Origin of the sequence: Psychrosphaera sp. F3M07, from assembly GCF_018860345.1 — a bacterium.
Lineage (GTDB): Bacteria > Pseudomonadota > Gammaproteobacteria > Enterobacterales > Alteromonadaceae > Psychrosphaera > Psychrosphaera aquimarina.
Window position 1 is genome coordinate 1 of record NZ_JAHKPJ010000021.1, and the last position, 56911, is coordinate 56911.

Consider the following 56911-nt stretch of genomic DNA (forward strand, 5'->3'; position numbering starts at 1 on the left):
GCTTAAGTGTTCTTGAAACATGATACAAATTCTTTATTTTTTACTTAACTGATACGTCAGTTAAGAAGCTTTCCATTGTTAAATACGCAATAACGCTTTTGTCTGGTGGCAATAGCGCTGTGGGACCACCTGAATCCATTTCGAACTCAGAAGTGAAACGCAGTTGCGGCGATGGTAGTGTGGCAGTCGCCATGCGAGAGTAGCTCACCGCCAGACTCCTATTATAACGCTCTGAGTTTTTGCTCGGAGCGTTTTTAGTTTTAAGTCTCTTATTTTCTCAAATTACTTAAAACTTACCAGTTTATGCTTGATGGCAATAGCGCTGTGGTACCACCTGAATCCATTCCGAACTCAGAAGTGAAACACAGTTGCGACGATGGTAGTGTGGCAGTCGCCATGCGAGAGTAGTTCACTGTCAAGTACCCATTCTAAACGCCCTAAGCTAATGCTTAGGGCGTTTTTTTATGTCTGGAGTTTAATAAAAACCTCTAGTAAAACTCAGGTACAAAAAAGGCCAAATTAATGGCCTGTTTGATAAGTGCTAACGTTTAATTAATCTAAAGCGTCTGTATGTAGTGGTATAGCGACTTCAAGATAGCAGTTGCTGCTGGGTTATCTTGATTGGCTTCTGCATTATTCTCTAAGCTAAGCTGGAACTCACTAAAGGTTAAGTTTGGTTTATCGACACCATGCATTAGCTTATCCGTTCTATATTGCTGCCACCAGTTTAATTCTTCCGGTAACAAGCTCGATGTAAAGTAACGTGCTTTATATAATTTCCATAATTGGATCATACGTTGGTCTTTAAACTGTGGTTCCAGTTTGCCATGTTCTGAAACCGGAAATGAATGGATATAATTCATTTGTTGTTTATCTACATCGGAAATAAAACCATCATACAGGCGGTATTCTGGATTCGTTTCTTTCTCAAATTCACGTTCAAATTCAAATACACTGGCTAATTTTGCTTTTAGCTCTGGATTTTTTTGGATAATGGCTAAGTTATCTAAGCATACTTGTCTGTCTATGCCTAAACGCTCAGCGTTTTCTGGTAATAATGTTTTAGCTGGTGCTAATACCGGACATTTATTCAAGTGAACTTGTTTTAATCCGATTCTTTCTTCGCCGTTTAAGTCTTCCGTTTTGGTATATAACTTATCAGCGATCTCTTGTGCAGTTAATGATATTAACGGTGTTGGATCTTTTGTTAAGTCGTAAACCACCACTGCGTTTTTATTTTTATGATGAAACGCGATTGGGGCAACCCAAGATGTACAACCTTGCCAAGGCGAGAACATACCTGTGGTATGAACCAGTGGGGTACTACGGTAAACATCGATTAACTCACCAAGTTTTTGTTTATTCCTGTGTTCAAACAAAAAATTATACAATTTTGGCTGTTTGGTTTTAATTAACTTAGCCAGTTCAATAGTGGCGATAACATCGGATAAGGCATCGTGAGCTGACCCATGATCTATGCCATTTGCTTTGGTTAACAACTCCAATCTAAAACTAGGTTTACCTTCATCATCAGTAGGCCAATTAATTCCTTCTGGTCTTAATGCATAACAGGCTCGAACCATGTCTAGGATATCCCAACGTGAATTACCGTTTTGCCAACTGTAGGCATATGGGTCATAAAAGTTACGATAAAGAGTGTAACGTATCATTTCATCGTCAAAGCGAACATTGTTATACCCAACACAGGTTGTATTAGCTTTACTGATCTCTTGATGAATTCGTTTAATAAACTCAGGCTCTATTAAGCCTTCTTGCAGTGTTTTTTGCGGTGTAATACCGGTGACTAATGCAGCTTCAGGATGAGGTATATAATCGTTAGGGATCTGACAATATTCTACTAAAGGTTCACCAATTATATTTAGGTCTAAGTCGGTTCTTATCCCAGCAAATTGTGATGGTTTGTCTTTTTTAGGGCTTGTCCCCCAAGATTCGAAATCGTACCAATATAAAGTAGATGAAGGATCAGTCATGATGTTTAGGTCTGCTAAATATACAAAGTACATGACTTTAAAGGGTTACAGTCGGTTATGTCAAAGTGATTCTGGAGATAGTTTAACAAAAGCCCAAATTTACAGCATTAAAGGCATTAGTTAGCGGATTTACATTTATTACAGCTCGTTTCAAAAGGGTTTTTGCTTAATGATTCCGCTTCTATAGGCAACTTACATGTCTGACAATACCCAAAACTACCGTGTTCTATTTCATCAATTATTTTTTTAACTTCATGCAATTCAATCTTGGTTTGATGAGCAACCGTGAAAAGTACATCGTCTACTGGGGATTCTGCACAAAAATCCTGCTGTATATTGGTTAGACGTGCACTGAGTTCGTCGCGTTTATACTTCATTAATTGATATATCTCTTGGTGCATCATAGTTCAGTAATTGGGTTATTAGTGATATTGATAGCATAAACCTTCGTTATTTTTATTACTTGATCTAAGACAACTTAGTTGTAATTCAAATGTTTCAGATTAAGCGAATTCATTTTGAAGTGAAGATTTAATTAATTGAAAAAAGTTTAATAAAAACAAGGCAAAGTTAGGATTTTACTTCTAGTCTTACAGTAAGGGATATTCATCACTTCAACATTATTCATATCATTGAATTAGAAGACTATTAAGGTATTCATCTTGTTGATATACCAGAATAGAAATAACGTTGTTTTGAGTAACCTTTAAAAATCCAAATAAAAAGAATAACTGCAGGGGAATTGGATGGAATCACTAAAAATCGAAGACTATATGAATCACCGACCGGTCTTTTTTAAAGGCTCAGAAAGCGTAGTAGAAGCCGTTGAACGCTTACTGCAGTCCCAAACCACAGGTGGGCCAGTAATTGACATTAATCGTAATATTATAGGGTTTATTTCCGAACAAGATTGCATCAAAGCTATGTTGTCCTCTTCTTACCATAGCGGTGAATCTTCAAAAAATGTCGCGGACGTTATGAAAACGGACGTATTAACCAAAAAGCCATATGAGAGTATTTTAGAGTTAGCGGATGAAATGTCTGGCACTAAACCGAAAACGTATCCTGTGGTTGATGATGATAACCGACTCATAGGTTGTATCAATCGTACTAACGTTCTAAAAGCTTTAGATATGCACTTACATTCAATATATGAACAAGGTACTCGGTTTGTGTAAACACGTTTATATTATTGAAGCCTCAATCTACTCTAGTTTGGGGCTTTTTTGTATGTGCGTAAAAGTGGTAGAATACAAGTAATTACACTCCAATCTTGTTACCTACTGTGTCTGAATTAAAAGTGCCTGAAATTAAAACATCAAATATTAAACAAGTGTTAAAACAAGATCTTCATTTGTTATCGAGTCGTTTACGTCGAATTCAAAAAATTCAAGATCTTGATAAACAAGCTAAAGCATTAGATAAATTACAAATTGAAATAGACAAGTCTATTGCTCTTAGACAACAGAGAATAGACGGTTTACCTAAGATAGAATACCCGGAACAATTACCGGTTAGTCAAAAGCATTTAGAGATCAAAAAAGCCATTAGTGAAAATCAAGTGGTGATCATTGCGGGTGAAACCGGTTCAGGTAAAACAACTCAAATACCAAAAATGTGTATGGAGTTGGGCAGAGGCATTGAAGGTAAGATTGGCCATACACAACCTAGACGTTTAGCTGCCCGAAGTGTGGCAACACGTATATGTGATGAGCTCGGTTGTGAAATGGGCACGGCTGTTGGTTACAAAGTCAGATTTTCGGATCATGTGGGTGACAATACCTATGTGAAGTTAATGACTGATGGTGTGTTGTTAGCAGAAATGCAACACGACAGATATTTAAATCAATACGATACCATCATCATAGATGAAGCCCATGAACGCAGTTTAAACATCGATTTTATTTTGGGTTATTTACGTGAGCTGTTACCCAAACGTCCAGATTTAAAAGTTATTATTACGTCTGCAACCATAGACCCACAAAGCTTTAGTAAACATTTTAATGGTGCGCCAATTATTGAAGTAACGGGCAGAACCTTTCCGGTTGAAGTGCGCTATAGACCTTTAGATGAAATGTCATCAGAATATTTAAACGACGATTCGCGTAATAATTCAGATAATGACAGCGATCAAATGAATGCGATTTTTGCCGCGGTTGATGAATTGGGCCGCGAAAGTAGCGGTGATATTCTGTTATTTATGAATGGTGAACGTGAGATCAGAGATACCGCGGATGCACTATCCAAACGTAAAATTGGTAACACTGAAATACTGCCGTTGTATGCTCGACTATCTGCAGCGGAGCAGAACCGCATATTTGCGCCACACCATAACAGACGAATCATATTGGCAACCAACGTGGCAGAAACCTCGTTAACCGTGCCAGGTATTAAATACGTCATAGATACTGGTACTGCACGTATCTCTCGATACAGTTATAAATCTAAAGTACAACGTTTACCGATTGAAGCAATATCACAAGCCAGTGCCAATCAAAGAAAAGGACGTTGTGGTCGTACTGAGGCGGGTATATGCATCCGTTTATACAGTGAAGACGACTTCTTATCCCGTCCTGAGTTTACAGCGCCAGAAATATTAAGAACTAATTTAGCTTCTGTTATTTTACAGATGATGTCGCTTAATTTAGGTGACTTAGAAAACTTTCCGTTTATACAAAAGCCAGATAGTCGCTTTATAAATGACGGTATTCGATTGTTAGAAGAACTACAGGCAATTTCGCCTAACAAAGATAAAAATGATCGTAGCCGATATAAATTAACACCATCGGGTAAGAGCTTGAGTCGGATACCTGTCGACCCAAGGTTAGCTAAGATGATCTTCACGGCAGGTAAAACTAATTGTTTACATGAGATTATCGTCATCGTTGCAGCGTTAAGTATTCAAGATCCAAGAGAGAGACCATCCGATTTTAAACAAAAATCCGATGAACTACACAAACGATTCAAAGACAAAGATTCGGACTTTGTGGCTTACCTTAATCTTTGGGATTATTTAATCGCTAAGAAAAAACAAGTATCTGGTAGCCAGTTTAGGAAACAATGTAAACAAGAATTCCTTAACTATATGCGAATTCGTGAGTGGCAAGACTTGGTTTATCAAATTGAACAAAGTGTGTCTGAGTTAGGGTTTAATGTAAAAGCGGCTAAAGCGCACAGTCTAGAAGCGCAAGCCATTGCACTGAATAATGCCATCGATGAAGATAATCATGACGACGAATTAAATGACATACCTACCATAAAGCGAAATTACCAAGGCATACATCAAGCCTTGTTATCAGGCTTATTAAGTCATATTGGTCAAAAAGAAATAAAAGACGGCGATAAAAAAAGTAAAGAGAAACGTCCCGGTTTACCAGGATATGAAGGGGCAAGAAACAGTTTGTTCCATATATTTCCAGGGTCGCATTTATTTAAAACGTCAGCCAAATGGGTAATGGCCGCTGAGTTAGTAGAAACGTCTAAGTTGTTTGCTCGTTATGCAGCTCGCATTCAACCTGAATGGGTTGAGCCACTAGCACAACATGTTATTAACAAAAGTTACTCTGAGCCTCATTGGAGTGCCAAACAAGGCACAGTGCAAGCGTTTGAAAAACAAACTTTATATGGTTTAGTGATTGTCCCTAAACGCCGCGTGGTATTTGGTAATATCGATCCAGTTGCAAGCCGCGAAATATTTATCCGTGATGCGTTAGTTGCTAATGACTTAGGTCAAAAGTTACCGTTTTTAACACATAACAATGATTTAATGGAAGACATTCAACGCCTTGAAAACAAAGTTAGGCGCAGAGACTTATTAGTTGATGAAGAAGAATTAATTGCGTTTTATGACAAAAAGTTACCGGCCAATATCGTCAGCAAAGCCGATTTATTAAAATGGATAAAGAACAACGACCAAGAGCTGCTTAAAGCCAAAAAAGAAGACTTTATGTTGTCGGATGGCACTGAGCTATCACCTATTTCGTATCCTGATTATTGGCGACAAGGCAATTTACGTTTACCGATTGATTATGACTTTGAGCCAGGTGAAGAATTTGCCGACGGTATATCGGTACGTATCCCTTTACCGTTATTAAATCAAATAACAGATGTCGAATTTGATTGGCATATCCCTGCTTATCGTCATGAGTTGATCATGGCGTTAATTAAGTCATTACCAAAAACATTAAGGCGTAACTTTGTCCCAGCGCCAAACTACGCTGACGCCTTATTACAAAGATTAAAAGACAAACATGATGATCATACTCTGCCATTTATTGACGTGATCACAGAAGCGTTATTTAGAATGACAGGCGTTAAACTGAATAAAGAAGATTGGGTCTTAGACAACTTACCCAAACATTTAAAAATTAATTTTAGGGTGGTGGATGATAAAGAGAAGATCATAGGTCAAGGTTTCGACTTAGAACAAGTTAAAGCATCGTTACAGCAGCAAGTTAAAAACACCATCAAAGCCGTAGCAACAGACGATATTGAGCAAACGGACGTAACTGATTGGGACTTTGGTGACTTACCAATAAGCTACATGAAAAAGCAGGGGAGTTATCAAATAAAAGCCTTTCCAGCTTTGGTGAAGTCAGGTAACAAAGTGAATGTAGAGTTGCTTGATCATCAAGAAGTGGCAGAAGCCAGTCACTTGTCCGGCATAGTAGAGCTGATTTTTAAAACTTTGCCATCACCAATAAAACACCTACAACAAAAACTACCAAACAAGTCTAAGTTAGTTTTATACTTTAATCCGTTTGGCCAGATAGACCAATTAATTAGTGATTGTATTAGAGCGGTTATCCATAAAGAAGTTGAACAAACTGTGCCGCGTAGCCAAGACGCATTTAACCAATTACGCGATAAAATACGTGCAGAGTTAAACGACACGGTTTTAGACGCGGCACTGCAAGTTGAAAAAATCCTGTTGGTTGGCCACAAAATATCTAAACAATTAAAAGGTAAGGTAAGTTTGGATATGATCCAAGCTAATGCTTACATTAAAGCACATTTAGACTCGCTGATTTATAAAGGTTTTGTTAGTGAGTGTGGAATTGACCGCTTGTCAGATATTTATCGTTATGTATTAGCGCTAGAAAAACGTCTAGAGAAAATCAAAATAGACGCGAACAAAGACAGAATGAACCAAATTGAGTTAGACAAAGTTTACGACTTATACGACAAGTTAACCGACAAACTGCCAAAAGAGCTACCCGTTCCTTCTGAGATCACCGACATATATTGGATGATAGAAGAACTACGAGTGTCTCTGTTTGCCCAAGGCATAGGCACTAAATATCCAATATCTATTAAACGCATTAAGCAGGCGATTAATGAGTTGGGATAAAGTGGGATGGCTCGTTATTTTTAAGGTGTGTCTATGAGTATTCGTGAATATTTAGAGAGTGATTATCAAAGTATTTTAACTATTTATGAAAGCTCTAAACTTGATGAGTTAAAATTTGAGTCTGCTGAGTTTGAGCTATTACCTTTTGAAAAAGATGTTGTACGTTCCACTCAAATATTAGAGTCAGACATCTACATTTATGGTGGTGAAGATGTTATTGGGTTCTGTGCTTATAAAGGTACAGAAATTAGAGCGTTATTTGTTCACCCTAAAGCCAGAGGGAAGGGGGTTGGCATTAAACTACTAGAGTTTATGCTTTCTAATATTGTTGGCTCTGCAACTCTCTATGTTGCATCATCAAATTACCCAGCCATTAAGTTGTACCAAAAATATGGATTTGAAAATACGTCGCAGTTCCAGACAACATATAATGGAACACCTGTTCTTGCGAATAAAATGCAACGCTCTACAAGTTAAGGCTCACAAGAGATTATTTCCGTACATAAATAAATTAGAGTGGCTTTTTTGTTTATTTGTTTTTTACTCGACACTCGACACTCATAACTACAGCCGTTTCACTGCTATTCAATTGACCCGTTGATTTTATGTATGGCTACTCTAGTTTGTGCGTTTTATTGCGGTTTTATAAACTTTACCTCTGTCGCGCTTTCCGACTGAAATAACAGTGACGGTAATGATACTGTCATTTACTTCATAAACTAAGCGGTAGCCCGCTTGCCTCAATTTTATTTTATATAGGTCATTGGCGCCAGATAACTTGGCACTTTGGATATGAGGGTTTTCTATAACTTCAGCTAGTTTCTTTTTAAATTGTATTTGTACAGTAGAGCCAAGCTTTTTCCATTCCTTTAGAGCTGTCTTTTTAAATTCTAACTGATAACTCATGATTTATAACTTGCCGATTTATAAGTCATTTAACTCAACCTTAATGCTTTCTTCATTTTTTCTAGATTCAGCAATACTCAATAGCTCAAGATCTTCCATGTGATCCATCATAAATTCATAAGTCTCTGCTGGTATGCAATAAAAGGCTGGTTCATTTCTATTTAAAACAGCAATGGCATCGCCGTCTGCACTCATCGCTACTTTCATAGGATTCGCTTTCAATTCACTTATGCTAACCGCCGCTTCCGTTAATATTCTAGTCGTCATACTTTACTCAGTACTTTAAAGTGGTCTTTAATTAGGTCTGATTGTAGTCCTCGAAACATCACAAGGCAATTAAATGGACAAAAATAGTTCGCTTTTTGGTGCTGGAAGAGTGGGGGCTATTATTTCTGGGGCAGATCAGACTCGCAACTCGCAACTCGTCTCTCGTGACTCGAAGCTTTGCTGATACATCGTATTTATATTAACCGTCCATTAAATCTTTAAATCTTTAGCAATCATCAATTAAAAATCCCTAATTCAATATAACTAGAAACTATATTAATTTAGAAAAATCTAATATAAGTTATTTATAAATTAGGAATATCTAATGTATAGTGGCTGTATTAGAGAATTCTAATGTATGCAAGAGCATATAGTTTATTAATTTTGAATGTTGGAGTGATCGTTATGTCTTTAGAAAAAGCGTTAAATGCATTTGCTGGATTTATGGTGTTATTGTCGGTTGTGTTAACCGTAAACGTACATGAAAACTTTATGTGGTTTACTGTGTTTATTGGTGCCAATTTATTTCAGCAAAGTTTCACTGGCTTTTGTCCAGCGTCAATTATTATGAAAAAAGTGTTAGGGTTTAAAACCGAGCGTGAGCTTGCTTTAGAAAAATAATCGTAATAAGGCTACAGCGTATTTGAACGGCCAATACGCTGTAGTTTGTATCAAATTAAATAATACTAATGGCTTTCAAATGCGGCTAGTTTTGCTTGATATAAATTAACCTCGTTCACTTTAATCGGGGCGTTGAGCGCGGCATTTAGCTTTTGTTTAACCAGTTGCGGATTATTTCCCTGTTTAAATATTGCTTTTGCTTGTGCCAAGAACACTTCATCTAGATAAGGTGCTAGTGCTTCTGCTTTTTCAAAATAACTGAGTGCCTCGTTATATTTTCCTTTTTTATAAAGCTCATCACCCAGTTCTAACCATTGATACGGATTATCGTCTGTAATATTTTTAATATCATTGCTTATTAATGTCGCTTTCTCTTTATCACCTTTAGCGAGTAAAAAGCTTTTATAATTGCTCATTAAATTTAATGAGGTGATCCCTTTTTGATAACTTTTATCTAATAAATTAATCGCATTATCAAGGCCTTGAAGTCGTCTAAGTACAAGGGCATGTGTATTGATGTTTTCGGCCGAACTCGGAAATAAGAACATGGCGTTAGATGAATATTCATTTGCTAATTCAAAGTCTTTATTTGCATAAGCATCAGCCGCAAGATTGGCATAATACTTAGAGGCAAATTCATCATGAGCAATTTTTCTGCCGGGTAAGTCTACTTGGTTTTTGTAGTAGTCAATTATTATATGAGTGCGTCCAAAGTAAATAGTATCTTCGTCTATGGGTTCATCTTTTGCGTAAACCTTGGTTCTAATATGTTGCGAAACAACCACATTTTCCCCTTGTTTATAATAAACCGGTGCCGTATTGATAACTTGATAACTAATATCTAAACCTGCAAGTTTTGCCAGTGACGTAGTAACGAGCGCTAGTGACATACAATTGCCTGTTTTTTCAGTTAACGCTTGGTTCGATGATAAAGTTGTATTTTGGTAACTGAAGTTATCAACAAAGCGACTTAGGTATGTATAAAGTCTTTGGTGAGGGGCAATGCCCTCGTTATAAGTTGAATTATAAAAGGTTAAAAAGTGCTGTTCTTGTTCCGGACTTAGTTTTACCGCTTGTTCAAAGCTGAGTTTGTTAAATGGGGTTATATTCCAATCCGCTGTTTGTAGAGAAATTGGCTTTTCTATTTTAACGGGGGTTGTTTCAGTATTTGCACAAGAGCAAAGGCAAGCAGCAAATAATAAGAACATCGACGTTCTTAATAAAGTAGGTACGTTCATACAGGTCCCATGTTATGAGTTCAAATTAAAATTAGGCACCAAAGCCTAAAATATTTTTTCGTTTAGCATAAACAGGTATTCAGTTAGTTGCATTGATTTTATTAGTTTTTTTTCATTACGGGGAATAACTAAAGGCAGAGGTTAAAGTGGGTTACTTGTTTAAAATGTTGACTTCCTTTGTGTCGACAAAAAAGCCAGCTTGTATGTATGCTTTTTTTATTCTGCCTTGTTGGCGTAGTATTGCCATGCCTTTTTCAAGCGCTTTTATCGAGCTTTCACCTAAAGGGTGGTGTTTACTCACAACAAAATGCCTTGAACCATTCAGCATGATGGCAATGTTAGGCACAGGAACAAGATGCACTTTATATATTTTATAGTCCTGTTTGGTATCTTGATGGAATGGCATTAACATAAAATCAACCCAGCCTTGGCTAACTAATCTAGCCATACTAATCCACTGGTCTTCTTGAATTAATTCGGCGAGATTAAGACTGGTCATGGTCTCCCAATCGGTACGCCATTTTGGGGTAGAGACGCCGGTTAATTTATGAAAGTCAGTTAATCTCTGTGTCGCTAAGGTTTTAACATTATTGGGGCTGGTATAAACACCGGCAACGTATTCGCCTTGTCTAATAACCGGACTAGAAATATATACATCTTGCTCAATAGCTTTAGCATCGGTTAGCCAATAACTGTCTAAACTAATAAGCAACTCACCGCTTTGTAACATTTTGGTATTTCGAAAGTTGACGTTACCTGAAGAGATATCGAAATTGTGTTTAAAGCCTCCTAAGTGCAAGCTTTGCAGTGCAATAATGATATCGGCCACATCACGTCTTGCGTTTTTGCCACTGTAGTCTTCAATATTTATGACATTTCTATCGTTTAAAAACTCTATATAGTCATTAAAAACGTCATTACGAATATAGATTGGAACCTGTGCAGCGTACACCTTACTAAACAAGGTAAAGAGTATGACTGCACAGATGTAATTTAACAATCTGCTTGGACGCATTTGGTTGTTTGGGGTCATATGGAAAAGTACACCGAATACCGAACTAGTTTAAGATTAGTCATAATTCAGTGCTTTCGCCAAAGCTAAACGCTTTTGGCTACTTCCCATGTGTTAAGTGCTTCAGATACGGTAAATTTACCTTCTAACAATGAGCGACCTAATATGACACCACTAGGTGTTGCGTTATCTGTTCCTGAGCCGATTAACGATGGTTTAAGCTGTGTTATGTCATTCAAGCAACTTATGCCTCCAGAGGCTTGCCAGCTGATGGTAGGGAACTGTGCCGCGAGTTCTTTATAAAGCTGTTGATTTGGACCTTGTAACGTACCGTCTTTGTCTATGTCGGTACACAATACATGTCTTAAACCTACTGTTAAAAAGTCGTTTACTAAAGGCTCAAGTTCAACGCCCGAATCTTTTTGCCAACCGTGCGTGGCTATGCACTTTTTACCGTCTTGATTGATGTTAATATCCAGCGCTAACACTATGGCTTCTGAACCGTATGTTTCAATCCAACTTTTAACCAGTTCAGGTTCTTGTACCGAAAGTGAACCAATAACCACACGGCTGACACCAGAGGCTAATAACTGTTTAACATCGTCTTCTGTTCTTACACCGCCACCGGCTTGGAACTTCATACGTTTGCTGTCGGCCATTGCTTTGATTAACGTAAGTTGACGTTTGCTTGTGTCTTTTGCACCGGTTAAATCAACGATGTGTAACCACTGTGCGCCTTCGTCTGCGTATTGGTTTACCAGTGTTACAGGATCGACACTGTATTCCGTTTTTTGGGCATAATCACCTTGGTAAAGGCGAACGACTGAGCCGTCAATTAAGTCTATTGCAGGTATGATCATGAATTACATCCCTATGAAATTTTGTAATAAGGTAGAGCCTGCTTCACCACTACGTTCAGGATGAAACTGTACACCGTAAAAGTTTTTGTTATGTATAGCAGCAGAGAAGGGCTGACCGTACTCACAACTTGCTAATGTATAGTCAGACATAGGTGCACAAAAGCTATGGACAAAGTAAAAATAACTACCATCTTCAATCCCCGCAAATAATGGGTTGTCTTGTTCTACTTTAATTTGATTCCAACCCATGTGTGGCAAGACTAATTCACCAGCATCCATACGAGTTATTTCCGTTGGAATAAGGTTTAAACAATCCACATTTTTTATTTCATTACTAGTAATATGACTACCAGGAACTTCATGTGAGAATTTAGTCATTAACTGCATACCCAAACAAATACCCAAAACTGGATTGGTGATTTGCTGGATAGTATCAACTAATAACTTTTGATTAATGTTGTTCATGGCCGAAGAGGCAGAGCCAACGCCGGGCAAAAATACTTTATCAGCACTGAGTATTACACTTGGATCATCAGAGACAATGACCTTAACACCAAGACGTTCAACGGCAAATTTAACCGAAGATATATTGGCACAGCCCGTGTCTATGATGACGATTTTCTGGTTTTTAATCTCAGTCGTACTCAAGGGCATTTATAACGCTCCTTTGGTTGAAGGTAATACATCACCTTCTACTTTAATGGCTTGACGTAAAACTCGTCCAAATACTTTAAACAAACTCTCTACTTGGTGATGTGCATTACCTTTAGACGTGCTTAAGTGCAGAGTAATAGCCATAGTTTGAGTTAACGAATAGAAAAAGTGTTCAACCATTTGAGTCGACATTTCACCTACACGTTCTTGGGTGAATTCCGCATTAAATACTAAGAATGGACGACCTGAAATATCTAATGTTGATTCTGCTTTGCATTCATCCATAGGAAGCGCAAAACCAAAACGGCCGATACCACGTTTGTCACCAAGGGCTTGTTTTAACGCTTCACCTAAGGCAAGAGCGGTATCTTCAACTGAGTGATGATCGTCAATGTGTAAGTCGCCGTTGGTGGTTAAGTTTAGGTAGAAACCGCCGTGTGTGGCGATTTGATCTAACATGTGATCAAAAAAGCCCATGCCAGTGTTAATAACCGGTTTTTGTGTAGAATCTAAATCTACAAATACATTAATGTCAGTTTCAGAGGTGGTACGTACCACTTTGGCGGTACGGCCTTTTTTGCCAAAGCTTTGTTCTATCTTCAACCAGTTGTTGTCAATTGGGTCGTATTTAATACCAACAATACCCATATTTTCAGCAAGTTGAATGTCTGTTTCACGGTCGCCAATAACAAATGAGTCGGTAAAATCAATTAAGCCTTTTTGCAGGTACTCTTTTACTAAACCTAAGTTTGGTTTACGGCAACTGCAGTTTTCGTGATCAAAGTGAGGACAAATCAGTACGTCATCAAAAGTGACACCTTGGGTTTCAAACACTTCCATCATTTTGTTATGTGGGGCATCAAAGTCCGCTTGTGGGAATGCATCTGTACCAAGACCATCTTGGTTAGAGACCATTACTAATTTATAACCTTTGGCTTGTAAGCGAGTAAGAACTGGGATCACCATAGGTTCAAAAACGAGTTTTTCTAAGGTATCCAATTGCTTATCAATTTTAGGCTCTTCTACTAAGGTGCCGTCACGATCGATAAATAAGATTTTTTGTTTTGTTGTCATAATGTTTGTTCAACCTTTGAAAATATTGAAATGACCTGTTCCATTTGTTGTGGGTTACCAATAGATACTCGTACGGTATTGCCCAACATTAATTGTTTGGATTGATCTCTTAATAATACGTTTTGTTGCTGGAATGTCTGCATAACTGAACTTGCCGTTAAAGGCTGTTTTAGTTTTAACAATACAAAGTTAGTTTGTGATGGATATACATGTTCAACAAAAGACCAAGTGGCCGCAAGTTTGATGAAGTCATCACGTAATTGGTTTAATTCAACAACTTTGTTTTGCATCCAGTTAATACCGTCTGCTGACAATGTTTGTGTGGCTATTTGCGCGACAGGCGCAGGAATAGGGTAAGGCGCAATCACCTTTTTTAATGCTTGAATGATATTGTCATTGGTTAAGGTAAACCCACAACGTAATCCAGCTAAACCAAAGGCTTTAGACAAAGTACGTAATACCACAACGTTATTGAATTGGTTAATCAGTGACACGCTGGTGGCGTCTGCACAAAACTCAATATAGGCTTCATCTAGTACCACAATACAGTCATCAGATACGGACTCGATAATATTAATGATATCCGCTTTATTGACCAAATCACCCGTTGGGTTATTAGGACTACAAATAAAGATTAAATTCGCTTTTTGTTTATTAGCTAAGATACCTTTAACATCTAGTTGCATACCGTCTAACAGTGGGATATCTATAACGCCGCATCCGTGTGTTTTAGCACTGATGGCGTACATACCGTAAGTTGGCGGACATATAATAATGTTGTCGTTTGAGCTACAAAAGGTACGAATTAATAACTCAATACCTTCATCAGCGCCACGTGTGGCTAAGACTTGTTGAGCAGACACACCTGCATAACTCGCATAACCATTTATTAATGGCTCTGGCTGAAAGTCCGGGTAACGATTATACATTGATGGATCAATAGAAACGTTAGGCACATATGGATTTTCATTGGCATTTAACCAAGTGGTTTCCACTTCACTGCTACTGGCCATTGAAAATAGACGGCGAGCAGATTCATAAGGGACTAACGCTTTCAGTTCCGTTCTGATCAATTTATTTACTAAATCAGTCATTGTTGTTCTCTTTAAGTGAAGCTTGTTCTGTTTCTAATTGATCTAACCTGACCTTCACCGCAAGTTTGTGAGCATCTAAACCTTCGGCACTGGCTAAGGTCATAATGGCTGGGCCAATATTTAACATGCCTTGTTTTGATACTTCTTGCACCGTGAACTTACGACTGAAGTCAGCAAGATTAAGTGAACTTAGTACTTTTGAATACCCATACGTTGGTAATACGTGATTAGTACCACTGGCATAATCACCCGCGCTTTCAGGTGTATATGCACCAAGAAATATAGATGCTGCATTATCTAATTCAGGTAATAACGCTCTAGGTTGCTCTGTCTGCACAATTAAATGTTCAGGCGCATATAAATTACTGACCAAAACAGACTCAGCTAAATTGTCAGTTAAGATCAATTGGCTGTGGGCTAAGGCTTTTCTGGCAATGTCAGCACGTGGCAACAATGTTAACTGTTGCTCTAATTGCACTTGTACTTGTTCAATAACATCTTGGTTATCACATACCAAAATCACTTGTGAGTCAGGACCATGTTCAGCCTGAGACAATAAATCAGCAGCAATAAAACTAGGATTAGCAAACTCATCTGCAATAACTAAGACTTCAGATGGACCCGCTGGCATGTCAATAACCGCACCATAAGGGTCTTGATTGACTTGCTGTTTTGCTTCGGTAACAAAACTGTTGCCAGGTCCAAATATCTTATCGACTGCACTTATAGATTCTGTGCCGTAGGCAAGAGCTGCAATCGCTTGCGCACCACCCACTCGATAAATCTCAGTGATGCCACACAATTTAGCGGCGTATAATATCTCTGCCGTAATACCACCAAAGTTATTTTCAGACGTGTCTGGTGGCGTACATAATACAACTCGTTTACAACCAGCAATTTGAGCGGGGACACCTAACATCAATACAGTAGAAGGCAGTGGCGCACTGCCGCCAGGTATATATAAACCTACTGATGTTATAGGTTTAGTGATTAACTGACATAACACACCGCTGCTCGTTTCTACTTCGATGTCTTTGCTAACTTGTGCTTGGTGAAACTTCAAAATGTTGCTGTAAGCTAATTCAATTGCTTGTTTTGTATCGTCAGTAAGTAAACTAATTGATGTTTCAAATTGCGTTTGTGATAACGCAACTTGGTCAAGTTTAATACCATCAAACTTTTCAGTTAGAGATAACAAAGCTTCATCGCCATTGGTTTTTACTTGCTCAATAAGCGTTGATACTGCCTGCGACAAGTCTTGTTTATTACTCATCGCTGGTCTTGCTAACACTTGTTGTTTTTCTAACTCATTGAGTTGTTGCCAAACAATCATGAGGTTTACCCCATCATTTTTTCAATTGGCATAACAAGTATTGAAGTACAACCAAGTTGTTTTAATTGTTCCATCGTTACCCAGAATAAGTTTTCTTTACTTACAACGTGGATAGCCACTTGGTCGTCATTACCAGATAATGGAAGAACCGTTGGGTTTTCAGCACCCGGTAATAAGTCTTTCACTTGCTCTAGTTTTGCTTTTGGCGCGTGCAACATGATGTATTTAGACTCTTTCGCTTGCATAACACCATTTATTCTAGGAAGTAGGGTATCAACAAGTTCTTGTTTGTTTTCTTCTAATGCCCCATTTTTTTGAATTAATACGGCTTTTGATTGGAAGATTTCAATTGCTTCATATAAGCCGTTAGCTTCTAAAGTGGCACCAGTAGAAACTAAGTCACATATTGCATCCGCTATACCTGCTCTTGGTGCAACTTCAACAGAACCGGTTAACATAACCGGAGAGGCATTTACGTTATTTTCTTGTAAGTAACGTTTTAGAAGCTGTGGGTAGGTAGTTGCAATACGTTTGCCTTCAAATGATTCTAAACCTTTATAATTAAACTCATTTGGTACTGCGATTGATAAACGACACCCACCATACTCTAAACGTTTTAATAATTGATATTCTGCAGGTTCATTAGCCGCTTGTCGCTCTAACATTTTTTCTTCTAACTCGTTTTCACCAATGAAACCTAAGTCAGCAATGCCGTCCATTACAAGACCTGGAATGTCATCGTCACGTACTAATAATAAATCAATAGGAAGGTTAGTTGAGTGTGCGATTAATAAACGGTCACGAATAGAAAGTTTTACGCCAATCGCTTTTAATAATTTAAGTGACTCATCACTTAATCTACCTTTCTTTTGTACTGCAATTCTTAGTCTTGTTGAGTCTGTCATTTGATTGTCCAATTTTTTATATGTTTAAAACGAAAAAAAACCCCGAAGATTGGCCTCCAGGGTTTTATTTTATTTTTGCGTGGAGGCTTCTAATTTCAAATAGCCACCAGCGAAATAAGCTGAAAACTATCTCGATGGAAAATGATGATGATGCCAGTTCATGTTAGTTTTCATAATGTTTATATCTTTTGCTTATTTAGAGTTATTATTCAAATTATGTCGAGAACGAAATTATTGCAACCATTTTTTTAGAACTAAACTGAAATATATTAAACCAAATAGTATATTGGTCGATAAATGTACAATAATGCGAGTAAAAGTATATTATCTATAAGATAACAGTTTGATTTGTTTTACACAAAAGTTTGAGAAGAGAGATGGTTGATATTTTATACAATGTAATGGCAAGGCCAATACCTAACGAACCCGACAAAAAAGATGCCTATCATGTCGATAAGGCACCTAAAGATGCAGGGTTAAAACGTGTAGAAGATGACGATCCAAGCTCAGCCAAACAAGAAAGCAAAAATCAAAAGGGCAACGAGCAACAACAAAAGGAAGAGAAAGAAGAGCCAAAAGGAAAAGGTAAATTTAAAGACAAAGATGGCGTAGAGCATCTAGACATCTTTGTCTGATAAAAATTATTACAGAGAGACCCCTGCATCTTTTAATTTATTTGAGATCTGTCCTGTTAAAAAGTCTTTTAACATTACCCAATCCCCAATGAAGCTATAAAACGGGTAAGTGAAAGTTGCAGGTCTATTTTTCTCGATAAAAAAGTGTCCTACCCAAGCAAAGCCATAACCTATAACTGGTAATAGCCATAATAACTTATATTCACTCGTGGTTAGTGCAGTATACAGCACAACAAGTACAAGAAAACTACCGATGTAATGTAGCGCTCTGCATACAGGATTACTATGTTCTCTTAAGTACATTGGATAAAATTCGTTAAACGAATTAATTTTAGTATCAGTCATATTATTTATCTCTAAACATTAATGTACCGGTAACTTCACCCACCTTGATGGTATCTAATTTTTTGTAATTATCGTCATTAAATAAAGCCTGGTTCTTTTCTTTAGTGACAAACACAGCAACACCTTCGGTGATAGGATTTTCATCCACAATTGTATCTACCGCTTTAATTAAATAATGGCCTAAACCATGTTGCTGGTGGTCTGGGTGGATCGCGATAAAGGTTAATAAATGATAATGCTCATGTGGAATAGCAGCCGCGACACGCTTTTCTTTTTCAATCATACTCTGGGTGCTTAAGTAACCCGCATTTAACATCATTTTTAAACGCCAGTGCCAAAATCGTTCAGGTTCCAATCCGGTTTGCGGTTCGATTAGACAAGCTACGCCTAATAAATGTTTGCCTGAGAATAAGCCAATCATAGGTTGTTGAGTATTCCAGAATGTGGCCAGTTCTTCTCGAATTGCTCCACGTAATCGTTGATCATAATCGGGTTTACTATGTTGAAAGATATCTAAAAATACAGGGTCGTCATGATATGAGACAAATAATAGTGATGCAGCTAAATTAATATCTTCCGCGCTAAGCAGTACCGCTTTAATTCCATCAATTTCTGTCATGTTTTGAGTTACATCCATTAATAACCACCTTTTTTTTTATTGTTATTATTTTAGTAAGTTAACAAGTGCTGAGTAAATATCCAACAAATTATTTATATCTTATGCGTTTTTTGATCACCACAATAAATCGCAATGTTATTTGGGTGACTATTTTATGTGAGGTTTGGTGGTAAATAACGTCTTTAAACTTAAAAGGGGTTACTAATATAAGAGGTATAGAAGGTTGGTAATAGTATTTATAAAAAAAGCCGGCTATAACAGCCGGCAAACCAATCGTCTTTGAATCAAGTATTCAAATAGGAGGGACGAGAAGAGGGTTAGTTAACTAACATATTCGTTACGTAATCAATGCCGTTAACTCGTAAAGGTTTAGATAACTCAGAGCGTTTAGCATCTATCAAGCTAATACCTTCAACGATTAAATCATAAGCTTTCCATTCACCTGTTTTACTGTTTTTGCGTAACTTGAAGATCATATTAATAGGTTGAGCGTCGTTAGAAACTAATTCAGTTTTAATGTCGATCATACTTTTATCACCCACATCTCTATCTGCTTCGTATCTAACCGTTTGGTTATTGTATTGAGATAATGCAGATGAATAGGTTTTGATAAGGTTCACAGTCATCGCTTCAACAAAACCTTCACGTTGTTCTTTGCTGGTCTTTTTTAACTGTGGGCCCAGAATTTTATATGATGCAAAAGTAACATCGATGTAAGGCATCAAGGTTGATTCGATAATGGCTTGCATTGTTTTTTCATTGATTTGGGCTTTGGCTTTAGCTTCGCCAACGGATTGAAAAACTTGTTCGCCAACACTCTTAATCATTAAATAAGGAGAGCTTGAATCTATCGATACAGCATGACTTGAAGTGGACAATAAAGTCGTAGCCGTTAAGCTAAATATGAATGTTAGAGTTTTTAACATGGAGCCTCCTTCGTTAATTTAATTCTGAATTTAAGTGCGTTTTGAAAGTGTGTGGAGTATAAAACCGACCGAGCGGTCTGTAAAGTGTATTATCGATTAAATCGTTAAAGAAAATAACCCATTGTGAATATGATTTATCGCTGTAACGTGTATTTTTAAAGGAAGGGCTAGGTTTATAGTTTTATTTGATGGATAATTGCATCAACAGATATTTTCCAATTGGTTATGAATACGATGCAATTAATAGACTCTCATTGTCATTTAGACAGAATAGACCTTGAAAAAGAAAAGATAAATTTTGAACAATTAATCAAAAATGCCGAGCAAGCAGACGTACAACACTTATTATGTGTTGCGATTTCAATGGATCAATTTCCTTCTATGTTTGAAAAAGCACAGGGGTATAATAACGTATCGTTTTCTTGTGGGGTTCACCCATTACATGTTGGTGAAGATAAAGAATACACACTCGGGCAATTAAAAACATTAGCAGACCAACCTAGAGTGGTGGCTATTGGTGAAACTGGTTTGGATTATTATTATTCAAAAGACAGTATTAAAGAGCAACAAGCTTCTTTTGAACACCACATAGATGTAGCGAATCAGTTAGATAAGCCGCTCATTGTTCATACTCGAGATGCCCGTAAAGACACAATAGATATTTTAAAAAGTAATCATGCAGATAAGTGCCAAGGCGTTTTACATTGTTTTACTGAAAACTGGGAAATGGCAAAAGCCGCATTAGATATTAATTTTTATATATCTATTTCTGGCATTGTGACTTTTAAAAATGCAGTAGAACTACAAGATGTAGTGAAAAAAATCCCACTGGATAGATTATTAATTGAAACTGACTCGCCTTATTTAGCGCCAGCGCCGCACCGTGGTAAACAAAATCAACCTGCCTATGTGAAACATGTAGCTGAGTTTATTGCTGGGTTAAAAGGTGTCTCTGTAGAGGAAGTGGCTGAAGTGACGACCAATAACTTTAAACAGTTATTTAAAACCGCTCAGGTTTAACTTTAATTGTTTGTATGAAATAGCCTACATAAATAAACAAGTAGGCTATTCCATATAAAACCTCAATACTTTACAGGCTTATAGCTCAAACCTTAAAGCCTTCAAACTATCTCGGTTGCATACGAATAGCGCCATCGAGTCTAATCGCTTCACCATTTATATAAGCATTACTTGCAATATGTACCACAAGATCACCAAACTCTTTTGGTAAGCCCATACGTTTAGGGAATTGTATGTTTGAAACTAAACTTTCTTGAACGTTATCAGGCATGCCTAACAACATTGGCGTTCCCATTATTCCAGGTGCAATCGCATTGACTCGAATCCCGGTTTTAGCGAGATCACGCGCCATAGGTAAACTTAAAGATATAATGCCACCTTTACTGGCAGCATAGGCCGCTTGACCCATTTGACCTTCATAACCAGCAACAGATGCTGTATTGATAATAACACCACGTTCGAGTGCTTCACCCATTACTTCATTTTTAGCCATGTAAAATGCAGCAAGACGAGCAACATTAAAGGTGCCAATCAAATTAATGTTAATGGTTTGTGCAAATTTTGATAATGGCATAGGGTCGCCATCACGGTTTAATACTTTAGCTGCGGGGGCAATACCTGCACAATTCACACAAATGTGAATAGCTTGATAATGTGCTATTACCTTTTCAAAAGCTTGTTCAGTCGATGTTTCGTCGGTGACATCCACAATTTGATACATAGCATTGTTTTCACCTAATTCGGCAACCGCTTGTTTTGCCGCGTCTTCATTTAAGTCAAATATCGCAACTTTAATGCCTTGTGCTACTAATTGATCACAGGTTGCTCTTCCAAGACCTGATGCTCCACCGGTAACAACCGCAACTTTATTTTGTAAATCCATAATATATCCTATGAGTATTCAATATTTTAATTAGGCAATTTCTTTTAATAATTCTCTAGCGATAACAATACGTTGTATCTCGCTGGTACCTTCATAAATTGAAGTGATTCTGACATCACGAGTTAACCGTTCTAGTGGATATTCTTTAATATACCCGTAACCACCCAACATTTGTAATGCATCGTAACAGGCGATATTGGCTTTTTCTGATGCAAATAACTTAGCCATGGAAGCTTGTTTAGAAAATGCTTGGCCTTGTTCTTTCAGGCAAGCAGCATTCATTAACAATAATCTTGCCGCTTCTAAGTCGGTATAGCGGTCTGCTAATATCCATTGTAACCCCTGGAATTTAGATAATTCTTGGTCGAATTGTTTACGCTGTGAAATATAATCACGGGCATAATCCATCGCAGCCAAACCAATGCCTACGGCTAAAGAGCCAATTCCAATTCGACCGCCAGCTAATTCGGCAACTGCAACTCTAAAGCCATCGTTTTCTTTACCCATTAACGCGGATGCTGGAATACGACAATCTTCAAAACGTACTTCATTGGTGGCTGATGCCTTTTGTCCCATTTTATGCTCAGCAGGCCCCACGATTAATCCCGGTGTACCATTCTCCACTAAGAAACAAGAAATGCCTTTGCCTTTTTTCGCCGTTGCATCAGTCACTGCCCAGACAACAAATACACCTGCATATTCAGCACTGGTGATAAACATTTTGGAACCATTTAAGATGTATTCGTCACCGTCTTTGATTGCACTTGTTTTCATGCCAGCAGGGTCGCTTCCCGCTTCAACTTCGGTCAAACAAAAGCCAGCGGCTGGGTATTCACCTGAGCAAATTTTGGGGATGTATTTTTGTTTTTGTTCTTCATTACCAACAGCCTGTATTACTTCTGCAACCATGTTTGTTACTGATGTAGTAACCGCAGTCGAAGCACAACCTTTGGCAATTTCAGTGATGGCTAAACTAAATGCAACACTACCAGCTTCAGTGCCACCATACTCGCCATTTATACTGAGTCCCATAAAGCCTAATTCAGCCAGCTGTTTAAGGTTGTTTAATAAGATATCTTGTCCATCACCTTGATCTAATTTGGCTGCGTTAGGCAGTAATTCATTCTGTGCAAATTGACGAGCCGTGTCTTGGATCATCTGCTGTTCTTCAGTAAGAGCCGTATTCATATATTTTCCTAACGATATTAGAAAGACAAAAAAGAGGCGTAATGTGCATTAAATCACTGGTAAATAAAAGGATAGGGGATTAAATAACGAGTTGCATTATGTATGGATATTTTTACTAATTGTAAATCGTTGTTAGTGCAAAGTACTATTGAATCGGTTGGTTTAGACCACTAATCACAACGCATGAATGTAAAGAATATCATTTACTAATTAGAGTGTAATTGAAATTAGTGGTTGGTTTAAAATAGATGGGCGCTGCTCTTGTATTAGCGGCTCGAACTATTTCGAATAATGTTTTTTAGAATTTAGAATTTAGAATTTAGAATTTAGAAAGTATTTACTAGTTTGAAAGTGGTGGGTGCTGCTCTTGGATTAGCGGGCTCGAACCATTTCGAGTAGTGTAGTTTGAAAGTGGTGGGCGCTGCTCTTGGATTAGCGGGCTCGAACCATTTCGAGTAGTGTAGTTTGAAAGTGGTGGGCGCTGCTCTTGTGTTAGCGGTTCGAACTGTTTCGAATAATGTTTTTTAATATTTAGAAAGTATTTACTAGTTTGAAAGTGGTGGGCGCTGCTCTTGGATTAGCGGGCTCGAACCATTTCGAATAATGTTTTTTAGTATTTAGAAAGTATTCAGAAAGTATTTACTAGTTTGAAAGTGGTGGGCGCTGCTCTTGGATTAGCGGGCTCGAACCATTTAGAGTAGTGTAGTTTGAAAGTGGTGGGCGGTACTGGGCTCGAACCAGTGACCCTCGCCTTGTAAGGGCGATGCTCTCCCAGCTGAGCTAACCGCCCACTTTCAAGGAGATATAATTAATTGATATTAACTAATTATTGTATTTAGATTGGTGGGCGGTACTGGGCTCGAACCAGTGACCCTCGCCTTGTAAGGGCGATGCTCTCCCAGCTGAGCTAACCGCCCAACCTAAATACTGATGAAGCTGATACAAATTATTCGGGAAAATAATTTGGTGGGCGGTACTGGGCTCGAACCAGTGACCCTCGCCTTGTAAGGGCGATGCTCTCCCAGCTGAGCTAACCGCCCAACTTCATCGATACATAACAACTAACTGCGCTGCTTCTGTGGGGGCGTATTATAGGGAGACCTTAATTAGAGTCAACTATAATTTTAAACTTTTTTACCGTTCGGTTAAATCTTAGACAAAGCGTTTGATATTTATAAAATATGTTTGAAATTTAGACGAGCTTTGCCATTTTCATAATGATATTCCACTCCGACTCAGTGACAGGTTGAATAGAAAGTCGGCCTCTTTTGACTAAAACCATCTCCTCTAATGTTTTTGTGGCTTTAATTAATGCTAAAGGAACAAACTTAATACATTCTTGCTGATATTGAATATCCAAACTGACCCAACGTGGCGATTCAGGTTTTGATTTAGGATCGTAATATTTTGATTCAGGATTAAATTGTAATGGGTCAGGGTAAGGGCTAGATACCACTTTAGCTGTTCCTGCCACTCCAATGTTTTTACAACTAGAGTGATAAAATAATACCTGATCGCCCACTTTTATTTCATCTCTTATTAAGTTTCGAGCCTGATAGTTTCGGATGCCATCCCAACGTACAGTGCTGTTTTTATCATTTTTTAAATCAAGCAAGCTATAATCGTCAGGCTCAGATTTGAATAACCAGTAGTTCATATTCACCTCATTTATAGAATTTCCTACTGTTTATAGTAGGAAGTTTTCTATAGAATACGCGCAAATTTATATCATTTCATTTTTGTTGGAACATTCTATGTCTGTTGTCACTCGTTTTGCTCCTAGCCCAACTGGTTATTTACATGTTGGTGGTGCTCGTACTGCTTTATATTCTTGGTTATATGCTAAACGCAATAACGGTAAATTTATTTTACGAATAGAAGATACCGATTTGGAACGCTCAACTCCTGAAGCGGTTCAAGCTATTTTAGATGGTATGCAATGGTTAGGAATGGAAGGGGATGGCGAGATCTTTTACCAAACTAAACGTTTTGACTTGTATAAAGAGTATGTACAAACGTTAGTTGACGAAGATAAAGCATATAAATGTTATTGCACTAAAGAACGTTTGGATGCTTTACGTGCAGAACAAGAAAGTAATGGCCAGCGTACAGAGTATGATGGTAAATGTAGCCATGGTGCAGAAGCTCCATCAGCAGAAGCACCTTATGTAGTTCGTTTTAGAAATCCAAAAAATGGCTCAGTTAAATGGACTGATGCAATTCGTGGTGAAATGGAAATTTCAAACTCTGAAATGGATGACATGATCATTCTACGAACAGACGGTAGTCCAACCTATAATTTCTGTGTTGTTATTGATGATTGGCAAATGGGTATGAGCCATGTCGTTCGTGGTGAAGATCATTTAATTAATACTGCTAAGCAAATTAATATTTTTGAAGCGTTTGGTGCAACCGTACCAACTTATGCACATTGTTCTATGATTTTAGGCGATGATGGTAAGAAATTATCAAAACGTCATGGCGCAGTAGGGGTGATGCAATACCGCGATGATGGTTATTTACCTCAAGCTTTAATTAATTATTTAGTTCGCTTAGGCTGGTCTCATGGCGACCAAGAAATATTTACACAAGATGAATTGTTTAATTTATTTGATATTAAAGATATTAACAAATCTGCATCTGCATTTAATACTGAAAAATTAAATTGGATGAACCAAGAATACATGAAAAACTTGCCAGCTTCTGAAGTAGCAAGTCACCTTGTTTGGCACTTTACTAATCAAGGTGTTGATACAACTAATGGTCCTAAATTAGAGTCTATCGTTGAAATTCAAGCTGAAAGGGTTAAAACCCTAAAAGAAATGGCAGAGATCAGTACCTATTTCTACCAAGACTTTGCACAGTTGGATGAAAAAGCAGCGAAGAAACATTTACGTCCCGTAGCGAAAGATTCGTTAGTATTAGCTCAGCAGAAACTAGAAGCGATTGTTGATTGGACTGCTGATAATATACAAAGTGCAATTAACGCTACCGCAGAGGAACTTGAGGTTGGCATGGGTAAAGTTGGGATGCCACTTAGAGTTGCGGTAACGGGAGGCGGTAACTCACCATCACTTGATGTCACTTTGGTTTTGTTAGATAAAGGTAAAGTAATTAGTCGAATTAGTGATGCATTAGCTTATATAGCGGCACGTGAAGCGGCTCAATAGGAATAAGTTAAATTAATAAATAAAAGCCAGCCTAAAAGCTGGCTTTTGCTATTTAAAGGCATAAATTCACGTATTTAGAATCAATTTTAACCTGTTTGTAAAAAAAATAGGCAGTCAGTCCAATAAAATACATTTTTATTAAAATAAGGGTTGACGCATTCATAGTGAATGCATAGAATGCGCCCCGCGTTTGAGGCAATATATTGTTTCAAATGCATATCAAAATAGCGGGGCTATAGCTCAGCTGGGAGAGCGCCTGCCTTGCACGCAGGAGGTCTGCGGTTCGATCCCGCATAGCTCCACCAACGTTTTGATATTTAATAAGTCCATAGTGCTCCCATCGTCTAGAGGCCTAGGACACCGCCCTTTCACGGCGGTAACAGGGGTTCGAATCCCCTTGGGAGTACCATTTCTTATAAAAGTTTTAATTGTCCTGTGCTCCCATCGTCTAGAGGCCTAGGACACCGCCCTTTCACGGCGGTAACAGGGGTTCGAATCCCCTTGGGAGTACCACTTTTAAGTTCAGATGCTTTCGAACCCTCGGGTTCGCTAATATAAATCTGATGTTAAAAGTATAATTATTAAAACTAATTTGAAGTACCTAGTGCTCCCATCGTCTAGAGGCCTAGGACACCGCCCTTTCACGGCGGTAACAGGGGTTCGAATCCCCTTGGGAGTACCACTTCAAGTTTCAGATGCTTTCGTACCTACGGGTTACTAATATTAATCTGAGCTTGAGATTACAGCTTCAAATGGCCAAGTTCAGTTATTTGCCTTACATAAGTAGGGGAGGTGACAACAAGACGCTCCCATCGTCTAGAGGCCTAGGACACCGCCCTTTCACGGCGGTAACAGGGGTTCGAATCCCCTTGGGAGTACCACATTAAAGAAACCAGCTAATAGCTGGTTTTTTTTCGTTTAAATTTTATGATGTGTTTTTTCACGGCGGTAACAGGGGTTCGCTCTTACAAACTCTGGCCTTGGGTGTACCACATTTAAGTTCAGATATATCGAACCCTAGGGTTCACTCTTATAATCTGGCCTTGGAAGTAACATTAAAGAAACCAGCTTATGCTGTTTTTTTTTCGTCTAGAGTTTAGGTTTAAGTTATTAGGTGAGTAGTTTTCAAGGCGGTAACAGGGGTTCACTCTTTCAAACACTGGCCTTGGGAGTACCACATTTAGTTTAGCTTTTTCACCTATATGTCATAAAAAAACCAGCAATTAGCTGGCTCTTCAATTTAACAATAAGATTAACCTTTAAAACCAACGTCATCGATTAATTTACTAGATTCGGCCGCTTCTCTGGCTAAATCATCAACAAGTTCGTTTTCTGGGTGTCCTGAGTGACCTTTGACCCAATGCCATGAGATCGTATGGTCTTTTACTTGTTCATCAAGCGCTTTCCATAAATCTACATTTTTAACGGGTTGTTTGGCGGCCGTTTTCCAGCCATTTTTTTTCCAATTAATAATCCACTTAGTAATGCCATCTTTAACGTAATTACTGTCTGTTGTGATATCTAATGTACAAGGTTGCTTTAACGCTTCTAAACCTTTAATTACAGCTAGTAACTCCATTCGATTGTTGGTGGTTTTTTTATAGCCTTGGCTGAGTTCTTTTTTACTGCCGTTATAAATTAGCAGGGCACCGTATCCGCCTGGACCTGGGTTGCCTAAACAAGAGCCATCTGTGAAAAGTTGAACTGATTTCATAAGGAAGATTTTCCAAATAGATGATATTCATAAGAAATAGGGGTTATACTCCATAATGAAGTTAAAGAACAATAAAATGAAAAGAAAATGGCAAAACGACAAATAATTTTAGATACAGAAACAACAGGTATTGACCCAAGACAAGGGCACAGAATCATTGAGATCGGTTGTGTAGAAATGATAAACCGTCGTTTAACAGGTAATAACTTTCATGTTTATATTAATCCTAGACGTGCGATAGAAGATGAAGCCATTGGTGTCCATGGTATTACCAATGAATTCCTAAAAGATAAACCATTGTTTAAAGATGTAGCGGATGAGTTTTTTGACTATATCAAAGGCGGAGAGTTAGTGATCCATAATGCACCATTTGATATTGGGCATATGGATAACGAGTTCGGTATTTTGTGGCAAGACTGGACTGGAACTGAAGATTTTTGTCCAGTGGTCGATACATTAGTAATGGCAAGAGAAAAACATCCGGGCCAAAAAAATAGCTTAGATGCATTATGCCGCCGATATGAAATTGACAATACTCACCGCATGTTACATGGAGCACTATTAGACTCGGAAATATTAGCTGATGTTTACCTTCAAATGACAGGTGGACAAGTGGCGATGGATTTGGCTCATCAATTATTAAACGCAAATAATGCGGATAATACCCAGACAATAGTGAAACAAAGAAATTTAAATGTGGTTTACGCAACTGAAAGTGAAATCTTAGATCACGATGCAAGATTAACTTTAATAGAAGAAAATGGTGGAACAAGTTTGTGGCGAAACATTCAATAATTTATGCCTGGTTAATTTTAACGCTTATAGCGGTATTGCCTAGTTTCGCTAATAATATCGATCCAGTTAATCCAACCAAAACATTAAATGTACCAAAGCTCGAGTTCCTAAAGAACTATGAGGGCCAAAATGAAATAAAAATATTAAATAACCGCTTTCGTGTGGATTACCACGTTAAAGAGGTTATGTTACTTTTTTTTAGAAAACATGGCTCCAAACCTATTGTATTAATCCAACCTGATGGTTCAAAGATATACCCTAAAGATGCCAATGCTAAAACCATAGAATGGCACGCTGATATCAGTTATGACTTAATCAAACTTCAAGACCCAATGCCTGGACCGTGGCAAGCGGTTGGAAGAATCTTAGCGGACAGTAAAATTCTAGTTTTATCAGACATTGAACTTCAAGCTGACTTATTTCCTTCACTCATGTTTCAGCACGAAATCATCAAAGCCGAAGCAAGAGTCATTAATGCCAATGAAATGATAAAAGCAAAAAGTTTTAATGAAGTGATCACCCTTAAAGCAAGTTTATACCCTAGTAAGGACCCTGAAAAAGAAAACTTTGGTTCAGACATATATCAGTTTGGGGAGTTTTTAGATAATGGTAAAGGGCTCGATGAAAGGCCTCGTGATGGTGTATTTACAATAGAATATAAAATTGACACTGGTTATGGTGAGTGGATACCTAATTATCGAGTTAACGCGCAGTTATTTACGCGTGAGTTAGAACAAGAGCCTGTAATAATATTGCCTTCACCAGTGTCCTTTACTGCTATACCAGCTGAAATTAATGAGGAAAGTGGTGAAGTAGGGCGTTATCACTATGTCACCTTTAATGTCGATGATACATATGTGGACAACTTAAGTTTGTTATTTCAAGGGACTATTAAATTTCCGAACGGCGATAAACAAACATTTAGTATTGATGGGTTACAAGAACGTCGTTTAGAAATATTTAATGGTGAGTTTGGTACGTTTAAAGTTGAAATGGATGTGTTTGGGACGACAAAAGATGGCCGTGAAATATATTTAGATTTACCTGAATTTCAATTTGTGACGGTTGAACCTGAAATTGAATATATTGAATTGCCTGAAATGACCGAGATGGATACGGTAGTAAAAAAAGTTGCACCGCCTGAGCCAGATTTTCCATTACCTTTAATTATATTAATGAATGTGTTGATTTTGGCATTTGGTTTCTTAGTGATCTGGTTATTTGTATTAAAAAGAAATATTAAAAATCCATTTGCTGGCTTAATAAAGAAAAAAGAAAAAACGCCAGTTGAGCCGGAAACTGTCGAAAAACCAAAGACAGAGAAGCCTGAGAAAAAATCGCCAATAGTGGATGAATCTGATGATATTTTAGACTTAAGTCTGCCAGAAGATTAGAAATTGACCACTTGAACAGATATCTGAAAAAAAGGGTTGACGGTATGGACTTCAGACTTTAATATCCGCGCCGTTGTTTAGCAAAGCTAACGACATGTAAGTCAGGGAGCGGTAGTTCAGTTGGTTAGAATACCGGCCTGTCACGCCGGGGGTCGCGAGTTCGAGTCTCGTCCGTTCCGCCACTTATATTGTCATTTGTTAAAAAACACTAAGTTGTGATTAGTAAGAAACATTAAACTGGAGCGGTAGTTCAGTTGGTTAGAATACCGGCCTGTCACGCCGGGGGTCGCGAGTTCGAGTCTCGTCCGTTCCGCCATTTAATGTTAATGCTAAAAGTGTTCAAAAGCTGGAGCGGTAGTTCAGTTGGTTAGAATACCGGCCTGTCACGCCGGGGGTCGCGAGTTCGAGTCTCGTCCGTTCCGCCACTTTTGAGACATTATTTTGATTAATACCCCTTAATCACATCTTCAACGGATGTAAAACCTACCACTGCGGAGCGGTAGTTCAGTTGGTTCGGCTTTTATGAAGAGCAGCGGCCTGTCAGGTCGGGTTCCGAGTTAGAGTTTCGTTTGTTCCGCCATCTTCAACGGATGTAAAACCTACCACTGCGGAGCGGTAGTTCAGTTGGTTAGAATACCGGCCTGTCACGCCGGGGGTCGCGAGTTCGAGTCTCGTCCGTTCCGCCATCATTTCCAAGTAATATTCCTCTAGTTTTAATTCCTAACTTTTCTTTCAAGCTATTTATATACATTCCCTTTTCAAAAATAAAATCCGTCATCTTTAACAAATGTGAAATCTACCAATGCGGAGCGGTAGTTCAGTTGGTTCGGCTTTTATGAAGATCATCGGCCTGTCACGCCGGGGGCGCATTCTTTGCGGCTAAGAGTGAGTCTCGTTGTTCTTATTAAGAGTGCCATATTTCCTAGTTATCTCCTTGTATTAAATTCACTCTCAAAGCTAACGTTTAAATCAGATCATATATTTCATTCTCAAAAATAAAATCCGTCATCTTTAACAAATGTGAAATCTACCAATGCGGAGCGGTAGTACAGTTGGTTCGGCTTTTATGAAGATCATCGGCCTGTCACGCGGGGGGCGCATTCTTTGCGGCTAAGAGTGAGTCTCGTCCGTTTTCCACTAATAACGCAGTAGCCCCAGAATCCATCAGTTCTATTACTTCTAAGATAAGGAGTATTGCGTTAATAAATTCAGTGTTTGAAGATTTAGAGCTTGTTACTTGTTCTTAAATGGCATGGTTAATAAACCAAGAAGTGAGGCGTTTTGTTTGGCTTGGGGGTATTCAATTAGGCCAATATCAAGTTTATCATCAGTTTTATTAGCCTGGTTCTTATAACTACCAAATAGCTTATCCCACCAAATAACACTAAAACCATAATTTGAATTGGTTTCAGTTACAACTTGGCTATGGTGTATTCGGTGTAACACTTGAGTCATTAGAACTAGTCTTAATGGCTTTTCAATGGCGTCAGGTAAGCGTATGTTGGCGTGGTTGAATAATGCCAAGCCGTTTAACGCAATTTCAAATATAAGCACGGCAATGGCTGGAACGCCTAATGTGGTGACTGCAACAAACTTGACCGATATGCTAATAACAATTTCAATTGGATGAAAACGTAGACCTGTACTGGTATCGACATGTGCATCAGCGTGATGGACTTTATGTAAACGCCACAGCATAGGTACTTTATGAAATAACCTGTGTTGCCAATAAATTAAGATATCTAATAGTAAAAGGCACAATACAACGATTAGCCAATAGGGAATGTTGTTCGTCAACAGTGGTTGATTAAACAAGCCGATGCCATGTTCTGCATTGTACAAAGCTACCGCAGTTAAACCGATTGGAACCACGAGTCTTGCTAATAAAGACGAGGTAAATACTAAGCCAAAGTTAGCTAACCAGCGTTTAGTATTTTCAATGGGGGATTGGCGTGCAGGTATCCGCCATTCCAGTAACATCATTATTACTAAAATGCTGAAAAAGAAACCAAGTCGCCACCATACTTCGTTAGTCATTTTCTACCTTAGCTGTAGGATTTGCTGTTTTGTTATTTCCTTCAGTGTCGCTATTTACCGTTAAATCTAATTCTTGTTGTTTAAGCGTATGATAACCACCATGTATTCGAGTGAAAATAGTAATCGCACAGGCGATAGCAAAGACACTGGCTAACAAAACAAAATGCTGTGGCCAAATACAAAAAGCAATGAATAAAGCAATGGTTTCAGTGCCTTCAGTGAGTCCATTTAAATAATAAAAACTTTTGTACTTAAATTGCGGCTTTTCTAATTTATATTTTTCTGCGGCGATGGCAAAGGCCAAAAAGCTCGAGCCTGTGCCAATAAATGTAGCGAGTAATATAGCTCCCGCTATAGCATTTTGCTCAGGGTTGGCCAAAATAAAGCCAAGGGGAATAGCGGCGTAAAATAAAAAATCTAACGTAATATCTAAATAACCACCGGCACTAGAGCTTTGGTTTGCGTAGCGGGCAAGTGCGCCATCCAATCCATCAAAAACGCGATTAAGTACAATCGCAGTTAATGCACCGTACCATAATTCAAATGCTAATAACGGCACTGCTAACATGCCAATAATAAAACCAACTAAGGTGAGTTGATCCGCAGTAACGCCACGCTTGTGTAATAAGCTAACAGCAGGTAATAATATGGGTTTGATAACAGGCGTAATAAATTTATCTAACATGTGACTTCTCTTAAGAATTGCCTTTTAAGTGATCTTGCGATTGCAGTGTTATGATTTTACCTTGAGCGGCTTCTGCGTCGTTAATATCATGTGTCACCATAATGGCAGGCAGCTTATATTCACGGATCAGGTCAAACACCAATTTTCGTGTATCCACACGTAGTTGAGTATCCAGTTTGCTAAACGGTTCGTCCAATAGAATGGCTTTGGGGTCGCTTAATAACATTCGTAATAATGCGACTCTCGCTTGTTGTCCACCCGATAAATTATCAGGATGGCGTTCACCCAAGCCCGCTAACCCAACTTGTTCAAGTGCCTGTTCTATTTTTTGCTTACGTTGTTTTTTTTCACCTTTAGGCATTGCAAAAGCAATGTTACCTGCAACGGTTAAGTGTGAAAATAACAAAGCGTCTTGATATAACACGCCAATATGGCGTAGATGAGCCGGTAAATTATTAATGTTTTGGCCGTTCAAGCAGACTTCGCCTTTGGCACTAAAGTCATTACCAAGTGTGCCTGTTAACCAATTTAATAAACTGGATTTACCACTGCCTGATGGGCCCATAATCGTTAATATATCACCACCATTCACTTGCTCATTTAACTTGAGTAATAGTTGGCCTTGTTGATACAAGGTTAAGTTTTTGATGTGTAAAGATGATTGCATTAAAGACCTTTCTAACTGTACTGAATAAACATAGAAATTTTAAATTTGGACATAACTAAATACGCGCTTTTTTGAAAAAGTATTTAGGTAATAACCAAGCGATAATAAAGCCAATCAGTGGCAATGCCATTTGAATGATTGCATAAACCGCACTCGTTCGTCTGCTTGCGCCATTGGCCAGTGTAACCGCTTCCGTTGTGATAGTACTAATACGTCCACCGCCTGCCAGCAATGTTGGCAAATACTGACCAAAACTAATGGCCAAACCTAATGCGGCGGCAATTAATATGGGCGCAAATAACTGTGGTAGTTTTACTTTAAAGAAGACCTTAATTGGTGGTGCACCAAGACTAGCTGCAACCTGTGCGAAACGAGGATCTAATTGTCTGTAACTGCTGGTTAGTGATAAAAATACATAGGGAAGAACAAATAATAAATGCGTGAAGGCCACGTTAATAAAGGCAGATTGGTTATTTACTAATTGTTGGAACCACACTAAGCCAAATAGAAAAGCAATGCTAGGTACTAATAGCGGTAAGTAAATGACTAAGCTAATAAAGCCAGATAGATTTTTACCACTAAGTTGTTCCGCTTCAAGACATAACAAGGTTAAAACAATAGCCAACACAGTTGTCATTAAACCAATAACGGCAGAGTTAATTAAAGGTTCCTCCATTTGCATCAGTGCGCTTTGAAAGTGAGACAATATAAACTGCTCGGGAACAATCGCGGGGAAGCGCCAAAAGCCAGCAACGGACCACATAACTAAGCCAATTAATGCCAATAAAATAAAACCAATTAATAACGTTGTGACAACAGCTGTTATTTTGTGCCAAATAACATCGCCGTATTCGCGTTTACCGTTGGTGAGTAAATCGGAAAATAGGTACTTAATTGTTTTTTCTGCGCCAATCCATATTGCGAGTAAACCGCCGGTAACCAAAAGTTGCAATAAGGCGCCGGCTGACGCCTTGATGCGTAAGTTTAAGTCAACGTCACTAAACCAGTGCATAATTGCAACGGCAAGGGTAGGTGGTGTGTTTGGTCCGAGTATTAAAGGCATTTCAACACTGGCACTAGCGTATGCCAGTACAGCTAATACAGGGAGTCTTAACAGCGGATACAAACTTGGCAATACAACCTTAAAAAAGGCCGTCATTGGACAATAACCAAAATTAAGAGCCACCTTATGTTGTTGGCGTAATTTCTTACCAAGCTCAGGTTGTGCTAACACGGTTAATGCCATTAATAATAAAAATGGAAGTTCTTTTAGCGTTAAACCTAAAATAATACTGATGCCGTAAGAGTCATGAGGAAATATACCATTCGGTGCTAACTCCCAGCCAGTAAACCAAGGTGAAATAAATCTTGAAACCATGCCCGAAGGGGTTATCAAAAAGCCAACAGCAATCGCCGCAGCCGCATGAGGAATTACTAAAATAGGGCTAAGTAATCGTTGAATGCGCTGTAACCAAGGGCTATTAAAAAAAGCAGCCAACATCATTAAAGTAATAACAAACGCAAGTAAAGTGCTGACAAGTCCGGTAGCTATACTCAGTGTTATCATCTTACCAATCCCAGCGGTTTGCCAAAGATCAGAGAATCCTGTGAAGGACAAATTATAATGATTCAGCGCAGGTGCCCAGCCAAATGCAGGGAGTAACACACCAATTAAGCCACCGAATACCGGTAAAATTAAAATAGCTAATAAAAAGCGCGGACTGAATTTTACTATTTGAGTAAATAGATCGGGTTTTGCATCCTGAGTCATGGATTAACGCCATATCGAGTTTGCCAACCAGTCATAATTACTTCAACCCAACTTGGATGAGGTTCACTTAACGTGCGCTTAATACTATTAAAAGGTAATGCGCTAGGGGGTGCGGTTTTGGTTTTAAACAAAGCTTGTTGCTCAGGTGACAATGTGGTTGAAATCAATACGGTTTTATCGCCCCATACACTCGTTTTTTGCTTATGAGCTTGGGCTTCAGGGCTTAGTAAAAAGTTAGCCACTATTTGCGCCGCTTGAGGTTGGCTTGCATTATATGGAATTGCCACAAAATGAGTGTTACTTAAACTGCCGTCATCCATGGCATAACTACGAATACTGCTTGGTAAGTCAAATCGTTTAACTGCCGCAGGCACTTCTGGTGCTGAAAACGTAAAAGCAATGCTTAACTCGGTATCGTCCACTAAACGGCGCATTTGAGCACCGCTTTGCATAAAGTGTTGGCCACTGCGCCATAATGTTGGATGCAATTGATTTAAAAAGTCCCAAAGCGGCGATAATACTTGTTGGCTATTTTGCTCGTTAGCCACTTGGCTTAATTGCGCTTTTATTGTTTCATCGCTATTTTCATGCAATACCACTAACGCGTATTTTAAAAAACTCATGCCTAGAAAATCAGGTGGTTTGGGATAACTAAAGCGCCCAGGGTGATGAGCACTCCAGTTAAGTAGTTGGTGTAAGGTTCTTGGTAATTGGTTATTCACAGAACCATCAATTGCAAGACTGTCATAATAAAAGGTAAGTGAGGCTTGTCCCCACGGCGCTTCCATACCTTGAGTTGGGATCCCAAAGTCAAAGGTAACAGCTGGGTTGTTAGTTGGATCTGTATAGTTAAAGTTGGGTAATTTATGTGCCCAATGTTTCAACAGCAATGAATGTTCGCTCATGGTGGCAAAGTTAGCGCCGTTTATCCATATCAGATCAACACTGCCATTGTGGTTATTTCCCGCTGATTTTTCAGCTAAAACACGGCTAACGGCTTCGCTGGTATCGCTTAGTTTGACGTGATGTAAATTGATGTTGAATTTAGAGTTAACTTTCTTAGCAGCCCATTGTATATAGGCATTTATTTGAGCGTCACCTCCCCAAGCATAAAAATAGACGTCTTGGTTTTGTTTATTAATGTTTGCCGTTGGCTTTAAACCTAGTTCTGTCTGCGCAACCCCGCCTTGTAAAAGTTGGTTATAGACGGGGCTCGCAAACGTGTAATTTGAAATTAAGCTGCAGTAAAAAACAAACGTGAATATGCCTATCGACAACCAAAAATCATCCAAGCGATAACGAAGTCGAGACGTTCTATTGCAATCTTTATTGACTGACATTTAAGTCCCAGTTGTAGTCAAATAATCTAATCTTCATTTCATCACTTTTACATTACCGTTGGCAACGCTTGCAAATAAAACCGCAAGCAAATTAACCTCTGCGCCATGAATGATACTTTTCAAGTAAATTTAATACGGTTTCTGGTGCATGATTTCGTTTCCATTCACCAGCTGCGTATTTATTGCCTTCAGCCCAAGTTGGGTAGCTGTGAATCGTACCTAATATTTTATTAAGCCCTAAACCATGTTTCATTGCTAAAACAAATTCAGCGATTAAATCTCCTGCGTGTTCAGACACAACCGTTACGCCAAGGATCTTATCTTTGCCTTTAGGTGTAATAACCTTAATAAACCCTTTGGTTGCAGTGTCGGTAATGGCTCGGTCTAACTCTTTAAACTCAAAACGAGTGATCTCATAGTCAATGCCTTTGTCTTTGGCTTCTTGTTCATTTATTCCAACGCGAGCTACTTCTGGATCGATAAACGTCGTCCAAGGAATAACACGGTAATCCACTTTAAACTTTTTAAGATTACCAAATAATCCATTGACTGCGGCATACCAACCTTGATGAGCAGCCACATGTGTAAATTGATATGGGCCTACAATATCACCAGCGGCAAAAATATTAGGGTATAAGGTTTCTAAATATTCATTGGTCACTATGGTACGGTTAGTTTCAATGCCTAATTCTTCAAGACCATAACCAGTAAGACGAGCGCTACGACCAACGGCACATAGGAGTTCGTCATATTCAATTTCAATTTCTTTATCGTTATGTTTTACCACTATGTATTTTTTATCATCACGAGCTACGCAACGTAAGGCTTGGTGGGACGTTAAAATGTTAACCCCACTTTCTATTAATGCACCGTGAGCAAACTGAGATACTTCAAGATCTTCTTTGATCATGATGCGTTCAGCCATTTCAATTTGGGTCACACTTGAACCTAATCGGGCAAAGCTCTGTGCTAATTCACTGCCTATAGGTCCGCCGCCCAATACGACTAGCTTTTTAGGCGCTTCATCTAACTCAGCAAATTTGTTCCACAAGGTATCGCTCGTTACATATCCGGTTTCTTCAATACCTGGAAGCGGAGGCACAAATGGACGAGCACCCGTAGCAATTACAATTGACCGAGCTGTTAAGGTTTGAGTTGTTCCGTCATTCAGTTTGATTTCAACCGTCCATGGGTCAATCAACTTACCGTAACCTTTTAAGACTTCTACACCTAGGTTTGTGTAACGCTCAACACTGTCATGCGGTGCTATGTCGGCAACCACTTGATGTACTCTAGCCATTACTTTTTTGAACGAAAACTGTGGCGTTGTATTTTCAAGTCCATAATTTTCACCATGGCGAATTTGCTCGGCAATTTTGGCACTTTTTATGATTGCTTTACTTGGTACACAACCATAGTTTAAACAGTCGCCGCCCATTTCACCCGCTTCAATTAGGGTTACTTTTGCTTTAACCGCCGCCGCGATATAGCTTGTAACTAGGCCACCGGCACCTGCGCCAATGACAATCATATTACGGTCGAATTTTTTAGGTTTAGTATGGTTTTTATAAACGCGACGTTTTTTAAATACATTCAAAATAGCTTTGGCGATAAGTGGAAATACACCTAACAAGACAAAAGATAATATTAAGTTAAACGACAAAATACCTGACAAACTATCTATTTGAGCCAGTTGAGTACCAGCGTTAACAAATACAAATGTGCCCGCTAACATGCCCATTTGGCTTACCCAATAAAACGTCCACGACTTAATAGCGGTAACACCCATTAATAAATTAATTAAGAAAAATGGGAATACAGGCACTAAACGTAAAGTGAATAAATAAAATCCACCTTCTTTTTTTACACCGGCATCAATCGCACTTAAACGTTCTGGGAAACGTTGTTTAATGTAATCACGCAATAAATAACGTGAAACTAAAAATGCACAAGTAGCCCCAATAGTAGAGGCAAAGGAAGCGATTAATAAACCTTCAGATAATCCAAATAATGCTCCTGCCGCTAATGTTAGAATAGTCGCGCCGGGCAAAGAAAGGGCGGTAACTAAAACATAAAATAAAACAAAACCACCAATGATTAACAGCGGGGACTCCGCTCGTAATTGACTGAATTGATCCAATGAGCCTTTTAAGCCCTCAAGAGTAAGGAGTTGGTTTAAATCAAAATGGAAAAACAAACCGACGATTGTTGCTGCTACTAACAACAAAATTATTTTCTTAATCATTTATTATCTCTTTAATGCTTCACTTTAAAAAAGGTGGGTAAGCGTTAGCTTGGCGTTTATTGGCAATTCAGGGAAAACTAAGGTTGCTCCAAAATAGCCACCTTCAAATACCGGACGCCAGTTTTCTTGATCTGTGATGTTATTCACATCCAAACGTAATTTAGTGTTAGGGGTAAATGAATAACTGGTATTTACGCTTAACGTGTATTGATCTCTTATATGCACTGTCGCTAAAAAGTCCAACGGATAACTCTTGGTATACAGACCTGCAAAACCCACTTGCCATTTCGTATTAACCGAATAATTTCCGTTAAAGCTAAACGACTGTGGCGGCATGCCTTGTAAAGTTCGATTTGATGCAGGGAAAACCGTATAACTCGGAGCGCCAACTCCAGTTCCATTAACAATGTCAGGACGTGAATTATCAAATGCATCAATAACTTGAGCCGAATCTTGTGCGCTGGCTGAGTCGTCATATCTTGCATGGATATAACTGTATCCTGCACTTATCCAATATGGATAAGCGTCGTAAAATACTTGTGCCTCAAACCCATTAGTATCAATACCCGAATTACTGCCATCACGATTACGTAAACTACGTCTTTGATTAAAAATTGTGGCATCAGCATACCAATTATTGTCAGCCGGACCGTACTTTAAACCTAACTCAAGCAACTTGTTACCTGTGGCAAAATTCTGTTCACTTATAATATTGTCACTGTTAAGCGCGTTTCCGCCAGCCATACTGTTTGATGTTGCGTCGTTGTAACTTAGTACTCGGTAAATAGTAAAGTCGTCACTGATTTTGTAATTAGCACTGATTTGAAACGAATGCAGTACTTCTTTGATGTCATCACTTGCGGCGACTTGTCCTATTGGAGCTATTGGATCTTGGGCAAACACATCATAAAAATCAGCACGGTAGCCAATATTGATGTGCAATTTATCTGACCAATATGAATCATGTTGAATGGCGAGACCCGTTTGCCATGACGTCGAGTCCGTTGTGTCTGACATGTTGAAGTCACCCGTACCGTTACCGTCAATATCATACTGACCACCCGGTGAGACAAATACTCCTGGGCGCAGCTCTACTAATCTGGCTTTTTGTGCCTCAGTTAACGGAATACGACGGTTTTGAATCGGTGCGGTTAAGTCGATTGGTAAATCCGCTTCAGTAGTAAATTGGCTATAACCTAATACTTTGTTATAACGCACATCAAAAGCCAAAATAGTTTGTTCTTTTGGGGTCCATTGTAACGCTAACTCGGTTCTGTTTTGAGCAGTGTCCGCGCCGTCAATAATTTCAACAAAGCTGTTTTGAGCAATTTCTTCACGCTCTAAGTGCTGATAATATGAGATGTTTTTTACCGACAAAAAATCAGACAGCTCACGTTTATATATGCTGTGAATTAAATAGGTACTGGCGTCGTTTAGATTATCTGGGTCGGTAAGCACATTGCTGCGATGTATATGCACCAGCCCAGTTGGTGACACAATTGAACCCGCGGCGGGAACCGTACTGCCATTTGTTTGCACACCTTGTCCGGTAATGTATAACCCATGATCAATTAATGCTTGAGTGGGGCGGTTAATACCGGCGTTATCGGTAAATTCAACTTGGTAAAATTCAAAGTTAATGTCCCAACTGCTTTTGTCGTCGGGTAATATTTGTAATGCGGCAAAAAAACTATCACTTTGTGTATGTGAAAAATCATAAAAACTATCATTATCCACATGTTCCGCACTTACTCTTAGACCAATTTTGTCTTTTACAATAGGGGTAGTGTAATCCACTAAAACACGATATTGCTCCCAACGAGCAGCAGATACACTTAGTTTGCCTTTGGTTTCATAAATGGATGCTTTTTTAGAGTGTAAATTAACAAAACCTCCATTACGTTGGCTGGAACCAAATAAAACTGGAGGTGCGCCTTTGATAACATCAATTTGCTCTACCGAGTTAAACGACAATGGCACACCAAATCCATTATTGCCCGCTTGACGGCGAGTGCCATCTTGAAATAGCTCACCAAGTTGTCCACGTATCGTGGGTAAGCTAGGTGCGCCAAAACCACTAGCTGAGTATGTATTAGGACTTACCGCTAGCACATCTTGTAAGTTGGTAATATTAAGCTGCTCAATTAATTCGCTAGAAATAGGAGTCACAGAACGTGCGATATCTTGTAACGCCAAACCATCACCAAACGGACCATCAACGGCGGCGTCTTTAACAGAAAGACCTTGAGTTTTGGTGGCTTGCCCAACAACCTTGATGACTTCTATCCCGTCTTCTTTTGGTGACACTTGTGCAGACACGTTAACAAATAGGATAGTTAACAAGGAGGTTAAAGGTATAACCAAGTAATTTTGTTTCAATCGAATTCTCTCAACAGCTCAATATATTGATGGCGATAAGACCGTAGTGATTTGAAATAACTTTCAATTCATCATTAAAAACACTTAGGCTGCGTTTTACCTAGTATGACTCTATACAAAATAAAATGTATGTTTAGTCAGCTATTTGCCATTTAAATCAATTAAAAATAAATAATTTGAAATAATAATCAGTTTTGACGGTCTTCATTGATTCTAAATTTATATATTTTTAAAGGACGTAATATGACAAACCCAATGACCCCTGATGTGCAAAATCGTTTGCAATGGTCTTTATTTTCCCTTCGTTTAGGTGTTTTTATTGTAATGCTGATGTGGACGTTGGATAAATTCGTTAATCCAGGACACAGCGCACGAATATTTGAACATTTTTATGGAATTAGCGGTAGCACTGACATCGTGGCCTATGTTTTAGGCGCACTTCAACTTTTATTAGTGTTGGCGTTTGTTGCGGGTATTAAAAAACGAATTAGTTACGGTGCTATTTTTGTTATGCATGGCTTATCAACGTTATCGTCATATAACCAGTACATTGATGGATTTAACAATCTGTTATTTTTTGCTGCATGGCCTATGTGGGCTGCTTGTTTTGCGCTTTATCTATTACGTGACCAAGACGTAAAATATACAGTTAACTCGTAAAAACTGCGTTTAACAATTGTAAACTGAACCCTAAATAACTAGGGTTCAGTTTTATCTTTAAACTATCTAAAAATCGTAATACCAAGATTTATCATTGCCATAACTTTGAATAAATTTTATTTAGCCAATTTACTCCTATGAAACCTGCAAACTATCGACATTCTCTTGTAGCTAACGCATATAATTTTAATTATTGTATAACAACAATTTAACCTGCTGTTTTAGTCAGGAATATTATAATAAAAAGAGGATGTCGTTATGCGTAAATTCGCATTAAGTTTCACAGCCATATCATTGGCTGCGCTGTTGTCTGGTTGCTCAGGCAATGAAGCTCAAGATCCACATGTCAGTATCAATAAAAATCCATATCCAAGCACTTACAAACCAATGGAACAATTAACCATATTAATCAAAGGAGCCACAGTATTAACGGGCACCGGAGAAATGTTGTCTAATTCAGACGTATTAATGGTTGATGGTGTAATTAAAGCCGTTGGTTCTAAAATTGAAAACGGCAGCGCTACAGTGATTGACGGGACTGGCAAATATGTCACTCCAGGTATTATTGATGTGCATTCACATTTAGGTGCATACCCAAGTCCATCAGTTGAGTCTCATCAAGATGGCAACGAAATGACAAACCCTGTTACGGCAGAAGTATGGGTAGAGCATTCAATTTGGCCACAAGATCCTGGTTTTGAAGCTGCACGAGCTGGTGGTATTACGACGTTACAAATCTTACCAGGCTCAGGTAACTTAATTGGTGGCCGCGGCGTGACGTTAAAAAATATTCCATCACCAACAATGCAAGGCATGAAATTCCCAGATGCACCGTATGGTTTAAAAATGGCCTGTGGTGAAAACCCTAAACGAGTTTATGGCAGCAGAAAAATAACCCCATCAACTCGTATGGGGAACATGGCGGGTTACCGAAATGCATTTGTTGATGCTACAGAATACAAACGTGAATGGGAAAAATACGAACGTGATTACGCAGCAGGTAAAAACCCGGTTGCGCCAGAACGTAACTTAACCCTGGATACATTAAAAGGGGTTTTAGACGGTGATATAAGAATTCATAATCATTGTTATAAAGCAGAAGAAATGTCGATGATGATGGACTTAGCCAAAGAGTTTAATTATCACGCAGGTACATTCCATCACGCAATTGAGGCGTACAAAATCGCCGATGACTTAGCTAAAAATAATGTGTGTGCCGCAATGTGGCCAGAATGGTGGGGCTTTAAAATGGAAGCCTTTGACATGATCCAAGAGAATGCTGCCGTGGTAGATTCTTACCAAAACTCATGTGCCATCGTTCATTCTGATTCTGACACTACCATTCAACGACTAAATCAAGAAGCGGCAAAAATCATGTATCGTGCGAACGATGCAGGCTTCAAAATTGATGAAGCAAAAGCAATAACTTGGTTAACGTTAAATGCGGCTAAATCGTTAGGTATTGATGATAAAACAGGTTCATTAGAAGCCGGTAAACAAGGTGATGTTGTGATCTGGAATCAAAACCCATTCAGTGTTTATGCAAAAGCTGAACAAGTATTTATTGATGGTGCAAAAGTGTTTGATATCAATGACGATGCATATCAAGCTAAAAGTGATTTTTTACTAGGTCAAGACTAAGGAGTATATGATGAAATTATTAAAACCATCTCTAATTGCTTTATCGTTATTAACTTCTTGTTCTGTTTTGGCAGAAAAAATAGCGATCACTAATACCACCATTTATACCGCAGGAAATAGTGGTGTATTAACCAATGCCAGCGTTGTATTTGAAGACGGCAAAATCATTGAACTTAACCCATCATCAATCAAAGCCGATGTGGTTATAAACGCTGAAGGCAAAATTTTAACACCGGGTTTGATCTCAACCATGAATCAATTTGGTTTAGTTGAAGTAGGTGCGGTATCGGGTTCTCGTGATGGCAGCGCTAAAAAAGCGGATATCAACTTTGATCCATCATATGCATACAATGCAGAAACAACCTTAATCCCATTTGCTCGTAAAGGTGGCATCACTCGCAGTTTAATCGCGCCTAGTTCTTGGGACAGTGTGTTCCCAGGTCAAGCTTTCACTATATTAATGAACTCTGAGTTTGACAGTGTGATTGATACTAAGACGGCGGTCATTGCTAATTTTGGTGGCGCAAGCAAAGATTCAAGAGCAAGTAGCTTAATTGAATTAATTGAAAAACTTAAGGGTCAGCAGAAAAAGCTAAAAGACGCGGAACAAGCATCTGCTAAAGCAGAAGGTGATAAACCTGCTAAGGCAAAAGAACCGTCTGATGAAGAAGTGACACTTACGGCATTATTAAACGGTGAAAAACCATTAATTGCATCAGCATCAAGATCGTCAGATTTATTACAGTTGATTAAAATTAAACAACAGTATGGCGTTAACATTGTGATTTCTGGTGGCGAAGATGCAGCCAGAGTGAAATCTGAATTAGCTAACTCTGAAATTCCAGTCATGATCAAAGTGGTCTCTAATTTACCTGGCAGTTTTGATTCGTTACACGCTTCATTAACGACAGCCGGTGAGTTAGAAAAAGCGGGCGTTAAAGTTATACTGTTTAGCAGCGACAGCCATATGGCTAAAAACTTAAGGCTAGACGCTGGTAATGCCATCTCTTATGGCATGTCTGAACAAGGTGCATTAAAAGCAATGACATCAAATGTTGCAGATGTGTTTAACATGGACGCTGGTGAAATAGCAGTTGGTAAATCCGCTGATTTGGTTTTATGGAGTGCAGATCCATTTGAGATCAGCTCTAAAGTAGAATCGCTATGGATCAATGGTGAACAAGTTACAACTGAATCAAGACAAGATAAATTACGTGATAGGTATATCTCTAAAGAGAATAAACCTAGAGGGTATATAAAACCTTAAATCATGGTTAAATGATGAAAACAAAAAAAGCTTCTTTATAGAAGCTTTTTTATTTTCGTTATTAGATTTTATTACTTACTGGTTTTTAACATTTCCCAGTACTTGTTATATATCTCAATGGCTGGGCCAACGTCCGTCTGGAATTCACCTTGTTCAACAATGCGTTTTGACGGGAATATAGTCGGGTTATTTTGCGTGGCTTGATCTAACAAGGCAATGCCGGCTTTATTTGGTGTAGCGTAACCTATGTACTCAACTGTGCGTTTAGCCACGTCTGGTCGTAACATAAAGTTAATAAACTTATGCGCATTTGATTTATTTTCAGCACCTGTTGGAATAGCAAAACTGTCTACCCATATTGCCGCACCTTCAGTTGGGTAAATGTATTCAATTGCGCTGTCTTCTTCCTGCGCCATGATCACTTCACCATTCCAAATCATACCTAAGTTAACGTCACCAGCTAAATACGGTTCTCTTGGAGCGTCAGAATTAAATACCAATACATTAGGCATAAGTTTAGTTAGCAACTCATAAGCTTGTTTGATCTCAGCTTCTGAGGTTGAGTTTGAAGAATGACCATTAACTCTTAATGCCATATGAAATACTTCACGTACATCATCGGTTAACAATAAACTGTTTTGCCATTTTTTATCCCATAAGTCTTTCCATGACTTAATGCTTTTTGGATCAACTTCATTAGTATTAATACCTATGCCAGTACTGCCCCAAACATATGGCACACTGTGTTGATTGTTAGGGTCGTAAGACTTGTTTAATAACGCAGGATCTAAATGGGTAAAGTTAGACAGTTGTGCGGTATCAATTTTGGCTAACAAACCTTCTTTCGCCATTTTTGAAATGTAATAGGTAGACGGAATAACAATGTCGTAACCTTTACCGTTTTGCAGCTTTAATTTTGAATACATGACTTCGTTACTTTCGTAAGTATTGTATTCAACCTTAATGCCGGTTTCTTTTGTGAACTCAGCTAATACACCGTCAGGAATATATTCGGTCCAATTATAAACAACCACTTTTTCAGCGGCGACAACCGAAAAGGTTACCGCAAACAAAACCGATAAACCGGTCGCTAATTTGTTCAGTGTTTTAAATTTCATTATTGTTTCCTTTTAATAAGCAATGAAATTACAGCAATTGCTGATAATGATATAACAAGTAATATTGTTGCTAATGCGTTTACTTCTGGTGATACGCCTACTTTCACCATCGAAAAGACACGTATCGGTAAAATTTCAAACCCAGGTCCAGTGACAAACGAGCTAATGATCACGTCATCTAACGACAAGGTAAAACTTAATAACCAACCGGATAACACCGCAGGTAAAATCATAGGTAAGATAATCACTCTAAATATTTTACCTTCAGACGCCCCTAAGTCTTGCGCGGCCTCCAATATATTATTATCAAAGCCTTTTAGTTGGGCATAAACCGTGATCACCACAAAAGGCAAACAAAAAGTAATATGTGCAATTAACAAAGACCAGAAGCCAAGTTGAATGCCCAACGCGATAAATATAATTAAAAACGTAATGGCCAATACAATGTCGGGAGACATCATCAGGATAAACAACATACTGCTGGTGGTGCTTTTTAAGCGGAATTTATAGCGGTGAATCGCCAACGCCATTAACGTTCCCAATAAGGTGGCAATAAAGGCAGTTAATACCGCTATGGTTAACGAGTTAACAAAGGCATCCATCAGTCCTGTGTTGTTCCACAGTTTTTCGTACCACTTCCAAGAAAAACCAGCCCATTTATGTCCGTATTTAGACTGGTTAAAAGAATTAGTGATCAAAACCAACATTGGCAAATATAAATACACAAACACAGATAAAATAAATAAAGGCTTAAAGATTTTCATCGTCCAAACCTCCTTTGTGTTGAATGTAGTTATTGGCTTTATTATAAATAATCAATAAGCCAGCCATAAGTAAAATTAAAAACACACTAAAGGCCGAACCAAACGGCCAATCACGTACCACCAAAAATTGATTTTTAATGACATTCCCTAACAATAAACTTTTAGCGCCACCTAAAATATCAGCCACATAAAACATGCCCATGGCAGGTAAAAATACAATTAAACAACCAGCTATTATGCCGGGAGCCGTTAAAGGCAATAAGATATAAATAAAACGATAAAACGGCGAGGCACCTAAGTCTTTACCAACTTCAATTAAACTTCTATCTAACTTGGCAAAACTGGCAATCAGAGGTAACACCATAAAAGGCAACAAAATATAAACCAAACCAATAATGACGGCAAAGTCGGTGTAAATCAGTTGGACAGGACTATCAATGACGCCTGTGAACATTAAGAAACTGTTCACTATGCCTTTTTTACCTAAGATCATTTTAATGGCGTAAATACGAATTAAACTATTGGTCCAAAAGGGCACCACCATTAAAAATAATAACACCACACGCATCGTTGGTGACATGTTGGCTAACAAATACGCAAAGGGATAACCAATCAGTAAACAGACTAACGTAGTAATGCCAGACATTAATAAGCTGTTCCAGAATACCCCTGCGTAAATAGGTTCAAACACCTTTAAATAGTTATCAAAGGTAATCGGCCATATCACTAAGTGTTCAGCATCAGGGGTTAATACGCTGGTCAAAATCACCATCAAATGCGGCAACAGCACAAATAACCCCAACCAAGTTAAGGTTAAAGTGATCACTAATCGGCGAAAGTTAAGGGGAGAGGAGTACCTATTCATTTTTTAAGTTCATCAGCCTTAATAACGTGTTCCCAACCATGTACCCAGTTAACCCAGACTTTTTGATTTATCTTATAGTCAAAATCAGGATCGTCTTCGTTAAAAAACTCACTCGCGACTAAGGTATGTCCATTATCAAGTTTGATCACAGAATCTAATGTTTTACCTGTGTAATTACGTTCAATAACTTGACCTAAAAAGCCAGACTCTTGTGGTGCATCTTCAATGTACATAACCCTTAAATCTTCTGGGCGTAATATGACATGCACCATATCGTCGATATCAAATTTGTGATCAGCAAATATTTTCCACTCAATACCATGAATTTCAGCCATGTATTGAAAGTCTTCTAAACGTTCCGTAATCCTAGCTTTAAATACATTACTTTCACCAATAAAGCGGGCAACAAATAAGTTAACTGGAGATTCATAAATTTCACGAGGGGTGCCAACTTGTTGCGGTTGTCCGTTATTAATGACCAAGACACGGTCAGACATGGTTAAAGCTTCTTCTTGGTCGTGAGTAACGTAAATAAAGGTAATGTTTAATTGGCGTTGGATGCGTTTTAATTCGTTTTGCATTTTTTGACGCAATTTGTGATCAAGGGCACTTAATGACTCGTCTAATAACAAAACTTTAGGGCGATTAACGATGGCGCGGGCAATGGCCACACGTTGCTTTTGACCACCTGAAAGTTGATGTGGCAATCTTTGTTCAAACCCATGTAATTGCACAACCGCCAAGGCATCTTCGACTCGTTGTTTTATTTCGCTTTTTTTTACTCCTGACATCTTTAAGCCAAACGCGACATTGTCAAATACTGTCATGTGAGGGAATAAAGCGTAACTTTGGAATACGGTGTTGGTGGGTCTGTGTTCAGCGGACAAATGAGCAATATCTTGCCCGTCTAACACCACTTGACCTTCATCGGGTTTTTCAAAGCCAGCAATTAAACGTAATATCGTGGTTTTACCACAACCTGACGGGCCTAAAATAGTAAAAAATTCACCATCATTAATGGTTAAATCAAATTCACGTAATACATCTTGGTTTTGATAACGTTTAGTGACATTGTCCAAAGACAAAAAAGCGGAATTAGTCAATCATTCAATCTCATTGTTAGCCGAGGGCGTTAACCAATATCTAAGTGAAAAAACTCACTCGTCCTGGTTAATTTATCGACAGCCATAAACAGGCAATATTAATCGCACAATCCAGTCAGTGCAACCATTGTTAAACGCTTATGGATTAAAAAAATTCACTAATTATGCAGATAGTTTTGTTAATGATGGTTAAGGTAATGTAGCATTCGGATATAACGTATTTATCCTCATAAAATTCAATCAACATGCGCTGGTATTAAAAGCCAAATGTTAAGTTAAAAACAAGCGTGTTATTTCGAGTTAAATTATCCATTATGAGTGAAATTAGTAATGAAGGCGGCTATGAATAAAACATCACAATATGATGTGATCATTTCAGGTGGAGGATTATCTGGACTGTTAACAGCGATTGGATTAATTAACGAAACCCCAGAATTATCCATCGCAATAATTGAGCCTGTTAAGCCAATCACTGTAAATTCAACCAATAACACGCAACAGGCTACTAAAAATTTTGACGATAGATGTTTAGCCCTATCTTATGGTTCATTACAACTGCTTAATCATTGGCACGTTTGGCCACAATTAAAGCCTTTAGCTTGGCCAATAAAAACTATCATTACCTCAGACCGTGGTCATATTGGCAAAACCATCATGCGCGCAGCTCAATACGATTTAAACGCGATGGGATATGTGGCAGCCATGAGAAACATGGGGGCAGCGTTTACTCAAAGTTTAAATACGCTAATACAAGACAAAAATAGTAATTTAACTTGGTACACACCCAACAACATCAAACAGGTTTCTCAGCAGCCAGAGCAAATACAGTTAGTATTAGATGATCAACAAACCATAGCAGGCAAGTTACTCGTTGTGGCCGAGGGGGGAAATTCCCCAACACGTAAAACATTAAAAATAAGCACCAGTACACAGGCGTACGAGCAAAGTGCCATTATTGCCAATATCCAAGTAAATAAAAACAATAAGATAAATGATGTATTGTCGTTAGACGAAACACATACACAAAACAAACATAATGGTGAGTCTCAACAATTAAACGGCCATACTGCCTTTGAACGATTTACCACATCGGGGCCAATTGCATTTTTACCCATAGATAAAGATCAATACTCAGTGGTATGGAGTGTAAAGCCTGAACAGGTTGAGCAAATAATGGGCTTGCCAGACACCGACTTTTGTCAGCAGTTACAAAGCGCATTTGGCCATGCAGGTGGCGTTATTGTTAAAACATCAAAACGAGAAAGTTACCCACTTGGTTTGACTAAAGCAGAATCAATTATTAGTGACCGAGTTGTATTAGTAGGTAACAGTGCCCACACCATTCATCCAATAGCAGGACAAGGTTTTAATTTAGGCTTGCGTGATGTGGCTTATTTGGTCAAACAGATTAAACACGCCGTAGATAATAATGTTGATATTGGTGCCTTTTCTGTGTTGCAACAATACCAAGCTGGCCGAGTGAAAGACATTAACCGCATTACCGGTTTTACCGATTTATTAGTTAAAATGTTTGCACTAGAAGGGCGTTTACCGGCATTAACAAGAACATTAGGCTTGTTAGCGTTACAAAAAGTAACCAGCTTACAGCAATGGTTTGCCCTGCATTTTATGAGCAGCAAAGTTTAACGATATGACACATAACCATGAATTCTGGTTTTAAATAAGAGAAATAGACTTTTGATTTCAACAGATATAACAATTATTGGTGGTGGTTGTGTTGGTTTAACCGCCGCAATTGGGTTAGCCAACAACGGCTTTAACGTAATTGTGGTCGACGCTGCATCTGACCATACCGAATTAACCACACCTGAATTACGAGTAAGCGCGATTTCGGCTGCCAGCGAAAATATTTTTCGTGCGTTAGGCAATTGGCAACATTTAGATCAAAGCCGATTTGCGCCGTACACTAAAATGTCGGTGTGGGATAAAGACAGTTTTGGCAAAATAGAGTTTGATTCAGCGCAAATATCTGAGCCTCGTTTGGGCCATATTATTGAGAACAATAATATTAGAAATAGTTTAATTACCCTTGCTCGCTCTCACGCCAATATTCAGTTACTGTTTGATAACAAAGTAAATAGTTTACATACCACTAACCATCAACAAAATCAGACTCAGCAGGTTTATATAACCTTGGAAGACGGCACTCCTATTATTAGTAAATTGCTGGTGGCTGCCGACGGCGCACACTCTTGGGTAAGAAAACAACTTAAAACCCCAATGGTGTTTTCTGATTATGACCATCATGCATTAGTCGCCACTATACAAACCACAGAGCCACATCAATCGTGTGCCAGACAAGTATTTTTAAACACTGGGCCATTAGCCTTGCTGCCATTACAAATAACTGGTCAAGATCAAGAACATAATCTTGAGCCAAACCAGTGTTCAATTGTGTGGTCTAGCTCACCAGAGCATGTGCAACAATTAAAAGACATGACAGAACAAGAGTTCAACCAGTCAATCACCGCTGCAACCGACAGTGTATTAGGCCCAATCACATTAACCAGCCAACGTGTGAGTTACCCATTAACCATGCGTTATGCCAAACAGTGGGTTAACCAAGGTGTAATATTTATGGGCGATGCCGCGCACACCATTCACCCATTAGCGGGATTAGGCATGAACTTAGGGTTGCTAGATGCCGCCAGTTTAGTGCAAGTTTTGGCAACACCTACGTTATTAAGTGCAGAAAAATCCGGTGAGTTAAATAAACAATTACGTAAATACCAAGGGTGGCGAAAGGCAGAAGCACAAACCTATATAGCCGCTATGGCGGCATTAAAATCTTTGTTTGAAGGTGACAATAAATTCAAAAAACTAATTCGAGGTTTTGGCTTGTTAATCACCAATAAAACCGATGTGGTTAAACATAAGATCATCCAGCAAGCTATGGGTATTACAGGTGATTTGCCAGATTTAGCCAAAGTAAAAGATACCATCTAATACCGATTGTTAACTGTTTTTATCCTGTATTTGCCATAACGGGTTTTATCTTTAACATTAAAATTTCTAATGGTAATTGGATGGTCAAATGTGCTTGTATCCGTTATACTCCGTCGCAATTTTTAAGTGGAAGAACTTGAGTTACCACTTTGTTTTATAAATTGTGGCAACGACTTATTCTTATCACCTTGTTCGTAACTATTTAACGCAGCAAAGGTAAAAATATGACAAACAGAACGGTTTTATTCGACAAACACATAGAGTCAGGCGCCAAAATGGTAGATTTCCACGGTTGGGAAATGCCTATTAATTATGGTTCACAAATTGAAGAACATCATGCGGTTCGTAAAGACGCTGGTATGTTTGATGTGTCCCACATGACTATTGTTGATATTGAAGGTTCTGATGCTCAAGCATTTTTACGTAAATTAGTTGCCAACGATGTAGCAAAATTAACCGTACCAGGTAAAGCCCTTTACACAGGTATGTTAAATGAAGAAGGCGGCGTGATTGACGACCTTATCATTTATTACTTCACTCCAGAATCTTATCGTTTAGTGGTTAACTCAGCGACACGCGAAAAAGACCTAGCTTGGATCAACAAACAAGCAGAATCATTCTCAGTAACGGTTAGTGAACGTCCAGAGTTCGCTATGATTGCCGTTCAAGGCCCAGAAGCAAAAGCAAAAGTAGCAAGCATTCTTCATGCAGAACAAACCGTTGCTGTTGAAGGCATGAAACCATTCTTTGGTGTTCAAGCGGGTGACTTGTTTATTGCAACGACCGGTTACACAGGTGAAGCAGGTTATGAAATTGTTGTTCCTGCGGTTCAAGCGGCTGACTTATGGCAAGAGTTATTAGATGCGGGCGTTAAACCTGCTGGTCTAGGCGCACGTGACACATTACGTTTAGAAGCGGGCATGAACCTGTATGGCCTAGATATGGACGATTCAGTATCGCCATTAGCAGCAAACATGGCGTGGACCATTGCTTGGGAACCAGAAGACAGAAACTTCATTGGTCGTGAAGCACTTGTTGCACAAAAAGCCGCTGGCACAGAAAAACTTGTTGGTTTAGTCATGGAACAAAAGGGCGTATTACGCTCTGGTTTAAAAGTGATTACTGCTAACGGCGAAGGCGTGATTACATCGGGCACTTTCTCTCCAACGTTAGGTTACTCAATTGCTATGGCTCGTATTCCTGCTGGCACCGCCGTTGGTGATACTGTGCAAGTTGAAATGCGTAAAAAACTAGTAGACGTAAAAGTAACCAAAGCAGGTTTTGTGCGTAACGGTAAATCAATACTTTAGTTAATACGTATTTCTGGATTGGGTCGATGAATATTTATCATCGGCCAAAACATAAAAGAATTATAAAACTGGGTTGATCAATCAGACACTTACATTTATCTTTTCTAAGCGACATAAAATGCGGTTAGAAATTGAACATTAAGTGATTGAACAATCAAAGTAATACAACATATTTGACAATAATTTATTAAATAATAGCTCCAAAGGAACATAACTATGAGCAACATTCCATCGGATTTAAAATACGCTTCTTCTCATGAGTGGGTACGTAACGAAGGTGACGGTACTGTAACTGTGGGAATTACTGAGCATGCGCAAGGTTTATTAGGTGACATGGTATTTGTTGATTTACCAGATGTTGGTGATGAATTTGCCGCAGGTGATGACTGTGCCGTTGCTGAATCAGTTAAAGCTGCTTCAGACATTTACGCGCCAGTAGCCGGCGAGATTGTTGCGATTAATGAAGAGTTAGAAGACTCTCCAGAAAAAGTAAACGCTGATCCATATGGCGACGGTTGGTTGTTCCGCATTAAATTAGAAGACGCTGCTGAGTTGGACGATCTTCTTGACTCTGAAAGTTATGAAACGTCAATTGACGAAGATTAATTTCTAAGAGCATAAAAACCTCGCATTGATAACCAATGCGGGGTTTGTTCGTTTTAAAGGACTAAACACTGTTTCAATTTCAAAACACGCATAAGTTATTTGCATGTTTACTGTTTAAAACCGCTATAAATTAGCAATTTTAGGAAGTCTAGTAACATGACCGAAAAAACAAGCTTACAACAACTAGAGCAACACGATATCTTCATTCGCCGCCATATTGGTCCAAGCGAAGCAGAGCAGTTAGAAATGTGTAAGACCCTAGGTGTAAGTTCTGTTGCAGAACTGATTGGCCAAACGGTACCGGGTTCAATTCGCTTACCAGCAGAAATGAATTTAAACGATGCCAAAACAGAAGAGCAAACGTTAGCGTATTTAAAAACCGTTGCAGGTGAAAACAAAATCGCTAAATCTTACATAGGTTTAGGTTATCACCCAGTATCAGTTCCTAACGTTATTTTACGTAATGTATTAGAAAATCCAGGCTGGTACACCGCTTATACGCCGTACCAACCAGAAATTGCTCAAGGTCGTTTAGAAGCCTTATTAAACTTCCAACAATTAACTATCGACTTAACCGGTTTAGACTTAGCCAGTGCATCGTTATTAGACGAAGCTACTGCAGCGGCAGAAGCGATGGGTCTTGCCCGTCGTGTTTCTAAAGCAAAAAAAGCCAACAGCTTCTTTATTGCCAACGACGTATTGCCACAAACTATCGACGTGGTGAAAACTCGTGCTGAAATGTTTGGTTTTGACATCATTGTTGATGCGCCAGAAAAAGCAGCAGAATACGAAATATTTGGTGCCTTGTTCCAATACACAGGCGCTGAAGGTCAAATAAACGACATCAAACCGTTAATTGAAGCGGTACAAGCTATTAAAGGCGTTGCCATTGTTGCTGCTGACATTATGAGCTTATTAATGTTAGAAGGTCCGGGTCACTTAGGCGCAGACGCTGTTTTAGGTTCAGCGCAACGTTTTGGTGTACCAATGGGATACGGCGGTCCACACGCAGCATTCTTTGCAACCAGTGACAAACATAAACGTTCATTACCGGGTCGTATCATAGGCGTATCTAAAGACCGTCGTGGTAACCCTGCATTACGTATGGCAATGCAAACACGTGAACAACATATCCGTCGTGAAAAAGCCAACTCAAACATTTGTACTGCGCAAGTATTATTAGCCAATATGGCGTCGTTCTACGCGGTTTATCACGGTCCACAAGGACTAAAAGTTATCGCAAATCGTATCAATCGTTTTGCTGATATCTTCGCTGCCGGTCTTAAAGCTAAAGGCGTTGCATTAGTTAACAACTCTTGGTTTGACACAATTACCTTTACTGCGGATAACAAAGACGAAATTTTAGCGCGCGCTAAAGCAAAATTAGTTAACTTCCGTACTGATTTAGACGGCAAGTTATCAGCCACCATGAATGAAACCGTAACACGCGAATGTGTTTTAGAGTTATTCGACGTGGTACTAGGCGAAGGCCATGGTTTAGACGTTGCCGCATTAGACGCTCAAGTAGTTGCAGGCGAAAGCTCTATACCTGCGACTTACGCACGTAAAACAGACGTACTTACTCATAAAGTATTTAACTCGTACCACAGCGAAACAGAAATGTTACGTTATATACGTCGTCTTGAAGGCAAAGACTTATCATTGAATCATTCAATGATCTCTTTGGGTTCTTGTACCATGAAGTTAAATGCAACGGCTGAAATGATCCCAGTAACATGGCCTGAATTTGGTAACTTGCACCCATTCTGTCCTGCTGACCAAGCGCAAGGTTACAGCAAGATGATTGGTGAATTATCTGATCAATTAATTGAGATCACAGGTTACGACAATATCTCTATGCAACCAAACTCGGGTGCTCAAGGTGAATACGCAGGTCTAATCGCAATTCGTAAATACCACGAAAGCCGCGGCGACCATCACCGTAACATCTGTTTAATTCCAAGTTCTGCACACGGTACTAACCCAGCGTCTGCACAAATGGCCAGCATGAAAGTTGTGGTAACGGCTTGTGATGAAAACGGTAACGTAGACATTGCTGACTTACGCGCTAAAGCAGAAGAACACAGCGAGAACTTATCGTGCATCATGATCACATATCCTTCTACTCACGGTATCTACGAAGAAACCATTAAAGAAGCGTGTGACATTATCCATGAACACGGCGGCCAAGTTTATATGGACGGCGCTAACATGAACGCACAGGTTGGCTTAACGTCACCGGGTTCAATTGGTTCTGACGTATCACACTTAAACTTACACAAAACCTTCTGTATTCCACATGGTGGTGGCGGCCCAGGTATGGGACCAATTGGTGTTAAGTCGCATTTAGCGCCTTTCTTACCAAACCATGCGGTAACTAAAGTTGAATTCATTGGTGATAACGCCATTGAAAATGTAGGCATAAACAACGGCGCAGTATCAGCAGCACCTTATGGTTCAGCAGGTATCTTACCTATCTCTTGGGCATACATTGCCATGATGGGTAAAATTGGTTTACGCCAAGCAACAGAAGTGGCAATTTTAAATGCCAACTACGTAGCAGAGCGTTTAAGTGCACATTACCCAATCTTATATCGTGGCCGTAACGACCGTGTTGCCCACGAATGTATTGTTGATTTACGACCACTTAAAGACGCATCAGGCATTTCAGAAATGGATATTGCTAAGCGTTTGAACGACTACGGTTTCCATGCACCAACCATGTCATTCCCTGTGGCGGGCACATTAATGATTGAACCTACTGAGTCAGAAGCAAAAGTAGAGTTAGACAGATTCATTGATGCACTAGTGGCTATACGTGGTGAAATTACTAAAGTTGAAAACGGCCAATGGACGTTAGACAACAACCCATTAGTATTTGCACCACATACAGCGGAAGACGTACTAGACCCAACGTGGGACAGAGCGTATGCACGTGATTACGCAGCATTCCCATGTGAGTCTGTTAAGCAAAATAAATTCTGGCCAACGGTAACTCGTATCGACGATGTATACGGCGACCGTAACTTGATTTGTTCTTGTCCGAGCATTGATACGTATAAGGAAGACTAGTTCCTAGTCTTTTTAAGATATTGAAGTGTTGAAGAGAAGGTGACTTAGGTCACCTTTTTTGTTGGTTTTTTTCCTCGTAGCTAGTTACTCGTAGCTTTTGTTGTTTCGCCCCTCGGCGCAGGTTGTATATTTGTTGGGAGTTTTAACTGATTCATCTTGCTTAGTTGAACTATAGGTTTCCCCACTCGGCGACCATACCTTTTTTCAACAGCCAAAAAAGGTAGGCGAAAAAGGCCGCTTCCAAACAAAATCCAATACTTATTAAATAGTTATTTTTGTTTACAAAAGCGGACTGAAAAGTCATCCCTGACAAACAGTCCTTTCTCAGCATCCATGCTTCGAATTTTATAAAAATAATATTTAACGAAGCGATTTTGTGATGGAGAGGTAAAGCAGAGCAAAAAGCAAAAGCAAAAAGCA

Annotated in this window: 48 protein-coding genes, 12 tRNA genes and 2 rRNA genes; 28 read left to right on the forward strand and 34 right to left on the reverse strand. The window is 38.8% G+C overall.

All coding sequences use genetic code 11. From position 1 onward, the window contains the following. Positions 1-101: 101 nt before the first annotated feature. Together rrf (KO505_RS10700) and rrf (KO505_RS10705) are read left to right on the forward strand one after the other, a co-directional pair. Positions 102-216: ribosomal RNA gene (rrf, locus tag KO505_RS10700) — 5S ribosomal RNA — on the forward strand. A gap of 90 nt (positions 217-306) precedes the next feature. Then, a 5S ribosomal RNA gene (rrf, locus tag KO505_RS10705) occupies positions 307-421 on the forward strand. Positions 422-557: 136 nt separating this feature from the next. Here the strand turns inward: rrf (KO505_RS10705) and sbcB are convergent. Both sbcB and KO505_RS10715 read right to left on the reverse strand, forming a co-directional pair. Further along, on the reverse strand, positions 558-1991 hold the full coding sequence (sbcB, locus tag KO505_RS10710) for an exodeoxyribonuclease I (protein WP_216055466.1): 1434 nt from the start codon (positions 1989-1991) through the stop codon (positions 558-560). Between the two features lie 116 nt (positions 1992-2107). After that, on the reverse strand, positions 2108-2368 hold the full coding sequence (locus KO505_RS10715) for a hypothetical protein (protein ID WP_216055467.1): 261 nt from the start codon (positions 2366-2368) through the stop codon (positions 2108-2110). A 369-nt stretch (positions 2369-2737) separates the two neighbouring features. Here KO505_RS10715 and KO505_RS10720 point away from each other — a divergent pair, with 369 nt between their 5' ends. The 3 genes from KO505_RS10720 to KO505_RS10730 all read left to right on the forward strand — a co-directional run bounded on the left by KO505_RS10720 (position 2738) and on the right by KO505_RS10730 (position 7818). Beyond that, positions 2738-3169 carry a CBS domain-containing protein gene (locus KO505_RS10720; protein WP_216055468.1) on the forward strand — a complete coding sequence of 144 codons (432 nt, stop codon included), beginning with the start codon at positions 2738-2740 and terminating at the stop codon, positions 3167-3169. 107 nt (positions 3170-3276) lie between these two features. Continuing rightward, on the forward strand, positions 3277-7341 hold the full coding sequence (gene hrpA / locus KO505_RS10725) for an ATP-dependent RNA helicase HrpA (RefSeq protein ID WP_371819988.1): 4065 nt from the start codon (positions 3277-3279) through the stop codon (positions 7339-7341). Positions 7342-7374: 33 nt separating this feature from the next. Next, complete coding sequence (locus KO505_RS10730) at positions 7375-7818, forward strand: GNAT family N-acetyltransferase (protein WP_216055469.1); 444 nt, start codon at positions 7375-7377, stop codon at positions 7816-7818. Between the two features lie 141 nt (positions 7819-7959). Here KO505_RS10730 and KO505_RS10735 read toward each other — a convergent pair whose 3' ends face one another. Beyond that, complete coding sequence (locus KO505_RS10735; protein WP_216055470.1) at positions 7960-8247, reverse strand: type II toxin-antitoxin system RelE/ParE family toxin; 288 nt, start codon at positions 8245-8247, stop codon at positions 7960-7962. Between the two features lie 18 nt (positions 8248-8265). Beyond that, positions 8266-8514, reverse strand: a complete 249-nt coding sequence (locus KO505_RS10740) for a type II toxin-antitoxin system Phd/YefM family antitoxin (RefSeq protein ID WP_216055471.1) — start codon at positions 8512-8514, stop codon at positions 8266-8268. A 405-nt stretch (positions 8515-8919) separates the two neighbouring features. Between KO505_RS10740 and KO505_RS10745 the strand changes: the two genes are divergently transcribed. Further along, complete coding sequence (locus KO505_RS10745; RefSeq protein ID WP_216055472.1) at positions 8920-9135, forward strand: DUF2892 domain-containing protein; 216 nt, start codon at positions 8920-8922, stop codon at positions 9133-9135. A gap of 65 nt (positions 9136-9200) precedes the next feature. Here KO505_RS10745 and KO505_RS10750 read toward each other — a convergent pair whose 3' ends face one another. From KO505_RS10750 to hisG, 8 genes are all read right to left on the reverse strand, one after another. Beyond that, a complete protein-coding gene (locus KO505_RS10750; protein ID WP_216055473.1) occupies positions 9201-10373 on the reverse strand; it encodes a tetratricopeptide repeat protein in 1173 nt (390 codons plus the stop codon). 151 nt (positions 10374-10524) lie between these two features. Beyond that, a complete protein-coding gene (locus KO505_RS10755) occupies positions 10525-11406 on the reverse strand; it encodes a hypothetical protein (protein ID WP_252731769.1) in 882 nt (293 codons plus the stop codon). Positions 11407-11471: 65 nt separating this feature from the next. Continuing rightward, positions 11472-12245 (reverse strand): 1-(5-phosphoribosyl)-5-[(5-phosphoribosylamino)methylideneamino]imidazole-4-carboxamide isomerase, encoded by a 774-nt coding sequence (gene hisA, locus KO505_RS10760; RefSeq protein ID WP_216055474.1) that lies wholly within the window; start codon positions 12243-12245, stop codon positions 11472-11474. A 3-nt stretch (positions 12246-12248) separates the two neighbouring features. Then, positions 12249-12899 (reverse strand): imidazole glycerol phosphate synthase subunit HisH, encoded by a 651-nt coding sequence (hisH, locus tag KO505_RS10765; protein WP_216055475.1) that lies wholly within the window; start codon positions 12897-12899, stop codon positions 12249-12251. Further along, on the reverse strand, positions 12900-13973 hold the full coding sequence (gene hisB / locus KO505_RS10770) for a bifunctional histidinol-phosphatase/imidazoleglycerol-phosphate dehydratase HisB (protein ID WP_216055476.1): 1074 nt from the start codon (positions 13971-13973) through the stop codon (positions 12900-12902). Further along, positions 13970-15067 (reverse strand): histidinol-phosphate transaminase, encoded by a 1098-nt coding sequence (gene hisC / locus KO505_RS10775; protein WP_216055477.1) that lies wholly within the window; start codon positions 15065-15067, stop codon positions 13970-13972. Before hisC ends, hisB begins: the two co-directional genes overlap by 4 nt. Continuing rightward, positions 15060-16400 (reverse strand): histidinol dehydrogenase, encoded by a 1341-nt coding sequence (hisD, locus tag KO505_RS10780; protein ID WP_216055478.1) that lies wholly within the window; start codon positions 16398-16400, stop codon positions 15060-15062. The genes hisC and hisD overlap by 8 nt, the downstream gene beginning before the upstream one ends. Before the next feature lie 5 nt (positions 16401-16405). Then, the gene (gene hisG / locus KO505_RS10785; protein ID WP_216055479.1) at positions 16406-17305 is read right to left on the reverse strand and encodes an ATP phosphoribosyltransferase; all 900 of its coding nucleotides are present in this window, start codon (positions 17303-17305) and stop codon (positions 16406-16408) included. Positions 17306-17682: 377 nt separating this feature from the next. Between hisG and KO505_RS10790 the strand changes: the two genes are divergently transcribed. Then, on the forward strand, positions 17683-17940 hold the full coding sequence (locus KO505_RS10790) for a hypothetical protein (RefSeq protein ID WP_216055480.1): 258 nt from the start codon (positions 17683-17685) through the stop codon (positions 17938-17940). Between the two features lie 9 nt (positions 17941-17949). Here KO505_RS10790 and KO505_RS10795 read toward each other — a convergent pair whose 3' ends face one another. The 3 genes from KO505_RS10795 to KO505_RS10805 all read right to left on the reverse strand — a co-directional run bounded on the left by KO505_RS10795 (position 17950) and on the right by KO505_RS10805 (position 19830). After that, positions 17950-18285, reverse strand: a complete 336-nt coding sequence (locus tag KO505_RS10795; RefSeq protein WP_216055481.1) for a DUF962 domain-containing protein — start codon at positions 18283-18285, stop codon at positions 17950-17952. Between the two features lies 1 nt (position 18286). After that, positions 18287-18922, reverse strand: coding sequence for a GNAT family N-acetyltransferase (locus KO505_RS10800; protein ID WP_216055482.1), 636 nt, complete (start codon positions 18920-18922; stop codon positions 18287-18289). A 299-nt stretch (positions 18923-19221) separates the two neighbouring features. Beyond that, positions 19222-19830, reverse strand: a complete 609-nt coding sequence (locus KO505_RS10805) for a phospholipid-binding protein MlaC (RefSeq protein ID WP_216055483.1) — start codon at positions 19828-19830, stop codon at positions 19222-19224. 234 nt (positions 19831-20064) lie between these two features. Between KO505_RS10805 and KO505_RS10810 the strand changes: the two genes are divergently transcribed. Continuing rightward, on the forward strand, positions 20065-20850 hold the full coding sequence (locus tag KO505_RS10810) for a TatD family hydrolase (RefSeq protein ID WP_216055484.1): 786 nt from the start codon (positions 20065-20067) through the stop codon (positions 20848-20850). A 106-nt stretch (positions 20851-20956) separates the two neighbouring features. Here KO505_RS10810 and KO505_RS10815 read toward each other — a convergent pair whose 3' ends face one another. The 6 genes from KO505_RS10815 to KO505_RS10840 all read right to left on the reverse strand — a co-directional run bounded on the left by KO505_RS10815 (position 20957) and on the right by KO505_RS10840 (position 24578). Beyond that, positions 20957-21733, reverse strand: coding sequence for an SDR family NAD(P)-dependent oxidoreductase (locus KO505_RS10815; RefSeq protein WP_216055485.1), 777 nt, complete (start codon positions 21731-21733; stop codon positions 20957-20959). A gap of 30 nt (positions 21734-21763) precedes the next feature. Next, a complete protein-coding gene (locus KO505_RS10820) occupies positions 21764-22921 on the reverse strand; it encodes an acyl-CoA dehydrogenase family protein (RefSeq protein ID WP_216055486.1) in 1158 nt (385 codons plus the stop codon). Between the two features lie 714 nt (positions 22922-23635). After that, positions 23636-23711: transfer RNA gene (locus tag KO505_RS10825), tRNA-Val, on the reverse strand. A gap of 51 nt (positions 23712-23762) precedes the next feature. Beyond that, positions 23763-23838: transfer RNA gene (locus KO505_RS10830), tRNA-Val, on the reverse strand. Positions 23839-23885: 47 nt separating this feature from the next. Beyond that, positions 23886-23961: transfer RNA gene (locus tag KO505_RS10835), tRNA-Val, on the reverse strand. 152 nt (positions 23962-24113) lie between these two features. Continuing rightward, positions 24114-24578 carry an EVE domain-containing protein gene (locus KO505_RS10840; RefSeq protein ID WP_216055487.1) on the reverse strand — a complete coding sequence of 155 codons (465 nt, stop codon included), beginning with the start codon at positions 24576-24578 and terminating at the stop codon, positions 24114-24116. Positions 24579-24675: 97 nt separating this feature from the next. On the opposite strand from KO505_RS10840, the gene gltX reads away from it, so the two are divergent. The 6 genes from gltX to KO505_RS10870 all read left to right on the forward strand — a co-directional run bounded on the left by gltX (position 24676) and on the right by KO505_RS10870 (position 26972). After that, the gene (gene gltX / locus KO505_RS10845) at positions 24676-26091 is read left to right on the forward strand and encodes a glutamate--tRNA ligase (protein ID WP_216055488.1); all 1416 of its coding nucleotides are present in this window, start codon (positions 24676-24678) and stop codon (positions 26089-26091) included. 229 nt (positions 26092-26320) lie between these two features. Beyond that, positions 26321-26396, forward strand: a tRNA-Ala gene (locus KO505_RS10850). A gap of 28 nt (positions 26397-26424) precedes the next feature. Further along, positions 26425-26500 (forward strand) — tRNA-Glu (locus KO505_RS10855). A 28-nt stretch (positions 26501-26528) separates the two neighbouring features. After that, positions 26529-26604: transfer RNA gene (locus KO505_RS10860), tRNA-Glu, on the forward strand. Between the two features lie 93 nt (positions 26605-26697). Next, positions 26698-26773 (forward strand) — tRNA-Glu (locus KO505_RS10865). 123 nt (positions 26774-26896) lie between these two features. Further along, a tRNA-Glu gene (locus KO505_RS10870) sits at positions 26897-26972 on the forward strand. A 371-nt stretch (positions 26973-27343) separates the two neighbouring features. Here the strand turns inward: KO505_RS10870 and rnhA are convergent. After that, complete coding sequence (rnhA, locus tag KO505_RS10875) at positions 27344-27805, reverse strand: ribonuclease HI (protein ID WP_216055489.1); 462 nt, start codon at positions 27803-27805, stop codon at positions 27344-27346. An 87-nt stretch (positions 27806-27892) separates the two neighbouring features. On the opposite strand from rnhA, the gene dnaQ reads away from it, so the two are divergent. The 6 genes from dnaQ to KO505_RS10905 all read left to right on the forward strand — a co-directional run bounded on the left by dnaQ (position 27893) and on the right by KO505_RS10905 (position 30680). Then, positions 27893-28600, forward strand: coding sequence for a DNA polymerase III subunit epsilon (dnaQ, locus tag KO505_RS10880; protein WP_216055490.1), 708 nt, complete (start codon positions 27893-27895; stop codon positions 28598-28600). Beyond that, the gene (locus KO505_RS10885) at positions 28582-29994 is read left to right on the forward strand and encodes a TIGR03503 family protein (RefSeq protein WP_216055491.1); all 1413 of its coding nucleotides are present in this window, start codon (positions 28582-28584) and stop codon (positions 29992-29994) included. Before dnaQ ends, KO505_RS10885 begins: the two co-directional genes overlap by 19 nt. 105 nt (positions 29995-30099) lie before the next feature. Next, positions 30100-30176, forward strand: a tRNA-Asp gene (locus tag KO505_RS10890). Positions 30177-30233: 57 nt separating this feature from the next. Further along, positions 30234-30310, forward strand: a tRNA-Asp gene (locus tag KO505_RS10895). Positions 30311-30342: 32 nt separating this feature from the next. Beyond that, a tRNA-Asp gene (locus KO505_RS10900) sits at positions 30343-30419 on the forward strand. A gap of 184 nt (positions 30420-30603) precedes the next feature. After that, positions 30604-30680, forward strand: a tRNA-Asp gene (locus tag KO505_RS10905). Between the two features lie 547 nt (positions 30681-31227). Here KO505_RS10905 and KO505_RS10910 read toward each other — a convergent pair. From KO505_RS10910 to KO505_RS10940, 7 genes are all read right to left on the reverse strand, one after another. After that, positions 31228-32031 carry a sterol desaturase family protein gene (locus KO505_RS10910; protein WP_216055492.1) on the reverse strand — a complete coding sequence of 268 codons (804 nt, stop codon included), beginning with the start codon at positions 32029-32031 and terminating at the stop codon, positions 31228-31230. Further along, the gene (locus KO505_RS10915; protein ID WP_216055493.1) at positions 32024-32716 is read right to left on the reverse strand and encodes a CDP-alcohol phosphatidyltransferase family protein; all 693 of its coding nucleotides are present in this window, start codon (positions 32714-32716) and stop codon (positions 32024-32026) included. The genes KO505_RS10910 and KO505_RS10915 overlap by 8 nt, the downstream gene beginning before the upstream one ends. Positions 32717-32726: 10 nt before the next feature. Next, positions 32727-33383, reverse strand: coding sequence for an ATP-binding cassette domain-containing protein (locus KO505_RS10920; protein WP_216055494.1), 657 nt, complete (start codon positions 33381-33383; stop codon positions 32727-32729). A 55-nt stretch (positions 33384-33438) separates the two neighbouring features. After that, positions 33439-35154, reverse strand: a complete 1716-nt coding sequence (locus KO505_RS10925) for an ABC transporter permease (protein ID WP_216055495.1) — start codon at positions 35152-35154, stop codon at positions 33439-33441. Beyond that, positions 35151-36494 (reverse strand): ABC transporter substrate-binding protein, encoded by a 1344-nt coding sequence (locus KO505_RS10930; RefSeq protein WP_252731770.1) that lies wholly within the window; start codon positions 36492-36494, stop codon positions 35151-35153. The genes KO505_RS10925 and KO505_RS10930 overlap by 4 nt, the downstream gene beginning before the upstream one ends. A 91-nt stretch (positions 36495-36585) precedes the next feature. Further along, positions 36586-38739 carry an FAD-dependent oxidoreductase gene (locus KO505_RS10935; RefSeq protein ID WP_216055496.1) on the reverse strand — a complete coding sequence of 718 codons (2154 nt, stop codon included), beginning with the start codon at positions 38737-38739 and terminating at the stop codon, positions 36586-36588. 24 nt (positions 38740-38763) lie between these two features. Next, positions 38764-41082 carry a TonB-dependent receptor gene (locus KO505_RS10940; protein WP_371820003.1) on the reverse strand — a complete coding sequence of 773 codons (2319 nt, stop codon included), beginning with the start codon at positions 41080-41082 and terminating at the stop codon, positions 38764-38766. A 279-nt stretch (positions 41083-41361) separates the two neighbouring features. Here KO505_RS10940 and KO505_RS10945 point away from each other — a divergent pair, with 279 nt between their 5' ends. From KO505_RS10945 to KO505_RS10955, 3 genes are all read left to right on the forward strand, one after another. After that, positions 41362-41778 carry a hypothetical protein gene (locus KO505_RS10945; protein ID WP_216055498.1) on the forward strand — a complete coding sequence of 139 codons (417 nt, stop codon included), beginning with the start codon at positions 41362-41364 and terminating at the stop codon, positions 41776-41778. Positions 41779-42036: 258 nt separating this feature from the next. After that, on the forward strand, positions 42037-43419 hold the full coding sequence (locus KO505_RS10950; RefSeq protein ID WP_216055499.1) for an amidohydrolase: 1383 nt from the start codon (positions 42037-42039) through the stop codon (positions 43417-43419). A 10-nt stretch (positions 43420-43429) separates the two neighbouring features. Then, the gene (locus tag KO505_RS10955; RefSeq protein WP_371819989.1) at positions 43430-44686 is read left to right on the forward strand and encodes an amidohydrolase family protein; all 1257 of its coding nucleotides are present in this window, start codon (positions 43430-43432) and stop codon (positions 44684-44686) included. A gap of 71 nt (positions 44687-44757) precedes the next feature. Here KO505_RS10955 and KO505_RS10960 read toward each other — a convergent pair whose 3' ends face one another. The 4 genes from KO505_RS10960 to potA are packed head-to-tail and all read right to left on the reverse strand — an operon-like array spanning position 44758 to position 48536. Continuing rightward, a complete protein-coding gene (locus KO505_RS10960) occupies positions 44758-45804 on the reverse strand; it encodes an extracellular solute-binding protein (RefSeq protein WP_216055501.1) in 1047 nt (348 codons plus the stop codon). After that, positions 45804-46568: a spermidine/putrescine ABC transporter permease PotC gene (potC, locus tag KO505_RS10965; RefSeq protein ID WP_216055502.1), complete on the reverse strand. Its 765-nt coding sequence runs from the start codon at positions 46566-46568 to the stop codon at positions 45804-45806. Before potC ends, KO505_RS10960 begins: the two co-directional genes overlap by 1 nt. Further along, positions 46555-47433 carry a spermidine/putrescine ABC transporter permease PotB gene (gene potB / locus KO505_RS10970; RefSeq protein ID WP_216055503.1) on the reverse strand — a complete coding sequence of 293 codons (879 nt, stop codon included), beginning with the start codon at positions 47431-47433 and terminating at the stop codon, positions 46555-46557. The genes potC and potB overlap by 14 nt, the downstream gene beginning before the upstream one ends. After that, positions 47430-48536 (reverse strand): spermidine/putrescine ABC transporter ATP-binding protein PotA, encoded by a 1107-nt coding sequence (gene potA, locus KO505_RS10975; protein WP_216055504.1) that lies wholly within the window; start codon positions 48534-48536, stop codon positions 47430-47432. The genes potB and potA overlap by 4 nt, the downstream gene beginning before the upstream one ends. Positions 48537-48878: 342 nt before the next feature. Between potA and KO505_RS10980 the strand changes: the two genes are divergently transcribed. From KO505_RS10980 to gcvP, 5 genes are all read left to right on the forward strand, one after another. Beyond that, positions 48879-50183: an FAD-dependent monooxygenase gene (locus KO505_RS10980; protein ID WP_216055505.1), complete on the forward strand. Its 1305-nt coding sequence runs from the start codon at positions 48879-48881 to the stop codon at positions 50181-50183. Positions 50184-50234: 51 nt separating this feature from the next. Next, positions 50235-51503 (forward strand): FAD-dependent monooxygenase, encoded by a 1269-nt coding sequence (locus KO505_RS10985; RefSeq protein WP_216055506.1) that lies wholly within the window; start codon positions 50235-50237, stop codon positions 51501-51503. Positions 51504-51727: 224 nt separating this feature from the next. Beyond that, positions 51728-52813, forward strand: coding sequence for a glycine cleavage system aminomethyltransferase GcvT (gene gcvT / locus KO505_RS10990; protein WP_216055507.1), 1086 nt, complete (start codon positions 51728-51730; stop codon positions 52811-52813). Positions 52814-53029: 216 nt separating this feature from the next. Beyond that, entirely contained in the window at positions 53030-53419 is a 390-nt protein-coding gene (gene gcvH, locus KO505_RS10995; RefSeq protein ID WP_216055508.1) for a glycine cleavage system protein GcvH, read from the forward strand. 156 nt (positions 53420-53575) lie between these two features. Next, positions 53576-56491 carry an aminomethyl-transferring glycine dehydrogenase gene (gene gcvP / locus KO505_RS11000; RefSeq protein WP_216055509.1) on the forward strand — a complete coding sequence of 972 codons (2916 nt, stop codon included), beginning with the start codon at positions 53576-53578 and terminating at the stop codon, positions 56489-56491. 169 nt (positions 56492-56660) lie between these two features. On the opposite strand, the gene KO505_RS11005 is transcribed toward gcvP, so the two are convergent. After that, positions 56661-56911, reverse strand: a 251-nt coding sequence (locus KO505_RS11005; protein ID WP_216055510.1) for a hypothetical protein, incomplete at its 5' end; no start/stop codon positions are given.

Coding starts and splice junctions, on each gene's coding strand:
- sbcB (WP_216055466.1), bottom strand. CDS start 1,991: ATGACTGATCCTTCATCTACTTTATATTGGTACGATTTCGAATCTTGG.
- KO505_RS10715 (WP_216055467.1), bottom strand. CDS start 2,368: ATGAAGTATAAACGCGACGAACTCAGTGCACGTCTAACCAATATACAG.
- KO505_RS10720 (WP_216055468.1), top strand. CDS start 2,738: ATGGAATCACTAAAAATCGAAGACTATATGAATCACCGACCGGTCTTT.
- KO505_RS10730 (WP_216055469.1), top strand. CDS start 7,375: ATGAGTATTCGTGAATATTTAGAGAGTGATTATCAAAGTATTTTAACT.
- KO505_RS10735 (WP_216055470.1), bottom strand. CDS start 8,247: ATGAGTTATCAGTTAGAATTTAAAAAGACAGCTCTAAAGGAATGGAAA.
- KO505_RS10740 (WP_216055471.1), bottom strand. CDS start 8,514: ATGACGACTAGAATATTAACGGAAGCGGCGGTTAGCATAAGTGAATTG.
- KO505_RS10745 (WP_216055472.1), top strand. CDS start 8,920: ATGTCTTTAGAAAAAGCGTTAAATGCATTTGCTGGATTTATGGTGTTA.
- KO505_RS10750 (WP_216055473.1), bottom strand. CDS start 10,373: ATGAACGTACCTACTTTATTAAGAACGTCGATGTTCTTATTATTTGCT.
- KO505_RS10755 (WP_252731769.1), bottom strand. CDS start 11,406: ATGACCCCAAACAACCAAATGCGTCCAAGCAGATTGTTAAATTACATC.
- hisA (WP_216055474.1), bottom strand. CDS start 12,245: ATGATCATACCTGCAATAGACTTAATTGACGGCTCAGTCGTTCGCCTT.
- hisH (WP_216055475.1), bottom strand. CDS start 12,899: ATGCCCTTGAGTACGACTGAGATTAAAAACCAGAAAATCGTCATCATA.
- hisB (WP_216055476.1), bottom strand. CDS start 13,973: ATGACAACAAAACAAAAAATCTTATTTATCGATCGTGACGGCACCTTA.
- hisC (WP_216055477.1), bottom strand. CDS start 15,067: ATGACTGATTTAGTAAATAAATTGATCAGAACGGAACTGAAAGCGTTA.
- hisD (WP_216055478.1), bottom strand. CDS start 16,400: ATGATTGTTTGGCAACAACTCAATGAGTTAGAAAAACAACAAGTGTTA.
- hisG (WP_216055479.1), bottom strand. CDS start 17,305: ATGACAGACTCAACAAGACTAAGAATTGCAGTACAAAAGAAAGGTAGA.
- KO505_RS10790 (WP_216055480.1), top strand. CDS start 17,683: ATGGTTGATATTTTATACAATGTAATGGCAAGGCCAATACCTAACGAA.
- KO505_RS10795 (WP_216055481.1), bottom strand. CDS start 18,285: ATGACTGATACTAAAATTAATTCGTTTAACGAATTTTATCCAATGTAC.
- KO505_RS10800 (WP_216055482.1), bottom strand. CDS start 18,922: ATGGATGTAACTCAAAACATGACAGAAATTGATGGAATTAAAGCGGTA.
- KO505_RS10805 (WP_216055483.1), bottom strand. CDS start 19,830: ATGTTAAAAACTCTAACATTCATATTTAGCTTAACGGCTACGACTTTA.
- KO505_RS10810 (WP_216055484.1), top strand. CDS start 20,065: ATGCAATTAATAGACTCTCATTGTCATTTAGACAGAATAGACCTTGAA.
- KO505_RS10815 (WP_216055485.1), bottom strand. CDS start 21,733: ATGGATTTACAAAATAAAGTTGCGGTTGTTACCGGTGGAGCATCAGGT.
- KO505_RS10820 (WP_216055486.1), bottom strand. CDS start 22,921: ATGAATACGGCTCTTACTGAAGAACAGCAGATGATCCAAGACACGGCT.
- KO505_RS10840 (WP_216055487.1), bottom strand. CDS start 24,578: ATGAACTACTGGTTATTCAAATCTGAGCCTGACGATTATAGCTTGCTT.
- gltX (WP_216055488.1), top strand. CDS start 24,676: ATGTCTGTTGTCACTCGTTTTGCTCCTAGCCCAACTGGTTATTTACAT.
- rnhA (WP_216055489.1), bottom strand. CDS start 27,805: ATGAAATCAGTTCAACTTTTCACAGATGGCTCTTGTTTAGGCAACCCA.
- dnaQ (WP_216055490.1), top strand. CDS start 27,893: ATGGCAAAACGACAAATAATTTTAGATACAGAAACAACAGGTATTGAC.
- KO505_RS10910 (WP_216055492.1), bottom strand. CDS start 32,031: ATGACTAACGAAGTATGGTGGCGACTTGGTTTCTTTTTCAGCATTTTA.
- KO505_RS10915 (WP_216055493.1), bottom strand. CDS start 32,716: ATGTTAGATAAATTTATTACGCCTGTTATCAAACCCATATTATTACCT.
- KO505_RS10920 (WP_216055494.1), bottom strand. CDS start 33,383: ATGCAATCATCTTTACACATCAAAAACTTAACCTTGTATCAACAAGGC.
- KO505_RS10925 (WP_216055495.1), bottom strand. CDS start 35,154: ATGACTCAGGATGCAAAACCCGATCTATTTACTCAAATAGTAAAATTC.
- KO505_RS10930 (WP_252731770.1), bottom strand. CDS start 36,494: ATGTCAGTCAATAAAGATTGCAATAGAACGTCTCGACTTCGTTATCGC.
- KO505_RS10935 (WP_216055496.1), bottom strand. CDS start 38,739: ATGATTAAGAAAATAATTTTGTTGTTAGTAGCAGCAACAATCGTCGGT.
- KO505_RS10945 (WP_216055498.1), top strand. CDS start 41,362: ATGACAAACCCAATGACCCCTGATGTGCAAAATCGTTTGCAATGGTCT.
- KO505_RS10950 (WP_216055499.1), top strand. CDS start 42,037: ATGCGTAAATTCGCATTAAGTTTCACAGCCATATCATTGGCTGCGCTG.
- KO505_RS10955 (WP_371819989.1), top strand. CDS start 43,430: ATGAAATTATTAAAACCATCTCTAATTGCTTTATCGTTATTAACTTCT.
- KO505_RS10960 (WP_216055501.1), bottom strand. CDS start 45,804: ATGAAATTTAAAACACTGAACAAATTAGCGACCGGTTTATCGGTTTTG.
- potC (WP_216055502.1), bottom strand. CDS start 46,568: ATGAAAATCTTTAAGCCTTTATTTATTTTATCTGTGTTTGTGTATTTA.
- potB (WP_216055503.1), bottom strand. CDS start 47,433: ATGAATAGGTACTCCTCTCCCCTTAACTTTCGCCGATTAGTGATCACT.
- KO505_RS10980 (WP_216055505.1), top strand. CDS start 48,879: ATGAATAAAACATCACAATATGATGTGATCATTTCAGGTGGAGGATTA.
- gcvT (WP_216055507.1), top strand. CDS start 51,728: ATGACAAACAGAACGGTTTTATTCGACAAACACATAGAGTCAGGCGCC.
- gcvH (WP_216055508.1), top strand. CDS start 53,030: ATGAGCAACATTCCATCGGATTTAAAATACGCTTCTTCTCATGAGTGG.
- gcvP (WP_216055509.1), top strand. CDS start 53,576: ATGACCGAAAAAACAAGCTTACAACAACTAGAGCAACACGATATCTTC.